This is a genomic window from Glutamicibacter sp. Je.9.36, assembly GCF_051129975.1.
Taxonomy (GTDB): Bacteria; Actinomycetota; Actinomycetes; order Actinomycetales; family Micrococcaceae; genus Glutamicibacter.
Map to the genome: position 1 here is coordinate 170,977 of NZ_JBCPSN010000006.1, position 57,671 is coordinate 228,647.

Annotated in this window: 44 protein-coding genes (2 of these 44 only partly in view); 25 read left to right on the forward strand and 19 right to left on the reverse strand. The window is 62.3% G+C overall.

Annotated features, from left to right (window positions below; genetic code table 11):
• The 6 genes from AAZQ98_RS15135 to AAZQ98_RS15160 form a co-directional block, all read left to right on the forward strand.
• Positions 1-762 carry the final stretch of an ABC transporter permease subunit gene (locus AAZQ98_RS15135; protein WP_434693425.1) on the forward strand. The gene continues 834 nt to the left of window position 1, outside the view, so the window shows 762 of its 1,596 coding nt (coding positions 835-1,596); its start codon lies beyond the left edge, outside the window; the stop codon is at positions 760-762.
• The gene (locus tag AAZQ98_RS15140; protein ID WP_434693428.1) at positions 762-1,676 is read left to right on the forward strand and encodes a sugar ABC transporter permease; all 915 of its coding nucleotides are present in this window, start codon (positions 762-764) and stop codon (positions 1,674-1,676) included. Before AAZQ98_RS15135 ends, AAZQ98_RS15140 begins: the two co-directional genes overlap by 1 nt.
• Before the next feature lie 101 nt (positions 1,677-1,777).
• Positions 1,778-2,767: a hypothetical protein gene (locus AAZQ98_RS15145; protein WP_332595165.1), complete on the forward strand. Its 990-nt coding sequence runs from the start codon at positions 1,778-1,780 to the stop codon at positions 2,765-2,767.
• A gap of 63 nt (positions 2,768-2,830) precedes the next feature.
• Positions 2,831-3,586, forward strand: a complete 756-nt coding sequence (locus tag AAZQ98_RS15150) for a TetR/AcrR family transcriptional regulator (protein WP_434693430.1) — start codon at positions 2,831-2,833, stop codon at positions 3,584-3,586.
• 98 nt (positions 3,587-3,684) lie between these two features.
• On the forward strand, positions 3,685-5,241 hold the full coding sequence (locus AAZQ98_RS15155) for an MFS transporter (protein ID WP_434693432.1): 1,557 nt from the start codon (positions 3,685-3,687) through the stop codon (positions 5,239-5,241).
• Between the two features lie 45 nt (positions 5,242-5,286).
• Positions 5,287-5,703, forward strand: a complete 417-nt coding sequence (locus tag AAZQ98_RS15160; RefSeq protein ID WP_434693435.1) for an META domain-containing protein — start codon at positions 5,287-5,289, stop codon at positions 5,701-5,703.
• A gap of 22 nt (positions 5,704-5,725) precedes the next feature.
• Here the strand turns inward: AAZQ98_RS15160 and AAZQ98_RS15165 are convergent, their stop codons facing one another.
• Together AAZQ98_RS15165 and AAZQ98_RS15170 are read right to left on the reverse strand one after the other, a co-directional pair.
• Complete coding sequence (locus AAZQ98_RS15165; RefSeq protein WP_400290833.1) at positions 5,726-6,826, reverse strand: fatty acid desaturase family protein; 1,101 nt, start codon at positions 6,824-6,826, stop codon at positions 5,726-5,728.
• A gap of 127 nt (positions 6,827-6,953) precedes the next feature.
• Positions 6,954-8,594, reverse strand: coding sequence for an ABC-F family ATP-binding cassette domain-containing protein (locus AAZQ98_RS15170; protein ID WP_434693436.1), 1,641 nt, complete (start codon positions 8,592-8,594; stop codon positions 6,954-6,956).
• Between the two features lie 83 nt (positions 8,595-8,677).
• On the opposite strand from AAZQ98_RS15170, the gene AAZQ98_RS15175 reads away from it, so the two are divergent.
• The 5 genes from AAZQ98_RS15175 (at position 8,678) to AAZQ98_RS15195 (ending at position 14,236) form a co-directional block, all read left to right on the forward strand.
• A complete protein-coding gene (locus AAZQ98_RS15175) occupies positions 8,678-9,043 on the forward strand; it encodes an ArsR/SmtB family transcription factor (protein ID WP_105658020.1) in 366 nt (121 codons plus the stop codon).
• A 27-nt stretch (positions 9,044-9,070) separates the two neighbouring features.
• Entirely contained in the window at positions 9,071-10,315 is a 1,245-nt protein-coding gene (locus AAZQ98_RS15180; RefSeq protein ID WP_105661062.1) for an MFS transporter, read from the forward strand.
• A 310-nt stretch (positions 10,316-10,625) separates the two neighbouring features.
• Entirely contained in the window at positions 10,626-11,861 is a 1,236-nt protein-coding gene (locus tag AAZQ98_RS15185; protein ID WP_105661063.1) for a CaiB/BaiF CoA transferase family protein, read from the forward strand.
• Complete coding sequence (locus AAZQ98_RS15190; RefSeq protein WP_286134517.1) at positions 11,858-12,739, forward strand: hydroxymethylglutaryl-CoA lyase; 882 nt, start codon at positions 11,858-11,860, stop codon at positions 12,737-12,739. Before AAZQ98_RS15185 ends, AAZQ98_RS15190 begins: the two co-directional genes overlap by 4 nt.
• A 93-nt stretch (positions 12,740-12,832) precedes the next feature.
• The gene (locus AAZQ98_RS15195) at positions 12,833-14,236 is read left to right on the forward strand and encodes a 2-hydroxycarboxylate transporter family protein (protein WP_105661065.1); all 1,404 of its coding nucleotides are present in this window, start codon (positions 12,833-12,835) and stop codon (positions 14,234-14,236) included.
• A gap of 81 nt (positions 14,237-14,317) precedes the next feature.
• Here AAZQ98_RS15195 and AAZQ98_RS15200 read toward each other — a convergent pair whose 3' ends face one another.
• On the reverse strand, positions 14,318-14,962 hold the full coding sequence (locus tag AAZQ98_RS15200; protein WP_105661066.1) for an IclR family transcriptional regulator: 645 nt from the start codon (positions 14,960-14,962) through the stop codon (positions 14,318-14,320).
• A 210-nt stretch (positions 14,963-15,172) separates the two neighbouring features.
• Here AAZQ98_RS15200 and AAZQ98_RS15205 point away from each other — a divergent pair, with 210 nt between their 5' ends.
• Positions 15,173-16,267 carry an isocitrate/isopropylmalate dehydrogenase family protein gene (locus tag AAZQ98_RS15205; protein WP_434693441.1) on the forward strand — a complete coding sequence of 365 codons (1,095 nt, stop codon included), beginning with the start codon at positions 15,173-15,175 and terminating at the stop codon, positions 16,265-16,267.
• A gap of 10 nt (positions 16,268-16,277) precedes the next feature.
• Positions 16,278-17,270 carry an NAD(P)-dependent oxidoreductase gene (locus AAZQ98_RS15210; protein WP_105661068.1) on the forward strand — a complete coding sequence of 331 codons (993 nt, stop codon included), beginning with the start codon at positions 16,278-16,280 and terminating at the stop codon, positions 17,268-17,270.
• 68 nt (positions 17,271-17,338) lie between these two features.
• Here AAZQ98_RS15210 and AAZQ98_RS15215 read toward each other — a convergent pair whose 3' ends face one another.
• The 5 genes from AAZQ98_RS15215 to AAZQ98_RS15235 form a co-directional block, all read right to left on the reverse strand.
• Positions 17,339-18,001 (reverse strand): phosphoribosyltransferase, encoded by a 663-nt coding sequence (locus AAZQ98_RS15215; protein WP_105661069.1) that lies wholly within the window; start codon positions 17,999-18,001, stop codon positions 17,339-17,341.
• Between the two features lie 200 nt (positions 18,002-18,201).
• The gene (locus AAZQ98_RS15220; RefSeq protein ID WP_332488666.1) at positions 18,202-18,648 is read right to left on the reverse strand and encodes an HD domain-containing protein; all 447 of its coding nucleotides are present in this window, start codon (positions 18,646-18,648) and stop codon (positions 18,202-18,204) included.
• Positions 18,649-18,835: 187 nt separating this feature from the next.
• Positions 18,836-20,344 carry a carboxyl transferase domain-containing protein gene (locus tag AAZQ98_RS15225; protein ID WP_434693443.1) on the reverse strand — a complete coding sequence of 503 codons (1,509 nt, stop codon included), beginning with the start codon at positions 20,342-20,344 and terminating at the stop codon, positions 18,836-18,838.
• Complete coding sequence (locus AAZQ98_RS15230; protein ID WP_434693445.1) at positions 20,341-21,570, reverse strand: CaiB/BaiF CoA transferase family protein; 1,230 nt, start codon at positions 21,568-21,570, stop codon at positions 20,341-20,343. Before AAZQ98_RS15230 ends, AAZQ98_RS15225 begins: the two co-directional genes overlap by 4 nt.
• Positions 21,571-21,614: 44 nt before the next feature.
• Entirely contained in the window at positions 21,615-22,976 is a 1,362-nt protein-coding gene (locus tag AAZQ98_RS15235; RefSeq protein ID WP_434693448.1) for an SLC13 family permease, read from the reverse strand.
• A gap of 153 nt (positions 22,977-23,129) precedes the next feature.
• Here AAZQ98_RS15235 and AAZQ98_RS15240 point away from each other — a divergent pair, with 153 nt between their 5' ends.
• From AAZQ98_RS15240 to AAZQ98_RS15250, 3 genes are all read left to right on the forward strand, one after another.
• Entirely contained in the window at positions 23,130-23,840 is a 711-nt protein-coding gene (locus tag AAZQ98_RS15240; RefSeq protein WP_286172292.1) for a FadR/GntR family transcriptional regulator, read from the forward strand.
• Between the two features lie 632 nt (positions 23,841-24,472).
• Entirely contained in the window at positions 24,473-24,802 is a 330-nt protein-coding gene (locus tag AAZQ98_RS15245) for a PadR family transcriptional regulator (RefSeq protein ID WP_105658025.1), read from the forward strand.
• A gap of 1 nt (position 24,803) precedes the next feature.
• On the forward strand, positions 24,804-25,799 hold the full coding sequence (locus tag AAZQ98_RS15250; RefSeq protein ID WP_434693450.1) for a permease prefix domain 1-containing protein: 996 nt from the start codon (positions 24,804-24,806) through the stop codon (positions 25,797-25,799).
• A 429-nt stretch (positions 25,800-26,228) separates the two neighbouring features.
• On the opposite strand, the gene AAZQ98_RS15255 is transcribed toward AAZQ98_RS15250, so the two are convergent.
• Entirely contained in the window at positions 26,229-27,125 is an 897-nt protein-coding gene (locus AAZQ98_RS15255) for a LysR family transcriptional regulator (RefSeq protein WP_105658027.1), read from the reverse strand.
• 126 nt (positions 27,126-27,251) lie between these two features.
• Here AAZQ98_RS15255 and AAZQ98_RS15260 point away from each other — a divergent pair, with 126 nt between their 5' ends.
• Both AAZQ98_RS15260 and AAZQ98_RS15265 read left to right on the forward strand, forming a co-directional pair.
• Entirely contained in the window at positions 27,252-28,667 is a 1,416-nt protein-coding gene (locus AAZQ98_RS15260; RefSeq protein WP_105658028.1) for a M20 family metallopeptidase, read from the forward strand.
• Between the two features lie 9 nt (positions 28,668-28,676).
• A complete protein-coding gene (locus AAZQ98_RS15265) occupies positions 28,677-29,990 on the forward strand; it encodes an MFS transporter (protein ID WP_434693453.1) in 1,314 nt (437 codons plus the stop codon).
• A 79-nt stretch (positions 29,991-30,069) separates the two neighbouring features.
• Here AAZQ98_RS15265 and AAZQ98_RS15270 read toward each other — a convergent pair whose 3' ends face one another.
• Positions 30,070-31,065: a helix-turn-helix transcriptional regulator gene (locus AAZQ98_RS15270; RefSeq protein WP_434693456.1), complete on the reverse strand. Its 996-nt coding sequence runs from the start codon at positions 31,063-31,065 to the stop codon at positions 30,070-30,072.
• Positions 31,066-31,159: 94 nt separating this feature from the next.
• On the opposite strand from AAZQ98_RS15270, the gene AAZQ98_RS15275 reads away from it, so the two are divergent.
• Entirely contained in the window at positions 31,160-31,525 is a 366-nt protein-coding gene (locus AAZQ98_RS15275) for a VOC family protein (protein ID WP_133834730.1), read from the forward strand.
• Positions 31,526-31,651: 126 nt separating this feature from the next.
• Here AAZQ98_RS15275 and hpaD read toward each other — a convergent pair whose 3' ends face one another.
• The 4 genes from hpaD to AAZQ98_RS15295 form a co-directional block, all read right to left on the reverse strand.
• Entirely contained in the window at positions 31,652-32,749 is a 1,098-nt protein-coding gene (hpaD, locus tag AAZQ98_RS15280) for a 3,4-dihydroxyphenylacetate 2,3-dioxygenase (protein WP_105661547.1), read from the reverse strand.
• Positions 32,750-32,812: 63 nt separating this feature from the next.
• Positions 32,813-34,306: a 5-carboxymethyl-2-hydroxymuconate semialdehyde dehydrogenase gene (gene hpaE / locus AAZQ98_RS15285; RefSeq protein WP_105658032.1), complete on the reverse strand. Its 1,494-nt coding sequence runs from the start codon at positions 34,304-34,306 to the stop codon at positions 32,813-32,815.
• A 78-nt stretch (positions 34,307-34,384) separates the two neighbouring features.
• Entirely contained in the window at positions 34,385-35,044 is a 660-nt protein-coding gene (locus AAZQ98_RS15290; protein ID WP_332488680.1) for a GntR family transcriptional regulator, read from the reverse strand.
• A complete protein-coding gene (locus AAZQ98_RS15295) occupies positions 35,044-36,567 on the reverse strand; it encodes a fumarylacetoacetate hydrolase family protein (RefSeq protein WP_181148971.1) in 1,524 nt (507 codons plus the stop codon). Before AAZQ98_RS15295 ends, AAZQ98_RS15290 begins: the two co-directional genes overlap by 1 nt.
• A gap of 487 nt (positions 36,568-37,054) precedes the next feature.
• Between AAZQ98_RS15295 and AAZQ98_RS15300 the strand changes: the two genes are divergently transcribed.
• On the forward strand, positions 37,055-38,683 hold the full coding sequence (locus tag AAZQ98_RS15300; protein ID WP_434693459.1) for a hypothetical protein: 1,629 nt from the start codon (positions 37,055-37,057) through the stop codon (positions 38,681-38,683).
• A 189-nt stretch (positions 38,684-38,872) separates the two neighbouring features.
• On the opposite strand, the gene AAZQ98_RS15305 is transcribed toward AAZQ98_RS15300, so the two are convergent.
• The 3 genes from AAZQ98_RS15305 to AAZQ98_RS15315 are packed head-to-tail and all read right to left on the reverse strand — an operon-like array spanning position 38,873 to position 41,881.
• Positions 38,873-40,108, reverse strand: a complete 1,236-nt coding sequence (locus AAZQ98_RS15305) for an ABC transporter permease (protein WP_434693462.1) — start codon at positions 40,106-40,108, stop codon at positions 38,873-38,875.
• A complete protein-coding gene (locus AAZQ98_RS15310) occupies positions 40,105-40,812 on the reverse strand; it encodes an ABC transporter ATP-binding protein (RefSeq protein WP_434693465.1) in 708 nt (235 codons plus the stop codon). The genes AAZQ98_RS15305 and AAZQ98_RS15310 overlap by 4 nt, the downstream gene beginning before the upstream one ends.
• Positions 40,802-41,881 carry an efflux RND transporter periplasmic adaptor subunit gene (locus AAZQ98_RS15315; protein WP_434693468.1) on the reverse strand — a complete coding sequence of 360 codons (1,080 nt, stop codon included), beginning with the start codon at positions 41,879-41,881 and terminating at the stop codon, positions 40,802-40,804. Before AAZQ98_RS15315 ends, AAZQ98_RS15310 begins: the two co-directional genes overlap by 11 nt.
• Positions 41,882-42,768: 887 nt before the next feature.
• Between AAZQ98_RS15315 and AAZQ98_RS15320 the strand changes: the two genes are divergently transcribed.
• A complete protein-coding gene (locus tag AAZQ98_RS15320; RefSeq protein WP_434693471.1) occupies positions 42,769-50,622 on the forward strand; it encodes a prealbumin-like fold domain-containing protein in 7,854 nt (2,617 codons plus the stop codon).
• 168 nt (positions 50,623-50,790) lie between these two features.
• Here AAZQ98_RS15320 and ilvD read toward each other — a convergent pair whose 3' ends face one another.
• Entirely contained in the window at positions 50,791-52,710 is a 1,920-nt protein-coding gene (gene ilvD, locus AAZQ98_RS15325) for a dihydroxy-acid dehydratase (protein WP_434693472.1), read from the reverse strand.
• 85 nt (positions 52,711-52,795) lie between these two features.
• Between ilvD and AAZQ98_RS15330 the strand changes: the two genes are divergently transcribed.
• Complete coding sequence (locus AAZQ98_RS15330) at positions 52,796-53,575, forward strand: helix-turn-helix transcriptional regulator (protein WP_426734791.1); 780 nt, start codon at positions 52,796-52,798, stop codon at positions 53,573-53,575.
• A 270-nt stretch (positions 53,576-53,845) separates the two neighbouring features.
• Here the strand turns inward: AAZQ98_RS15330 and AAZQ98_RS15335 are convergent, their stop codons facing one another.
• Positions 53,846-54,595, reverse strand: coding sequence for an alpha/beta fold hydrolase (locus AAZQ98_RS15335; RefSeq protein ID WP_434693475.1), 750 nt, complete (start codon positions 54,593-54,595; stop codon positions 53,846-53,848).
• Positions 54,596-54,711: 116 nt separating this feature from the next.
• Between AAZQ98_RS15335 and AAZQ98_RS15340 the strand changes: the two genes are divergently transcribed.
• The 3 genes in view from AAZQ98_RS15340 to AAZQ98_RS15350 are tightly spaced (at most 51 nt apart) and all read left to right on the forward strand, a layout consistent with a single transcriptional unit that may run on beyond the window.
• Positions 54,712-55,437, forward strand: a complete 726-nt coding sequence (locus AAZQ98_RS15340) for an NUDIX hydrolase (protein ID WP_400290873.1) — start codon at positions 54,712-54,714, stop codon at positions 55,435-55,437.
• A 51-nt stretch (positions 55,438-55,488) separates the two neighbouring features.
• A complete protein-coding gene (gene nadA, locus AAZQ98_RS15345; protein WP_434693477.1) occupies positions 55,489-56,772 on the forward strand; it encodes a quinolinate synthase NadA in 1,284 nt (427 codons plus the stop codon).
• Positions 56,769-57,671: the 5' portion of an L-aspartate oxidase gene (locus AAZQ98_RS15350; protein ID WP_434693479.1), read on the forward strand. It continues 741 nt past the right edge of the window; the window shows 903 of its 1,644 coding nt (coding positions 1-903); it begins with the start codon at positions 56,769-56,771; the stop codon falls past the right edge of the window. The genes nadA and AAZQ98_RS15350 overlap by 4 nt, the downstream gene beginning before the upstream one ends.

Below are 57,671 nucleotides of genomic sequence, written 5' to 3' on the forward strand. Positions count from 1 at the left end.
TTCGAGAACTTCACCCGTGCGGTCACCGATTCCTCGATCCGCAACGCCCTGTTCTCTGTCACCGTGTGGACCTTCGCCTTCGCCTTCCTGTCGGTGGCGACCACCTTCTTCCTCGGGCTGTTCCTGGCGATTGTCTTCAACGACCTGCGCATGAAGGGGCGGAAGGTCTACCGCGTCATCTCGATCCTGCCTTACGCATTCCCTGCGTTCCTGGGCGGGCTGGTCTGGGCCGGCATGCTCAACCGCGACTTCGGGTTCGTCAACCAGGTGCTCCTGGGCGGAGCGCAGATCCCTTGGCTGACCGACCCGTGGCTGGCGAAGTTCTCCGTGCTCTGGGTGAATCTGTGGCTCGGATTCCCGTACATGTTCCTGGTCTGCACCGGGGCGCTGCAGTCCATTCCGAATGAACTCTCCGAAGCGGCCACCATCGACGGGGCGAAGCCGTTCCAGATCTTCCGGTTGATCAAGCTGCCGCTGCTGCTGGTCTCGGTGGCTCCGCTGCTGATCAGCTCCTTCGCCTTCAACTTCAACAACTTCAACGTGATCTACATGCTCACCGAAGGCGGGCCGCGCATGCAGGATGCAGGACTGAACGTGGGATCCACCGACATCCTGATCTCCATGGTCTACAAGGTGGCGTTCGTTGGCTCCCAGCGCGACTATGGGCTGGCCAGCGCCTTCTCCATCATCATCTTCGTGATCGTCGCGATCATCTCGATTATCAGTTTCAAGCAGACCAAGGCACTGGAGGAGCTGAACTAATGAGCACCGAAATCACCGGCAGGCCGGTAGCCGGCGCACCCAAGGGACGCGCGGGGCGCCAGGGCCTGGGCAAATGGTTCGCCTCCACCGGCTGGCGCCACCTGATCGGCGTGGCCCTGTGCATCTATGCGGCCTTCCCGCTGCTCTACGTGCTCTCGGCCTCGCTGAACCCCAATGGAACCCTGCTGTCTTCCAATGGATTGTTCACCACCATCGGCTTCAACAGCTATGTGGAGCTGTTCCAGAATCAGCAGCGTCCCTTCGGCGCCTGGTTCATCAACACCTTGGTGATCGGCCTGACCACGGCGGCCGCTTCGGTGTTCCTCGGCGCCTTGGCTGCCTACAGCTTCTCGCGGATGCGCTTCACCGGCCGCCGCGTGGGCCTGGTCAGCTTGCTGATTGTGCAGATCTTCCCGCAGCTGCTGGCCGTAGTGGCGATCTTCATCCTGCTCACCTCGCTGGGAGATGTCTTCCCGGTCTTGGGCATCGATAACCAGATCGCATTGATCATGGTGTACCTGGGCGGGGCACTGGGTGTGAACACCTATCTGATGTACGGCTTCTTCAACACCATTCCGGTGGAAATCGATGAAGCGGCGAAGATCGATGGTGCTGGCCATGCCCGCATCTTCTTCACCATGATCCTGCGCCTGGTGGCACCGATCCTGGCCGTCGTGGGCCTGCTGTCCTTCATCTCCAGCACCTCGGACTTCGTGATCGCCTCGGTCATCCTGGTCTCCCCGGAGAATCAGACGCTGGCTGTGGGCCTGTACTCCTACGTCTCGGAGGAATTCACCTCCAACTGGTCGGTCTTCGCTGCCGGTGCGGTACTGTCAGCGATCCCGGTGATGGCATTGTTCCTGTTCTTGCAGAAGTACATTGTCGGCGGCCTGACCGCCGGCGCAGGCAAGTAGCCCGCAGCAACTGACCGCTTCGGGCAGATGGGGCAACGCCACTGGCGTTGCCCCATTTTGCCTGCGTCAGCCCATGGGCCGGAGCACGTAGAGTAAAAGGCATGAAGCCCTACTTGCCGCGCGCCGCCCGCAACTACCTGGAGCAACTTCGCCGTGCGCTGGATTTCTTGTCTTTGCAAGAACGCAACGAAGTCATTGAAACCACCAAGCAGGAGATTCTCCGCCTGCCTGGCGGCGGACGCCGCAAGAGCGATTTGATCCGCTTGCTCGGCGAGCCTGCCTCGCGCGCGCTCAAATTCGAACGCCATGAGCCCGAAGCCCTGGAAGTGGGCAGCGGCAAGTACTTCCTGACGCGTATTCTGGCGTGGCCAATTTTCGCCCTCGCACTGCTGACCCTGATGGTGGTGCTTTTCGCCCCGCCGCAAGCCGCCTTGGCCAACGAACAGAGCTTCGGCTTTGTTGCCGGGGGAGTCGGCGGGCTGCTGGGGCAACTCGAATTGCTGATCGGATCCCAGCTGATTTGGCTGGCGTTCATTCCGGTCATCCTCAGCCTGGTTCCCTTGTGGCTGCCCAATAGTGCCGGCACCACCATCCACATCCTCGGGGCTGTGATCATGACCGTTATCTGCGCGGCCGGTGGCGGACAGCTCTCGCTCTTCTTCATTCCGGTGACCGTGCTGCTCTGGGCACAGGTTTTCACCCCGCTGCTGATGATGCGCGGTTCCATGGCAAGCCCCGGGCCCGGCTGGCTGGTGTGCGCGGCGGTGCTGCTGATCCTGGTCCTGGGGTATGCCAGCTACCAAGGCCTGGCCAGCTTCAGCGCTGCGCCATGGCTGATCCTGGCTCCGGCCGCGCTGCTGGCCGTGCTGGCGATGCTGTTGCCCTTCCGCTGGAAGCTGGCTCATATTGCGCTGGTCGCAGCCGGCCTGCTGGTGATGGCCGCTGGATTCGTCGCTGCGCTGCCAGGAACCTACGGGGCGGTCCTGGCCTGGCCGTGGCTGGCCGGCGGCATGAGCTTCGCCGTAGGACATCTCGCGCTAGCTGCCGGCATGTGGCACGAACGAGCCAGGAAATTGCTGGCCCTGTTTTAGGAGTTTCAATACTTGTAGGCGCTTAATGGGAATTTACAGAGAAAATGCGTATATCCTCGTGACATGGCCGAGAATAAGGAAAATTCCTCTCCTGAACCGACAAAACGTGGTCGCGGGCGCCCGCGCAAGGACTCTGAATTCCAGTCCCTGAGCAAAGAGCAGCTGGCCCAGAAGGCTCTGGAAATCGCCGGTGCCGAGGGCTACGACGCGCTGACCATGCACCGTCTTGCGGCCGAATTCAATGTCACCCCGCGGGCGTTGTACAACTACGTGGCGGATCGCCAAGAAGTCATCAACCTGGCGGTGGGGCGCTTCATCTCGATCAATCCGCTGATCGAGTTCGACTGCAACGACTGGAAGCTCGGGGTGACCGAAGCGTACAACGCGACGCGCCGGGCCTACCGGGCCTACCCCCGGGCCTCCCAATTGACGCTCGACGAAAAGCTCAAGGTGGAGCCCGGCCCGTTCCGCAATGAATTGATGGAACGGATCCTCGCCTTCTTCGTGGATATCGGCCTGACGCTCAAGCAGGCAGTGGCCATGGTCCGCGCCCTGGAACGGGATGTCCTGGGTTTCGTGATGCATGTGGATTACTACTATGACCGCCGCCCGAAGGACAGCCCGGACTACGTGAGCTCGCTGGTGCCGGTCCAATTGCTTGACGCCTACCCGGAAGTTCCGACACCGCTGGCACGCCAAGCGCTCGAGCTGCCGCAGCAGGACAGCGATGACCTTTTCGGGGAAGTCGTCGAGTTGCGGTTGCTGGCTATTGCGCAGATGCTCGAGCTCAACCGGGCCGCCGAAGACCCCCAAGAGTGAAATAAGCACCTCGACAGGGAATATTAGCCAGCTGGCCAACGCTGTAGGTTGAAGGACCGCAGGATTGTGCGGCCTGGAATTCGTTTGAAAGTTGGCCCATGTCCCAGAGCAAGCCGCATCCGGTACCACTTGCTGAAGAACTCTCGGCCGGAGCGCGATGGCGATTGCTGGGCGTGCTGCTGGCAGCGATGTTCATGTCGCTGGTTTCGGTCAGCATCGTCAACGTGGTTCTTCCTGCCATCGGTTCCACCCTGCACGCCACCGAAGCGGACCTGCAGTGGGTCTTGGCAGGATATGCGCTGACCTTCGGCGTGGTGCTGGTTGCTGCCGGACGCGCCGGCGACCTGCTGGGCCGTGGCGTGATGTTCGTGGCAGGCCTGGCGATCTTCACAGCCGCCAGCATCCTCGCAGGGCTGGCCGCGGATCCACTGGTATTGAACATTGCCCGCTTCATCATGGGCGTTGGCTCGGGCCTGCTCAACCCCCAAGTGATGGGCATGATCCAGCAGCACTTCCGTGGCGCGGCCCGCGGCCGGGCCTACGGGCTGCTGGGCACCGCCGTCGGCTTCTCGGTAGCTATTGGGCCGGTGCTGGGCGGATTGCTGATCAACTGGTTTGGCGAAGACGCCGGCTGGCGCGCCACCTTCTTGATCAACGTCCCGGTCGGCGTGCTGGCCATTGTCCTGGCGCTGCTGTGGCTGCCCAAGCCGCTGTTCAACAAGCCAGCGGGCAAGGTGGATCTGGACCCCGTTGGCGGCCTCCTGCTGGCGGTTGGCATTTTCGCCCTGCTCCTGCCATTCGTCCAGGGCCGCGAAACCCCATGGCTCTGGTCGCTGCTGGCCTTGGCAGTGCTGGTCATGGTGCTCTGGGTCTGGTGGGAGAAGAAGTACAAGAAGCTCGGGCGCGAACCAATGGTGGAATTGGCCCTGTTCAAGATCCGCAGCTTCACCAACGGCACGCTCATTGCGGGCCTGTACTTCATGGGTGTTTCCAGCGTCTGGGTGCTGGTGGCCATTTACGTCCAGCAATCCCAGGGTTTCAGTGCCCTGCAGGCAGGGCTGATCTGCCTTCCCGCGGCCCTGCTCTCCGCCTTCAGCTCCGACATCGCCGGACGCTACGTCATGACCGTGGGGCGAAAAATGGTCATCGGCGGCATTCTCAGCGCCCTGTTCGGCCTGCTGGCCACCATTGCCGTGGTGGTCCTGGAGGATCGCGGGCTGCTGAACATCTGGTGGATGCTGCTTTCGCTGGCCTTCATCGGCGTAGCCCAGGGCTTCATCATTTCGCCTAACCAGGCGCTGACCCTCATGGAAGTTCCCGTGGCCAACTCCGGCAGCGCCGGCGGCTTGATGCAGACTTCCCAGCGCGTGGGCACCGCGGTGGGCATTGCGGTGATTACCGCTGTCTTCTACGGCATGAACCACGTAGCCGGGTACTCGATCGCCATGGCGCTCTCATTCGCTGCCATTTCCCTCTTGGTCCTGGCCACCTTGCTGGTCGGTATCCTTGATCTGCGCCATAGCCATGCTGCCCGCAGCAAGCCAGTTGCCGAAGAAGTCGTTCCCGTCAGCACCGGCGTGCAGCGTACGGTGACCGGGGCAATCGAGGTTGTCGGGCCGAAAGAGCCTACCCAGCCAGTAGACTCCCAGCCGTAATCCGGTACTGGCCAGCGGGTGGGCCGAAGACCTAGGCTGGGGGATATGAAGCGATTCCTCCTGCGCACCGCGGCACTGTCTTTGGCTTTTGGCGTTGCCGCCTGCGCGGCGACCCCGGGCGAGCCGGGCGCCAGCCAGCCAACTGAAAGCGAGACCAGCGTGATACTCCAGGATCCGGTCGGCTTGTGGGGCAGCAAGGAGCAAGGCCAGCCGTGGCTGGAGCTTGCCGAAGACGGCAAAGTCACCGGCAGCGATGGCTGCAACCGCCTCGCCGGTACCTGGAGTGCATCCGAAGACCTGGAATTCGCCGCGCTGGCTTCGACCAAGATGTTCTGCGAAGGCGTGGATGACTGGCTCTCGCGCGCTGCCTCCGCCAAGCTGGAGGACGGCGAAAAGATGCTTGTCCTTGACGCAGACGGGAAAGAGCTAGGAACCCTTGCCTTTGGTGGCAAGGGATCCTAGCTCTTTGCTGCTTCAGCCTGAACTATGCGCTGACGCGGTAACCGGAGATCATCGGGCACTCGAAAGGATCCCGGGCCGATAGCCCGACCTTGTTCAGGTAGGTGATCACCTGTGCGTAGGATTCGCGGACACTGGCCACGGTGTACGGCACCTGGTGCTCGTCGCAGTACTGGCGCACGATGCGCGAGACGCCGGCCAGGTTGGCGCGCGGCATGGACGGGAACAGGTGGTGCTCCACCTGGTAGTTCAATCCGCCGTAGACGTGGGAGAGCACGCGGTTTCCCCAGCTGGACTTGGCCATGACATTGCGTCCGGTCAGTACCTGGCGGGAGAAGAAGTCGATGCGAGCGTCCTGGGGAACCATCGGCATGCCCTTGTGGTTCGGGGCGAAGGAGGCACCCATGTAGACGCCGAAGACTGCCAGCTGCACGCCGAGGAAGGCGAAAGCCATGCCCACTGGCAGGAAGTAGAACACGATCGCCAGGTAGATGGCGATGCGCAGTGCAATGCCGGTCATCTCGCGCTTGCGGTTCTTGACCCGGCCGGCCTTGAACAGGTACTTGATCGAATGCATATGCAGATTCAAGCCCTCAAGGGTGAGCAGCGGGAAGAACAGGTAGCCCTGGCGGTTGGTGATCCACTTGAGCAGGCCGCGCTGGCGCTTGGCATCCTCGGTCTGGAAGGAGATGGTGTCCCACTCGATGTCCGGATCCTTGCCCACGGTATTGGGGGTGGCGTGGTGCTTGTTGTGCTTGTTCATCCACCACTGGTAGCTGATGCCCACGACGATATTGGCCAGGAACTGGCCCAGCTTGTCATTGCGCTTGTGCGAAGCCAGGATCTGGCGGTGTGCCGCCTCGTGCGCCAGGAACGCGAATTGGGTGAGCAGCAGGCCCAAGGCTGCGGCCATCAGCAACTGGAACCAGCTGTCGCCCAGGAGGATGAAACCGGTAACGGTACCGGCTAGCAGCACCGTCAGCACGATGCCCAACCCGAGATAGTGCCCGCGGCGGCGGCCGACCAGTCCAGCTTCAGTGACCAGCTTCTTGACGTGGAAGAAGCTCTTGGGGTCGCCCGGCTTGACCGTTGGCCCTTGGGGATGGAGTGTTGCAGTGCTGCTCAAGAAAATATCCTTGGGTACTAGGCGTCGACCTCGCAGTCGAAAGAACTGAAAAACTCGGCTCCCATAGTGCCAATCCTACGTTGGATAGCTGTGAACTTGCCAGTGCAATAAGTGCCCAAGTGAGGCCCTAGAAATGGGCCGTTAGTTGACCCTGTGCAACTTCCCATCGGGCGTCCAGTCGCACATTCTCCAGCAAGCGCCGATCATGGGTGACCAGCAGCAGTGCTCCGGTGTACGCTTCCAGGGCTTCTTCGAGCTGTTCGATGGCCAGTACGTCCAGGTGGTTGGTCGGCTCATCGAGCACCAGCAGGTTCACCCCGCGGGCCTGGAGCAGCGCCATGGATGCGCGGGTTCGCTCGCCGGGGGAGAGCGAATCCACCAGGGCCGAGGACTGGTCGGCCTTCAAGCCGAACTTGGCAAGCAGGGTGCGCACCTCCGCGGCGGAGTACTCGGGCACTTCCAGTTCGAAGGCTTCGCCCAGTGGCAGGTCGCCGGGCAGCTGGGTGCGCGCCTGGTCGATTTCTCCGATATTCACCGAACTGCCCAGGGATGCCGAGCCGCTGTGCGGGGCCAGCTTGCCCAGCAGCAGGTTCAGCAAGGTCGACTTGCCTGCTCCGTTCGGGCCGGTGATGCCAATCCGGTCCCCGGCGTTGACCTGCACCGAAACCGGTCCGAAAGCGTAGTCCCCGTGGGATACCGAGGCCTCGTTGAGCGTGCACATCACCGAGGACCCGCGCTCAGCCGCGGCGATGGAGAACTGCAGGACCCATTCCTTGCGCGGTTCGGCCACTTCGTCGAGCCGGGCGATGCGCGATTCCATCTGGCGCACCTTGGCGGCCTGCTTTTCCGAGGACTCGGAGTTGGCCCGGCGGCGGATCTTGTCGTTGTCCGGCGCCTTGCGCATGGCGTTGCGCACGCCTTGCGAGGACCATTCGCGCTGGGTGCGGGCGCGGGAGACCAGATCGGCTTTCTGGTTCTCGAACTGCTCGTAGGCCTCACGGGCATGGGTGCGGTTGATGGCCCGTTCGGCAAGGTACGAGTCGTAGCCGCCTTCATAGGTGGCTACCTGGTTCTGGGCCAGGTCCAATTCGATGATGCCGGTGGTGCAGCGGGAGAGGAACTCGCGGTCATGCGATACCAGGATCACCGGCGCGCGCAGGGAATTGATGAAATGCTCCAAATGCTCCAGGCCCTCGAGATCGAGATCATTGGTCGGTTCATCGAGCAGCACCGCATCGAAGCGGGAGAGCAGCAGGGCTGCCAGAGCCACGCGGGCTGCCTGGCCGCCGGACAGGGCAGTCATCTCGGTTACTACCGGGAGGGTGAAGCCGAGCTTGGCCAGCACCTCGGGGATGCGGTCTTCCAGATCCATGGCGCCACAGGCCATCCAGTGGTCGAATGCAGCGGTGTAGGCGTCATCCGCACCGGGCTTGCCGCTGCCAAGTTCTTCGGCGGTGGATTCCATGGCGGTGGTGGCGGCGGCGCAACCGGTGCGGCGGGCCAAATACGCGGTGATGGTTTCACCTGGAACGCGGTCGTGTTCCTGGGGCATCCAGCCGATGAACGCAGAATCCGGGGCGGTGCTCACCGTTCCGGCCTGCGGGGCCGCGGCCCCGGCAAGCAGCGAGAGCAATGTGGACTTGCCAGCGCCGTTGGCACCCACTACGCCGTAGACATCACCGGGTGCGGCGGTGAAGTTCAGATTCGAGAAGAGGGTTCGGTGGGCGTGGCCGCCAGTCAGGTCCTTGGCCACGAGCGTTGCAGTCATGGCTCCAATTCTAGTTCCAGTCGGACGCGGAACATTTCCGGTGTGCCCTAGGCAATACCGGGCGAGAGTATTAGTCTATTAGCATGCATGCAGATAATAAGATTTATGCTCCGGATCCTTCCTCGGATTTCGTGGAGCTGGCCGCGGAAGTCTTCGGCTTGCTGTCCGATGCCACCCGGATCCGGATTGTGCTGCATCTGCGCCGTGCCGGTGAGCTCTCGGTCAACGCGCTCGCGGAACTGGTCGAGAAGAGCCCTTCGGGGGTATCCCAGCACCTGGCCCGTTTGCGCATGGCGCGCATGGTGACCACGCGCCAGGACGGAACCAAGGTCCTGTACAGCCTCACCGATGAGCACCCGGCGCGCCTGGTCAGCGAAGCGATCAAGCAGGCGGAGCATTCGGTATCCAACGGCCAGCTGCCGCTGCACCACGAAGCCCCGCAAGGCTAGCGGCAAAAGATACGGGAGTCGGCAAAGATGCTCGCAGTACTCAGGGACCAGGCGTACGCCAAGCTTTTCAGCGCCCAGATGATTGCGCTGCTGGGCACGGGCCTGCTTACCGTTGCCCTGGGCCTGCTGGCTTTCGATATTGCCGGCAGCAACGCGGGATTAGTGCTTGGGCTGGCTTTGACTGTGAAGATGGTCGCCTATGTGGCCGTTGCTCCTGTGGCCAATGCCCTGGTTTCCCATATTCCGCGCAAACCCGTGCTCATCGGGTCCAACATCATTCGTGGACTAGTGGCGCTCTGCCTCCCATTCGCCAGCGAAGCGTGGCAGATCTATGTGCTGATTTTCGTACTGCAATCAGCATCGGCGACCTTCACCCCCGCGTTCCAAGCGGTCATTCCCTCGATCCTGCCCGATGAGCGGGATTACACCCGGGCCTTGTCGCTGTCGCGGCTGGCCTATGACATGGAGTCGTTGGCCAGCCCGATGCTGGCGGCCGCGCTGCTGACCGTCACCAGCTACCACAACCTCTTCGCCGGGACCGTGCTCGGCTTTGCCGCGTCCGCTCTGCTTGTTGCCGCGACGCGCTTCCCGGCGATCCCGCCGCCCCAGAAGTCGCTCTTCTTCCATCGCCTCACCGGGGGAACCCGGGCATTCTGGGCGGCACCGGAACTGCGCAGCCTGATGGCGCTGAATCTGGTGGTCGCCGCGATCTCCGCCATGGTCATCGTCAACACAGTGGTGCTGGTGAAGGGGGATCTGGGCCGTTCGCAGGTGGATGTGGCGCTGCTGCTCGGAGCATACGGTGCAGGTTCGATGGCGGTGGCACTGGGCATGCCGGGGTTGCTGGAGCGATTCGAAGACCGCAGCGTGATGCTCGCAGGCGCCGTGATGGTGCCGCTGCTGCTGTTCGTCGGTGCCGCTGTGATCGGCTGGGGCGAGGGTTCTGGCCAATGGGCCGGGCTCCTTGGCCTGTGGCTGGCCCTGGGTGCGGCGACCGCAACTATCCTCACGCCCTCGTCGAGGCTGCTGCGCCGTAACAGCACCGAGCAAAACCGCCCCGGTGTTTTTGCCGCGCAATTTTCCTTGTCCCATGCCTGCTTCCTGTTGGCCTATCCGGTGGCCGGCGCCCTGGGCGCTTCGATCCGCCTGTGGGGTGCGGCTCTGGTCCTGGTCGGCATCGGAGTGGTCGGTACGGTGCTGGCATTTGCCTCGTGGCGCCCGGAAACGGTTTCGGCGCACCAGGCTGATCCGATACCCAACGCCAATTCTTGAGCTGTCGTCTTCGGGATTTATGCGCGGCTGCACGGCAACAGGCCGGTGGATCGTGTTCCAAGTACCGTGCAGCGGCGGAGCGGTGCGCTCATCCTGCCACCGCCGGTCGGCCAATTACTAGCTGGCGAGGCACGGGCGCCGATGACAGGATGGTTGCCGTGTCTCGCGGGACGGTGAGATGAATCCACTTATTTCAAAAAGTTCTTGCTGTGTTGTGGCTCACTTGCTACAGTCTTACCGCTAAAAGGGATTCCGATCCCATTCAGTGGGAACACTTACCTTCAGATTAACATGAAAAGGGGTCATTCTGATGGACGATCAGCTGAACCTCGGCGAGAACAACCTTCCGTTAGCAGGCGTGCGCGTGCTGGAACTTGGAAACTTCATTGCTGCTCCCTTCGCTGCCCGGATCTTTGGCGATTTCGGCGCTGAAGTAATCAAGATCGAGCGACCTGATGGGGGAGATGAACTGCGCGACTGGCGCAAGGCCCGCGGTGAAACCTCCATGCTCTTCCGCACTATCGCGCGCAACAAGAAATCTGTCGAGCTCGATTTGCGCAGCGAGCTAGGTGCGAGGGCAATTAAGGAAATCATCAGGACCACAGATGTGCTGATCGAGAATTTCCGTCCTGGCACTTTGGAAAAGTGGGGGCTTGGCCCTGAGGTGCTCAGTGTAATCAACCCTGAACTGGTGATCGTGCGTATCTCGGGCTACGGTCAGACTGGACCCTATAAGGACCGCGCCGGATTCGGCAGTTCTGCTGAATCATTTGCCGGATTGCGCTACATCACCGGCGAACCCGACCGTCCCGCAGGACGGGCCGCCGCCTCCTTGGGTGATACCGTCGCAGGTCTCTACGGAGTCATCGGCGCCTTGATGCTGATGCTCAACAAGGCCAAGGGAGGGAGCAACCAGGAGCAGAACGTCGTCGATGTGGCACTGTACGAAGGTGTCTTCTCGCTGCTCGAATCACTGGTCCCGGACTACGATGCCTACGGCATGGTCCGCGAGCGTACCGGCGGCCGGCTTCCAGGAGTGGTGCCTACCGGCTCCTATACTTGCCAGGATGGCCTGGAGGTGGTTATCGGAGGGAACTCCAACTCGGTATTCACCAGGTTGATGCGCGCTGTCGGGCGCGAGGACCTGGCCAACGACCAGTCCCTTTTAACCACCGAGGCTCGCGGTTCCCGCGAGGCAGAGCTCAACGGAGCCATCGAGGCATTCACCGGATCCCTGCCGCTGCCGCAGGTGCTCGACGCGTTGGATGCGGCCGGGGTTCCGGCGGCTCCGGTCTACGACGCTGCCTCCATCGCCCAGGACGAGCACTACCTTGCCCGCGGCATGATCGAGACCCACGAAGTGAAGGTCGACCAGGAGCCCGAACTGATCCGCTTCCCGGGCGTGGTGCCAAGGATTCCCGGCCACCAGGGCGAGGTCAAGTGGGTCGGCCCGGACCTGGGGGAGCATACAGAGGAAGTCCTCAAGGACCTGGCTGGCTTCGATGAAGGGCAGATCCGGGCCATGGGCAACAAGGCGGTGAAATGATGCGGATCGAAATCACCGACGTGTTCTTGCGTGACGGATTGCAGGACGAACCGGTCATCGTTTCCACGGCCGACAAGGTGAAGATCGCCCGAGCCACCATGGACGCAGGTGTCGAGCGCATGGAGATCGCGTCATTCGTCAACCCGAAGCGCGTGCCGCAAATGGCCGACGCCAGCGACGTGTTGTCCGCGCTGTCCATGGAATCCAGGGTGCGTTTCACGGTCCTGGCCCTGAACGGCCAGGGCATCGCCCGGGCGGCAGCTGCCGGAGCGCGCGAAGTCCAGGTGGTGGCGTCGGCCAGCCAGGCGCACAGCAATGCCAACGCCGGTGCTGGCATCGAGAAGTCACTGGCCTCGCTCGCGGGCGATGTCGCAGCCCACCCGGAAACCGGATTCCACGCCGGGATCTCCACCGCCTTCACCTGCCCCTACGAGGGCGAGATCGACCCCTCTCGTCTCCTGCAACTGGTACGCGCCTTCAAGTCCATGGGCATCACGGACATCGGGCTGGCTGACACCCTCGGAACCACGCCACCGCAACGCCTGATCGACAGCGTGAAGCACATCCAGGACGCTGAACCCGACCTGGCCTACTCGTTGCACCTGCACAATGCCCACGGCCTGGCCCTGGACACGGTGAAATTGGCCATCGATGCGGGCATTACCCGCTTCGATGCCGCACTGGGCGGCTATGGGGGCTGCCCATTCGCTCCGGGCGCGGCAGGAAACCTGTCCACAGAAGAGCTCGTGGATTTTCTGCACGCCGAAGGGCACATCACAGGAATTGATCCTTCAGGGCTCGCAAAGGCCACCGATCTGGCCCGCGCAACGATCTCCAACGCACCACCTGTCCAAACAGATTCCCTCTCCATCCACTAGGCAACCAGGCCTGCCTTCACGGCTGGCCATGCAACGGCCTTCCGCGCAAAGACGCCGGTAGCCTTGCAAGCCACGAAACATCGGGAGAATACGATGTCAAAGACCAACCAGGAAGCCCAGCTTCCGCGTTCCATCCAGGGTGAAGACCAAGACCTTCTGCGGCGGCTGAACGAAAAGGCCCAGCTGCCCAAGGGCGCCCACCACGCCAACCCCCGGCACTTCGCCATCTCGGGCCTGCCGATCTGGCTTTACCTGACCATGGCCGCGGTAGTGCTCATCGCAGCCGTGACCGGCAAGCTTCCCGGCGGCATGTTGCCAGGCTTCGCCGTCGCGATGCTGCTGGGCGGCCTGCTGATCTGGTTCGGCAACCTGTTCCCGATAGTCCGTGACTTCGGGCTGCCGACGATCCTGTGCACCTTCGTCCCGGCGCTGGTGATGTTCTACGGGTTCATGCCGGAGGCGATCATTACCGTGGTCACTGACTTCATCACCACCCACGGGTTCCTTGACTTCTTCGTGGCTGCGGTGATCGCCGGCTCGATCCTCGGCGCGCCGCGCGCCCTGCTGCTCAAGGCAGGTCCGCGCTTCGCGATCCCGCTGGTTTCCTGCATCCTGATCTCCTTTGCTGCAATCGGACTGATCGGAGCCGTAGCAGGATTCGGTTTCTGGAACGCGATGCTCACCGTAGCGGCCCCGATCATGGCTGGCGGCCTGGGCCTGGGGGCGGTGCCGATGAGCGAAATGTACGGCGCCCAGACCGGGCAGGATTCCTCGGCATTCATGGGCGACCTGATGTCGGCTGTGGTCGTCGCCAATGTCTTCTGCATCCTCTTCGCCGGAATCCTCAACGGACTGGGCAAGCGCAAGCAGCTGTTTATCGGCTTCAGCGGCAACGGCGACCTGATGCGCGTGAAGGGAACCAGCAAGGAGCTGTCCAACCCGCCCAAGCGCACCATGGCGAGTTTCCTCACCTTGGGCAAGGGACTGGTGCTGACGGCAGGGCTCTACGTGCTGGGGGAACTGCTCGGCGGGTTCTTCGCATTCCTGCATCCCTACGCCTGGATGATCATCGTCGTGGCCGCGCTGAAGATCTTCGGGTTGCTGCCCAAGGATATCGAGGAAGCCACCACCGACTGGGGCGAGATGATCACCTCGGTGCTGGTCCCGGCGCTGCTGGTGGGCGTGAGCATTTCCTACATCGACATCAACGAGGTCTTGGCTTCGCTGGGCGACCCGATGTTCATCGTGCTGGTGGTCATTACCGTGCTGATCGCCGGACTGAGCGCCGGAATTGTGGGCTGGCTGCTGAAGTTCAACTTCGTCGAAGCGGCCATCACCCCGGGCCTGGTCATGGCCGACACCGGCGGTTCGGGCGACGTGTCGGTACTCAGCGCGTCGGAGCGCATGCACCTGATGCCGTTCGCGGCCCTTTCCAACCGCATCGGAGGGGCCTTCGTGCTCTTCTTGACTACACTGCTGGTGCCATTCATGGGCTAGCGAACCGCGGCGTGCTCGCCAAGGATCCGGTCCACGCATCGATGGCGGGGCCGGATCCTTTTGGTGATTGCCGGGGTGGCGCTACCTCTGGTCGCTGAAGGCCGCGGAGATCCTCGCTGCGGTGCCCGCTACCAGCTGGCCGTGATCGGTGCCGGGGGAGACTTCGCATCGCGAGAGCGGCATGGCCAGGCAGATCGAAGCAATGATGTGATCACTCTGGAGTACCGGTGCGCTCACCGATCCCAGCCCGGGAGTGCGCAGCCCCACGGATTCCACCCAGCCGTGGCTTTCGATCGAGGCCATGGCCTCCTGGTCGAAGGCCAGCAGCCGTCCGCTGGAACCATGCGGCAGGGCGAGGCTTGCTCCTGGGGGCAAGGTCGCCTTCAATTCGTGCCGGGAATCCACGGAGCTGATGCAAACCCGATGATCGCCGCGGCGAATCCATAGTTGCGCCGTCTCACCGGTCGCATCGCGCAGTTCGGTGAGGTGTCCGAGTCCGACCAGTTCAAGCCGGCTGCGCACGAACCGCCTCCCCAGGCTGTAGTTGCCCGACGGCTCGCGCTTGAGGAAGTCGTACTCGACTAGGCTCAGTGCCAGCCGGTGGGCGGTGGAAGTGGACAGTCCGGTTTGGCGGGCCAGCTCGCTGGCCGTTGCATCACCGAATTCGAGCGCGTCGAGGAGCTGGCAGATGCGTTCCAGCTGCCGATTGGTCGTGGGTTCAGTCATGGAGCGGGCCTTTCAGGGTAACGGGTAAACGGGCGGTGGCGTGGTCGGTGCTCGGGGATTGAATCAGTGATTCCTACTGTATGGGAAGTGGATTTCGCTGGCCAGTAATGAATACTGCCCTGGGGTCTAGTGATCCTCGATACATACTGATATTGTATTCCCGCTGAATAGCAATTGAATCCCACTACATAGGAATATCAGGAGGTTGTCATGGCCAATTACAGGATTACGGTCATTCCCGGTGACGGGATCGGGCCGGAAGTCGTCGACTCGGCGCTGAAGTTGCTCGGAGAGGTCCAGGAGCAGTTCGGGTTCACCCTTGACTACGTCACCTACGATTTCTCAGCTGACCTGTACCGGCGCACCGGGCGCAAGATCACCGCTGCCGACATGGACGAGATTGGAAAGAGCGACGCAGTGCTCTTCGGGGCCATGGGGCTGCCCGACGTGCGAGACGAAGAAGGCCTGGAACTTGGAGCGCAGGTCGAGATGCGCGCCCACTACAAGCTGTTCGCCAGCCTGCGTCCGGTCAAGCTCTTCAAGGGTGTTCCGAACGCGGTACGGGCTGAGAACATAGACATGCTGGTGATCCGTGAGACCTCCGAGGGCATGTTCGCAGGTCTGCACGACAAGCATGAACCCAGCGATGTGGAAGCCACCGACCGGATGACCATCACGCGGGCGACCTGTGAAACGCTCTTTGCTGAGGCCTTCGACCAGGCCCGGTCCCGCCGCAAGCGCGGTACCCCCGGCCGGGTGACCCTGCTGCATAAGTCCAATGCCCTGCGCAGCAACGTGCTGATGGAAAAGGTCTTCGACGAAGTCGCAGCGAAGAATACCGACATCGATAGCAGCAAGTACTATATTGACGCCGGTTCGATGTACATGGTGACTGATCCGGGGCGGTTTGACGTGATCGTCAGCGAGAACATTTTCGGCGACATCACTTCGGAAATTGCCGCCGGTCTAGTTGGCGGACTGGGCGTGGCACCTTCGGCTGATGTGAGCCGGACCCACGGGGTCTTCCAGCCGTCGCATGGCAGCGCGCCGGATATCGCCTGCACTGGCAAGGCCAATCCCACAGCAATGATCCTCTCTGCCGCCATGATGCTCGACTGGCTGGGAGAAAAACGCGAGGATGAAGCGCTCGTCTGCGCTGCACGCAGCATTAACTCCGCTGTCCAAGAGGTGCTCGCCACCGGTCCGCGCTCGGCCGATCTGGGCGGGAATGCCAGCACCGGGGAAGTGACCGACGCGGTACTCCGCGCCCTGCAAGCCTCCGCAAGTATCCCGGCCGGATCCTGAAAGGATAATCATGACCTGGAAAGTCCTATTCATCAACCCATTAAATGACTACATCGACGGCCTGAAAGCATCGACTCCCGAAGGGTTCGAGCTGGTGGTATTGCCAGCTGGCACCAGCGTGGAGGAGCTGGTAGCCGAGGCAGCTGACGCAGACTTCATCATTTCGGGCATCGAGGTCCCCGAAGAAGTCTTCCGTGCAGCCACCCGCGCGAAGTTCATCCAGTACATGAGCTCGGGTTACGGCCAGCTGCCGTTGGGGGTGCTCAACGACCTGGGCATTCCCGTGGCGCAAATGAAAACCCATTCGATCTCGGTGGCCGAGCACGCGGTGAGCCTGATCCTTAACTTGTTGCGCCGTATTCCGTCCTCGATGCAGCTTTTGCGCGAGGGCAAATGGCGCCAGGACCTGGATGAAGCCTCCTATGCGGAACTGTATGGCAAGACCGTGGGAATCGTAGGCCTGGGAAATATTGGGCGTTGGGTTGGCAAGGTGGTGCACCATGGCTTCGGTGCCAACGTCGTCTACTACGACACTGCCCAGATCCCGCTGACAGTGTCCGAGCTGATCTCGGCACGGGCGGTGTCATTGGAGACTTTGATGCGCGAATCCGATGTTGTCTGCGTAAGCCTTCCGCTGAATCAGGGGACCGGCAAGCTCATTGGACGCGAGGAACTGGCCATGATGAAGGCGTCCGCCGTGCTGGTCAATGTCGGTCGCGGCGAGGTCATCGATGAAGAGGCATTGATTGACGCCTTGCGCACCGGGAGCATTGCCGGTGCCGGGCTGGATGTCTTCGAACTGGAGCCGCTGGAACTGGGCAGCGAGCTATTGAGCCTGGACTCGGTGATCTGCACGCCCCATATGGCGGGGGTGGGCTGGGAGAATGTGCAGCGGAGGCTGGCCACAGTTTGGGACAACATCGATGCCGTTTTGCGCTCAGAAGTTCCTCTTGGGGTCGTCACCGAAACCAGGCGCGTCCCGATAAGCGGTGCCGTAGGTTGATCCGCCGGTTGGCCAGGCCTGTCTATCCTGAACAGGAAGACCGGTTTGGCTGACTAGGTCCTGGGACCTCACCGCGCGGAGCGCAGCATTTCCAGGACCTGGTCCTGGCCCACTTGCCCGAAGTCCTCGTAGAAGGCTCCGACGGCAGTGAAATTTTCCGGGGTGAGCAGTTGGCAGATGCCATTGACCCGGGGTGCCAATTCGGCAGCCGTTCCAGGCGAAGCCACCGGAACTGCCAGCGTGATGGAGGCGGGATCCAGGTCCTGGATAAGATCCAGCGCGGCCTTCATCGTGGCGCCCGTGGCCATTCCGTCATCGCAAAGCAGCAGGTCGCGCTCGGCCAGATCGGGGCAGTAGTCCTTGAAGGTGCTGGCCAGAGCCAGCAGGTCGGCACCGGTGCCGCGTTCCAGGGATTCGAGTTCGTCCTTGCCGAAATACTGCAGAGCCCGGCGGTAGATCGCCTCGTTGATGTGGCGAGCGCTGCTAATCCCGTACCTGGCAATGGCGCCGAATGCCAGTTCGGGATTGCGCGGCACCCCGAGCTTGCGCACTGCCACCGCGCCCAGTGTGGCCCCGAGGGCCTTGGCCACTTCATGGGCGATGGGCACTCCGCCGCGCAGCAAACCCAGCACGGTGTATTCGCCGGCGGGCAGCAGGGTGGACAGCTTCATGCCCAGCGCGGCGCCGGCATGGCTGCGGTTTTCGAACACTGTGCTTCTGCCTGTTGCCATAGTCCAAGTCTTGCCCAATGGCGCCCGATTGCAAGGGGGCTGCGGGAAATATCCAGCATTCCGAGTTCTGCGCGGTGATCAGGTGCCGCCACCGGATGCCGGCGAAGAAGTGCTGGCCGTGCGCGGCGGGGATCTTGAATGTTTATGGCCAGGAACTATTTCCGGGCAGACCCGGGTTGGACCCAGGATTCCGGGCGCTGCTAGAGACCCAGGAGGGACCGGGTGCGCTGGTATTTCTTGGCCAGCCGTTGCCGGGTAGCCTGATCCAGCTGGCTTGTGCGTTCCGGGTCGGTGTTATCGGCCAGGTCCGCTTCCTTGACCAGCAAGGCCAGCGCATTGCCGCGCACCCCGGCGCAATATTCTTGCAGGCTCTGCCCGGGCCGCTTGCTCAGCAGTTCCACCGCCACGATGACCGTGTCGGGAATGCCAGCGGCACGCAGGTCCGCCGCGCTCACGTCGCAATCCTCGATCACATCATGCAACCAGGCGGCCGCGATGGCTTCTGGCGAACCGCCGAGGTCGCGCGCGTGCCCGGCCACTCGTGCCGGATGCCCGATATACGCGGCGCCGAGCTTGTCGACCTGTCCTTCGTGGGCGCCGGACGCGATGTCCTTGGCCGTATCGATCATCGATTTGCGCTCGCGCATAGTCCGCCTCGCTGGGTAGTTCCTGTCGAGTCCCACTCTACGCAGGGCGGCCGGCATTTGGGGAGGTAGCCTGATCCTTGAACTTCCACGTGCCTGCAGCGTGCAGCCGGCCGGCCCGGCGAGGGCAGCCAAGCCAAGGGCCGGTCCAGCAGCCGTTGCCGGACCGGCCCGGTGTCCCAGTGCGGAACTAGCTGGAGGCTCGTCCCAAGTTCTGGAACTTTTTCTGCCGGCGCTCCAACCGATCTGCCTCGGGAATGGCAAGGGCCAAGGAGATCTCCGCAGCAATAGCCGTTCCTAGTTCCTGGCAGAACTCGCGCGGCCGGGCGGCAGCGTCGTCGAACTCGTCCACCACGTGGTCCACCAGGCCAAAGGCGCACAGCGAAGCAACGCCGATCTTCTGCTGGCGGGCCATATCCGGGGCATGGCTGGTACTGCGGTGCATGATGGCGCTGGCGCCCTCGGGCGGCAACGGCGAGAGCCAGGAATTGCGGGCTGCGATGGTCCGGTCCGCCGGCAGCAGCGCCAGTGCGGCGCCGCCGGTACCTTGGCCGAGGAGCACCGACACCGAGGGGGACCGCAAGCCGATCAATTCGCTGAGCGAACGGGCAATCTCTCCGGCCAACCCGCCTTCCTCTGCCTGCACCGAGAGCTCGGCGCCGGTGGTGTCGATGATGGTGACCAGCGGCAGGCCGAGTTCCTGGGCCAGTTGCATCCCGCGGCGGGCCTCGCGCAGCGAGGCGGGCCCGAGGCTGGCCGTGTCCGGGTGCCGCGGCCGCTGCTGGCCGAGCACCACGCAGCGCTGTCCTGCGAACCGCGCCAACGCCAGCATCAGCCCGGGGTCTTTCTCTCCCTGTCCGGTTCCGTTCAAGGGCAGCGCGTCGTCAGCTGAGGCCAGCAGCATCCGGGTGTCCGGTCGGCGCGGGTTCCGGCTGGCTTGCACAGAGCGCCAGGCGTCCTCGTCCGCACTGCACGAGATGCTGCCCACCGGTGCCGGGAAAGCGCCGGAATCTCGTACCGGCTGCAGGATCTGCAGTGCCCGGTCCACTAGCTGCGGAAGGTCCTGCGGCGGGACAACCGCGTCGATCAAGCCCTTGCGGAACAGGTTCTCCGAGACCTGGACGCCCTCCGGGAAGTCCTGTCCGTAGAGCGCCTGGTAGACCCGTGGACCCAGGAAACCCAGCAGCGCCCCTGGCTCGGCAACGGTGATGTGCCCCAAAGAGCCCCAGGAGGCCATGACACCGCCGGTGGTGGGATGGCGCAGGTAGACCAGATAGGGAAGTCCTGCCGCCTTGTGCCGGCGGACCGCATCGGTGATGGCGACCATCCCCAGGAAGGCCAAGGTGCCTTCCTGCATGCGGGTGCCCCCGGAAGCGGGCCCTGCCAGCAGCGGCAGTCCGGCCGCCGTTGCGCGCTCGATGGCCGCGACAATGCGCTTCACGGCGGCCTGCCCGATGGAACCGGCCAGGAAGTTGAATTCCGAGACGATCACCGCAACTTCGCGGCCCTGGATCAGTCCCTTGCCCGTGATCACCGATTCATCGGTGCCGCTTTTTGCGCGGGCGGCATCGAGGTCGGCCGCATAGGATTCGCTGAGCTCGGGCTGCTGCGGCTGGCTGTCCCAGGACTCGAAGGAGTCTTCATCCAAGACGATGGACAGTAGCGCCGCCGCGTCAATCCGTTGGGTTCTGGTGCTCATGACTGGTCTTCCTTCCGGTCTTCGAGCCAGCGGTCCACGTCCGCTGCATCTGCATTGAGCAGGGGCGGAGCGGTATGCGCTTTGCGGGTGGTCTCCTTGCTGGTGGCGGCATCGAAGAAGCGCAGGGGAGGGCCGGGCAGGCTGACCCTGCCCAGCACTTCGTGTTCCACCTCCACGATGAGCCCTTGGGATTGGACCTGGTCCCATTCATAGACCTCCTCGATGGAGCGCACCTTTCCCGCTGGAATGCCGGCTGTCTCAAGGGCGTTGAGCAGCTGCGCCGCATCGTATGCGCTAAAAGCCCGTTCGATCAGCTCATTGAGCGCCGCGCGGTTCTCCACGCGCTGGGAGTTGCTGGCAAAGCGGGGATCCCCGGCGGGCAAGCCGAACCGGGAGGCGAAGGCCTGCCAGAGCTTTTCGCTGCCGATGCTGATCTGCACTTTCCCATCGGCACAGGAATACAGGCCGTAGGGTGCAATGGAGGGATGGTGGTTGCCGATGGCTTTGGGATTCTCCCCGGCCACGGTCTGCCGGGTGCCCTGGAAGGCATGGACCCCGATGATCGAGGCCAGCAGGGAGGTGCGGACCACTTGGCCGCGACCGGTCCTTTCGCGTTCCAGCAGCGCTGCCAGCGCCCCGTACGCTCCATACATCCCCGAGAGCAGATCCGCGATGGGCACCCCGACCTTCTGCGGATCCTCAGGGCCGGAGCCGGTAATGGACATCAGCCCGGCCTCGCCCTGCAGGATCTGGTCGTAGCCGCTGCGGTGGGATTCGGGGCCGTCGTGCCCGAAGCCGGTAATGGACAGGATCACCAGCCGCGGATTCAATTCATGGAGCACCTCGACGCTGAAGCCGAGCCGGTCCAGCACGCCGGTGCGGAAGTTCTCCATGAGCACATCCGAGTTCCTGACCAGCTCGGCCAGCTTGGCTTGGTGCGCGGAATCCTTCAGGTTCAGCGCAACAGACTGCTTGTTGCGATTGCATGACAGGAAGTAGGTGGCCTGCCGGTTGTCTTCCGGCCCGACGAAGGGTGGGCCCCAGCCGCGGGTGTCGTCCCCGGTGCCCATCGCTTCGATCTTGATGACCTTGGCACCCAGGTCGCCCATCATCATTCCGGCATGAGGCCCGGCCAGTGCACGGGTCAGGTCAAGGACCACGTAGCCGCTCAGGGGGCCGGTGCCGGTGGCCAGGGTTTCTTCGGGTTGGACTGTAATCGAGCTCAAGAGATACCTCCTAGGAGTGGAAAGATAGGCGGTTCCGCTGGTGCCTACAGCCAGCCGGGCAAGACCAGCAGCGCCCAGGCCAGGACGGGGCCGGCCAGGACGATGATGCCGCCGTAGCCCAGGACCTGCTTGTAGAAGCGGTCCTTGTCGGTGCCTTCCGGGGCGTTGGCGAGGACCAGGGCGCCGTTGGTGGAGAAGGGCGAGACATCCACGATGGTCGAGGCGATGGCCAGCGCGCAGATCAATCCGGTAGCGCTGATCGAGCCCGAACTCAGGAACGGGATCGCCAGCGGGATGAGCGCGGCCAGGATGGCAGTGGATGATGCGAAAGCCGAGACAACGGCGCCGATGTAGCAGATGAGCAAGCCCGCAAGCAGCGGTGCTCCCAGGGTCGCCACGGCGTTCGAAGCGTATTCGATGGTGCCGGCTTCCTCCAGGACTCCGACGAAAGTGAGCATGCCGCAGATGAGCAGGACCGTGGACCAGCTGATCTTGTTGACCGCCCCCTTCTGGGCAGCGGGGTTGACCAAGGCCAGGACGACAGCGATGGTGATCGAAACGAAGCCGACGTCGACCTTGAAGCCCAATGCGATCACGGCCAGGGCGACCAGGCCGAGGATGGTCATTGCCTGGCCGAAGCGCTGGCCCGGGGCATGCGGCGCGGCGCCGTCGCCGGCAGGATCGCGGGGACCGTAGGTTCCCGAGCCGCTGCCCTTGAAATCGACATCGGCTGCCTGCGAGCCCACGGAGACCGACAGGCGGGCCTCGGCAACGCGTTCGGCGATGGCGCTGGCCCGCTGGCCCGCCAGTTTGCGCCCGCCCAGGACCAGGAACAGCACGATGGCGATCACCAGGTTGAAGGCGAAGCTGGTGAGGAACAGGGCGGTGGGGCTGAAGGCGAACCCGGCTTCCTGGATCAGCCCATTGACGATCACGCCGTAGACGGCGATCGGGGAGAAGCCGCCGGCTTGCGCGCCGTGCACGATCAGCATGCCCATCATGAGCGGGTTGATCTCGTATTTCTGCGCGAAGCGCAGGCCGATCGGGGCGATGATCGCCACCGCTGCCGGGCCCAGGGCGCCGATGGCGGTAATGGCTGCGGTGATGGCGAACATGACCCAGGGGATCAGCGAGATCCGGTTGTCGACAAGTTTCACCGCCCGGTCAACCAGGATGTCGATGGTGCCATTGTTCTGGGCTATGGCGAAGAGGTAGGTGACCCCGACCAGGGTCAAGAACAGTCCTCCGGGGAAGCTGGCGAGAATGTCCTTGGCATCCATGCCGAGGAATATCGTGCCGAGCAGGAAGGCGCCAACGAAGGCCAGGGCTCCCATGTTGATCGGGAACATCGTGGCAATTATGAACATCACCGCCAAGACGATGATGGAGACGAGTGCGACAGACATGGGAAATCCTTTTCGGGAGGCTTTGCACTGAATGGTTTTGTTGTGACGGGTGTCACTGGCTCACTGGCCTAGCCTCCTAGACTCTCGGTGTCTTGTCAAGGTAATTTTCGGTGTAAGTTTGAGGAAGAACACATTTTCAGGTGGGGAGTGGTTGTGGCTGAAGCCAAGAAGGCCAGGGCGTTCGCGAAGGTGCAGCGCCCTCGGCTCTATGAGCAGTTGATGCAGCAGATCCTGGCTTTCGTCGAGGCTGAGCAGTTGGGGCCCGGCGACCATTTGCCGGCCGAGCGCGAGCTGGCAGAGCAGCTCGGCGTCTCGCGAGCGACCCTGGCCCAGGCCCTGGTGGCGCTGGAAGTACTCGGGGTGATCGACGTGCAGCATGGAACCGGCGCGGTGCTCGTGCACCGTCCGAGCGTCGCCACGGTGCTGCGCGAACTGCGCGAGCACAAGAACCGGTTGCCGGATATCGTCGAGGCGCGCAGTACCTTGGAGGTCAAGCTGGCCGCGCTGGCTGCCGCACGCCGCACCGAGGCGGACCTGCGCAAAATCGATCACGCGTTGGAGGTGATGGCCGCGGAAATCGGCGAGGGCGGCCGCGGTGAGCGCGGTGATGAGCTTTTCCACGAGGCAATTACCGCTGCAGCCAAATCAGCGGTTTTGCAAAAACTCATGACGTTTATCGCCGAGATGGTGCTCGAAACCCGCATCGAATCGCTGGGGCAACCAGGACGCCCGGAGCGTTCGCTGGAGTCGCACCTGAAAATCGCCGATGCGATTCGCCGCGGTGATGCCACGGGTGCCGCCGCCGCGATGGGCGAGCATATAGAAATGGTCTCCGACGTGGCCCTGCTCAGGGACGGCAGGTAGCCGCAAAGCCGTTCAGCCAGTTGCTGCCGGGCGAGGCTGGCCCTTTTCCGCCGGAGCCGTTTTCTTCAATGTCCGGGCGGCACGAGGCGCTGATTGGTAACCGCTTCGATCCCGCGGTTGCGCGAACTTTGCCGCTGCTAGTGGCATCCAAGCCGATCCCGAGGCCGCGGCAGAGGCGGCTGGTGCGGCTGGTGCGGGGCGCAGCCGGCCGCTTGCTGTTGCTCTTCTCCAGCGCCGTGCGCGGAAAACCACCGTGGCCGGAGGTTGGCCTGGTGCGGCAAGTGCGCAGATATCAAAAGGCGATGGGCGATGGGCTGGAAAACCGCGCCCACTGCCGACTGTGGACCATGCTGCCGGGCTCGGGGAAGCCGGGTTGTCGATCTCGTCGCCGCATAAGGCCTTGAGTGCGCAGCTTGGAGCACGCTGCGCTGGAATCCTACGGATCTTGGCTCTCCAGTCCTGCCGCTACGCGATGCGTTGCCTGCTGGTTTGCTTGTGCCGGCTCGATGCGCCCCGCTCACTTCCGACTGCGGCGCCCAGTTCTGCAACGAATAGTATTGAACGCCTGCTCTCATCTTGTGACAGTAATGTGTGATTGACGATAGTGTGTGGCGCACGGTAATGTGAGCGGCATGGAAGAGTTCGACACCCAACTGCAAGAGCTGCGACGCGGCACCGTTGTGCTCGCTTGCCTGCAGCTGCTGCGCAGTGCAGGATACGGCTACAGCCTGCTGGAGCAGCTCGACGACCACGGTTTCTCCACCGATGCCAACACCTTGTATCCGCTGCTGCGGCGTCTGGAGAAGCAGGGTTACCTCACCAGCGAGTGGAACACCGAGGAGGCCAGGCCACGCAAGTTCTACCGAACCTCGCCTGACGGTATCCGTCTTGCCGACACGTTGACCACGGAATGGCGATCACTGGCAACGGCGATCGCCTCGCTCACCGAAGAGGAGCACTGACATGACTGCCACATTGACCGAACGCTACATCTCGGCCACGATCCGCAGCCTCGAGCCCGGCATGCGGAACGACATCCGCGCCGAGCTCGAAGCCTCCATTGCCGACGCCATCGAGGCGCGCGTAGCCCAAGGCGAAGCCGCGCAGGAGGCAGAACGCCGCGTCCTGGCCGAACTCGGCGACCCCGGCATCCTCGCCGCCGGCTACGCAGACCGGCCGCTGCACCTGCTCGGGCCGAAGTACTACCTGGCTTGGTGGCGCCTGCTGAAACTGCTGCTGTGGATCGTGCCGCTCTGCGTGGCAGGGGCAATGGCGCTGGGTTTGCTGGTCTCTGGACAGGACGTGGGCGAAAGCATCGTCCAGTCGCTTTCCGTCGGGCTGCAGGTCATCGTGCACGTGGGCTTCTGGACCACGCTCGTGTTCGTCGTGCTCGAGCGCACTGGCGCGGACACTGGCGTGAAGTGGGATGTTGACCAGCTGCCGGAAATTCCCGAGGATGGCGCGGGCCGCAGCGAGTTGATCGCGTCGCTGGTATTCCTGGGCATCGCCGCCGGCGCGGTGGTGTGGGACCTGGTCCGAGGATTCTTCCCCACAGGCGGTGAACCGATCCCGATCCTCAACCCGGGGCTGTGGCCGTGGTGGATCGGCATCCTGTTCGCACTGATCATCCTCGAGGCCGTCTTCGCCGTCGCGCTGTTCCGCCTGCGTCGTTGGACAACTGCCATGGCGGTGCTGAACACCGTGCTCGCCTTGGCCTTCGCGGCCTGGGCGCTGATCCTGCTGTTGCGCGGCGAGCTCGTCAACCCGGAATTCCTCTCGTTCGTTGCGGTTGCCGGAGGCGACGGGTTCGCCGCCGGAAACGCACAGGCCGCTGGCAATGGCGGCATCTTCCGCATTCTCGCCGTGCTGCTCGGGTGCGGAATCGCGGCCGGCATTGGCTGGGATATCGTTGACGGCTGGCGCAAGGCTGTGCGGGAACGGGGCACAGCCCGGGGCTGAACGCGCTGAATGGCAGGTGGGAGTCCGTGCCACCGTGTCCAGCGCTGAGCTGCCTGCCGGCAATGATACGAGCTCGCGGGTCACTGCCCCCGGCTTGTGTTCCGGCACGGAAGCCCCTCCATCAATTGGGCCGACAGTTGCTCGAAAGGCACCTAGGAAAGCACGTCATCACGATCAGGAAGAGCGCCGTCAACCACGACTGCTCCGAACGCTTCCGGCGCTCGCTCGGCTCCGCCTGCGCAAATACTCGCCGTTCGAATCCCGGGTGCACCCGACGAGCGAAGCCTCCGGCAATCAGCGATCCCTCGGAGGGGCCATCACGGTACATGCGACTGCCTCCGTGCCGCACCGCCACCCATTAGCTGGGGCCGCTGTTCGGCCAGTAGAATCCCATGCCGGCCCCTGCGGCGAGGCCGCCTTCTTCCCTGATCAGTATTCCTGCATCAGGGCCGTGATCTGCTGGATCAGCGCACTGACCAAGGCTGGTTGCCGGCGTCGCGGCATGGTGAGGATCTGTGCGCTGCGTTCGGCCAGAGCCGGATGGTCAATCGGGATGAACCTCAGCCCTTGGCTCAGCCCATCGCGACGAGCGAAGCGGCTGAGCAAGGTCACCCCCGCGCCGGAACGCGCGAACTCCATGGCCGGATTGATGTGATCGGTAGTTAGCGCGATCTTCGGCGTGAGTCCGGCCATGGAGGTGGCGATGTCAAAAAGCTCGCGCTGGGTGATGCCCTTGGCCGGCATGGACATCGGGTACTCGCAGAGCTCGGCCAGCGACAGCTGCGTCCGCTCAGCCAGGGGGTGGTCGGCGCAAACCACGGCATAAGCCGGAGCTGGGCAGGAATGCTCGACGGTTACATGGCGCTGCGGGCCCAAGGCAAAGATCGTCGCGAGATCCGCAGTGCCTTCGATAACCTGCCTGGTGGCCTCGGCCGAGGGCAAGACGCTCAGGTGAACCGTCACCTCGGGATGTTCCTTGCAGAACGCGGAGACGGCGCGAGGAGTCACGGAGGCAGCAAGTCCTTCCGAGCTGGCCACCTCGATGACTCGTGAAGCCCCCGAGGAGAGCTCGCTCAGATCCTGAGCCAGTTGCTCGCCTTCGGAGAGCATGCGGCGGGTATGGGCCAGCAGCAGCACCCCGGCATCGGTCAATTCCATGCCGCGGGCATGGCGGCGGAAAATTGCCGCGCCGACGTGGCGTTCGAGCTGGCTGATCTGCCGGCTGATCGCCGACGCGGAAACATGTTGCGATTCGGCGGCATCGGAAATAGATCCCGTGCTAGCCACCTCATGGAAGTAGCGCAGCGCCGTTGGCAATGTTTGCATTCTCTTGTTCCCGTTCGATTAGCATTTTGCATTTAACTCAAACCTGATGCACGAAACGGCACTGGTTCCCGTCGCGCCCATCTCCTAATGTGATCTACAGTACAACACGCCGAGCGGGGAGAAATCATGCCGAATAGAGAAGATTTGCTAGTAGCTGCGGACAAGTATGTCGACTCGGGGGAGCTGTTCGAGGACTTGTCCGAGCTGGTTGCCTGCCCGACGGTCAGCACCGACCCCAGCCAGAGGGTTGCAACGAACTCATATCTGGATAAGAACTTACGATCGAGGCTCGAAGGCATGGGCTTTACTGTGCGGCTTGATCTGGACTGGCGGGGATCGGGCAATTCTTTCCTGCGCGCGGTTCGCACAGAACATCGGGATTACACTACGGTGCTGTGCTACGGGCATGCCGATGTGGTTGACGGCCAAGCGGGGCAATGGGAGCAGGGGCGCGATCCTTTCGTGCTGGATGCCCAAGGCGAGCGCTGGTACGGACGCGGCGCGGCGGATAACAAGGGCCAGCACCTGGTGAACCTCAAGGCCTTCGAGATGCTGCTGGCCCAGCGCGGGGAATTGGGATTCAACGCGGTCTTCCTGTTCGAAGCCGGCGAGGAAATCGGGTCCCCGCAGCTGGATGAATACGCCGCGGCGCACCGCGAAGAACTCGCCGCAGATCTCTTCATCGCCTCCGACGGCCCCAGATTGTCAGCCCAGGAACCCACGATATTCCTTGGCGCACGGGGTGGGGCGACCTTCGAACTCAGCATTCCGCTGCGCGCGGGCGGCTATCATTCAGGGAATTGGGGCGGCCTGCTGCGCAACCCCGCAACCACGCTGGCTGGCGCGATCGGTGCACTGGTCGATGGGCATGGGCGTATCCAAGTACCAGGGCTGCTTCCCGACGAACTGCCCGACTCGGTGCGCCAAGCGCTCCAATCGGTGCAGGTGGGCGGAGGAGCGCAGGACCCGCAATTGGCCGACGGCTGGGGCGACACCAGGCTGAGCGCGGCAGAACGGCTCTACGCCTGGAATACCCTGGAGGTGATCGCCCTGCAATCGGCCGACGTCGCCCGGCCGGTCAATGCCATCCCGGGTGAGGCCCGGGCGGTCCTGCAACTGCGCTTCGTCGTTGGAACGGATCTGGCGGGGCTGGAAGCGGCGATCCGGCGGGCACTGGACGAGGCCGGCTACCCGATGGTGCAGCTGGCCATGGGACAGTGCTTCCCGGCCAGCAGGACCAACCCCGACAACCCTTGGGTGCGCTGGGCCAGCGAGTCCATCCAGCGGAGCACCGGCGTGCCCGCGGTGGTCTTGCCCAATATCGGCGGTTCGCTGCCCAATGCGGTCTTCGAATCGACGCTTGGCCTGCCGACCTTGTGGGTCCCGCATTCCTATCCGGGGTGCCAGCAGCACGGGCCCAACGAGCACGCCCTGGAGCCGGTGCTGCGCCAAGGACTGAAAATGATGTGCGGGCTCTTCCATGACCTGGCAACGAACACGACCTTGCCGCGCACGGTAGCGGCTAGCAGCGAGAAGATCTAGGACTCCAGCATGGAAAATCAGCAATTACCAGTTAAAGACCAGACAGCGCCGGCCCGACGCCAGTCCACCGCTCGCGGTATCGCCGCAGCCACCATTGGCAATGCGCTGGAGTGGTACGACATGGCCATCTATGCGCTGTTGGCAATCTATATCGGCCACAACTTCTTCCCCTCGGAAAATCCGGCAGTAGAGGTCATCCAGGCTTTCGCGGTCTTCGGTATCTCCTACCTGATCCGCCCTCTAGGTGGACTTGTACTCGGATCCTACGCGGACCGCAAGGGCTTGAAAAAGGGGTTGATCCTCACTATCAGGCTGATGGTAGTGGGTACGGCGATCATTGCACTGCTGCCGGGCTACGACACCATCGGCATCTTCGCTCCGCTGGGGCTCATCCTGGGGCGGCTCATCCAGGGCTTCTCCGCCGGTGGCGAGTTCGGTGCCGCCACCTCGTACCTCTTGGCGCAGGACAAGGGGCGCAAGGGATTCCTGGGCAGCTTCCAGTTCGCAAGCCAAGGCCTGGGCGCGATGATGGCTGCCATCACGGTGGTCGCTTTGACCAGTATCTTCACGACGGAGCAGATGAACGACTGGGCCTGGCGCATACCGTTCTTCATCGGTCTGCTGGTGGGCCCTGCCGGCTGGTGGATCCGTCGCCACGTCGATGAAGCGCCGCTGCCCGAAGCGGCCCCGGGGGATCGGCACAGCGCCAAGAACGCGGTGCATGCCCCGGTGCGCGAGCTGTTCCGCTCGAACAAGGCCTCGGTGCTCATCGCCGGCGGAGCGCTGGCTATTTCGACAGCGCTGAACTTCGTGCTGCAGTACATGCCGACTTTCGGCATCAGCCAATTGGGCATGAGCCCTACCGTTTCCTTCTCCTCGCTGATTATCTCCGGGGCGATCTTGACCTTCGCCACGCCAGTGGTGGGCCACCTTTCGGACCGCTTCGGACGATTGCGCATCATGATTCCCGCCGCCCTGGCGATCATGCTGCTGACCATCCCGCTGTTCCTCTGGTTGATTGCGGGCAAGACCTTCCTGGTCCTCGCGGTCGTAATGGTCATCCTGGGATTGCTCAAGGCTTTGTACTTCGGTGCGCTGCCGTCGGTGATGGCTGATGTCTTCAGCGATTCCTCGCGGGCCACGGGCCTGTCCTTCAGCTACAACACCTCTGTGGCGATTTTCGGCGGATTCACCCCGATGATTTGCGCTTTCCTGATCGAGGCCACTGGCCAGCCGATTGCCCCGGGCTACTACCTCGCGGTGCTGGCCATCGTGAGCATCGCGGCGCTGGGCTCCGCCTTCCGTTTCCGGGCGGTGCGCTGACCCCGCCACTGGTGAAGCAGCGCAGGAAGCACAAGGCCGGCAACCGCAGCGGTTGCCGGCCTTTGCGCGCTCGCGACGATCACGAACGATCCGGCTCTCGGGGCACCGGTGCGGCGGATGGATCCTGATGGCGCGAAACCAGATCGGTGGCCAGCGCGCGAATCATGTCACGTGCCGCTGGGGGACCAGTTACGTGGATATGGTCGGCAAATTGGAGCAGTTGGCGCACGTCTTGGATTTGCCGGAATACGATAGTGATCGGGTACCACCCTCCTTCGGCTGCGTCCACGTCCCGGAGACGCTCGCCCAAGATTCGCCGGGCCAAATCCAGTCGAGTTGCACGCAGGCGGGCCGTGATCATCACGTCCCCGGGTGCCTCTGTGCGTTCCTTGAGCGAGAGCCACACCGTGCGCAGGGTGGCATCGACCTGCAAGTTTGCCGGCGCCTGCAGGATTTCGAATGAGTAGAGCCGCTCCAACGAGAACATCCGCTGCTCACCTTGCTGTTCGGCGACGAGATACCAGCGACCGGACTTGGCCACGAGTCCGTAGGGATCCACGAGCAGGAACGCTGGGTGCGCCTCGGTACTGCGCCGATACTTAATGCGCAGCTGGCGCCGAAGCCGCAACGCGGTTGCCAGATCCGCGATATCGACCAGCAGCCTCCGGCCCGACAGCCAGGCAGAACTATCCACCATGACAATATCGGCCAACGTAGCCCGGGGATGGGCCGCTGGAGCTGCGTCCTGCTTCAGCGCGACCTTGCGCGCCGCCGTAGCATGTGCGTCCCGCAAGCCCAGAAGTTCCAAATGCCGTTCATCGAGCCCCGCCACGGACAAGGCTTCCAGCTCCGGCGGCTCCAGATGGGCGAGATTCAATCGGGAGCCCGGCAGCAAGGCGATTCCTCCGTGGCGCCCGCGCTCGGCGTAGACAGGGACGCCAGCCATGGACAGCGCTTCGACATCGCGCAGGATGGTCCGTCGCGAGACCTCCAGCGTCTGGGACAGTTCCGAGGAGCTGATGCGCTGACGAGTCTGCAACAGCAAGAGCAGGTGCAACAGCCTGGAAGCTTTCATGACCTCCAAGTATCCCAGAAAAGAAGACATGTTCTGTCGTGATTTTCTGGTGGACTGCTAATGTCCACTAATTCATTGATCCCAGGAGTCCCCGATGCCCCGCCCGAACCTGTTCCTCGTTTATGTCAAAGATGCCCGGAAAGCTGCCGAATTCTATGGCGATTTGTTCGATATGGATCCCGTCTTCGTCTCGCCGCGCTATGTGGCATTCGCCCTCAGCGAGCAGGTGAGTTTCGCTGTGTGGTCCGGCAAGAATGAAGATGCGGTCCCGGAAACCCCGCGCACCAGCGAGGTGGGTTTGATGGTCCCCGGCTCCGGCGGTGACGTTGACGCAACTTGCCGCCAATGGTCCGCCAAGGGAGTGCGCATTGTGAAAGAACCTTACGACGAAGTCTTTGGCAGGACCTTTGTTGCCGCGGATCCAGATGGCAACCTGATCAGGGTCTCGCCGATGGACTAGGAATTAGCGCGGCCAGCAAAAGCAGAATCCCGGGGCATCGGCGAAAAAATTCGCTGATGCCCCGGGATTCTTGTGTTGCAGCTCAGGGAAGCTGCCAAGCTCTGGGTCTAGAAGAGCTTGCCAGGCTTAGAGCTGGTTGCCCAGCTTGAAGCCCTTGGAAGCCTGGCCATGGTACGAGCCGTCTTCGTCACCGGCACGGGTGAAGGAGAAGCCGTCGGCGCCAATGGTGACTTCCAGCTCGGAGTCATCGGTGCGCTCGATGACTTCCTGCACGTTGCCATCCAAATCCAGGACCTTGGAAGCTTCGGTGTACCACGATGGAACAACCGGGTTGCCCCACCAGTCGCGGCGCTGGTTGTCGTGCACGTTCCAGGTGATGGTCGGATTGTCCGGATCGCCGGTGTAGTAATCCTGGGTGTAGATCTCGATGCGGTGGTCATCTGGATCCAGGATGTACAGGTAGAACGCGTTGGAGACGCCGTGGCGGCCGGGGCCGCGCTCGATGCGGTCCGAGATGCGCAGTGCGCCCATCTTGTCGCAGATCTGGATGATGTTGTGCTTCTCGTGGGTGGAGAAGGCCACGTGGTGCAGGCGCGGGCCGTTGCCGCCGGTCAAAGCGGTGTCGTGCACGGTGCCCTTGCGGTGCATCCAGGCTGCGTAGGTGGTGCCTTCGTCGTCCTGGATGTCCTCGGTGACGCGGAAGCCCAGGTCCTCGAGGTAGGCGCGGCCGCGCGGCACGTCCGGGGTGACCTGGTTGAAGTGGTCCAGGCGGACCAGTTCGCCGGCCGAGTACAGGTCGTAGCGCATGTGCAGGCGCTCAACGTGGGTGGTCTCGAAGAAGAACTCGTACGGGAAGCCCAGTGGATCCTCGACGCGCAGTGCATCGCCGATGCCCTTGACGAAGCCTTCCTTGCGGCGCTCGGTGCGGCAGCCCAATTCCTTGTAGTAGGCCTCGGCCTTGTCGACCTCTTCGGCGCTGCGCACACGGAAAGCCATGGCCTTCAGTGCTGCTACCGGGCCCTTGGTCAGCACCAGGTTGTGGTGGATGAATTCCTCGAAGGAACGCAGGTAGATCTGGTTCTCGTCTTCGTAGGACACGTGCAGGCCCAGTACGTCCACGTAGAACTTGCGCGAGCGCTCCAGGTCGGTGACGACCAGTTCAGCGTAGGCGCAGCGCAGGATATCCGGTGCTGGAACCGAAGGGGTTGGGATCGGGTTTGCGATCTCTTTGCTCATGATTTGCTCCTTTGCAAGCAAGAAAAACTAGGGGCGGGAAGCGCGTGCTTCCTAGACGCCGAACTTAGGGGAGTGCGCTTCGTTCAGGGTGATCTGGATGGACTGCTGGGTGGTGTAGAAGTCCACCGAGCGGTAGCCGCCTTCGCGGCCCAGGCCCGAAGCCTTCACGCCGCCGAATGGGGTGCGCAGGTCGCGGACGTTGTTGGAGTTCAGCCACACCATGCCCGAATCGATCTGGTGCGCGAAGTTGTGCGCGCGCTTCAGGTTGGAAGTCCACACGTAGGCTGCCAGGCCGTACTTGGTGTTGTTGGCCAGTTCCAGTGCTTCCTCGTCGGTGTCGAACGGGGTGATGGCAACAACCGGGCCGAAGATCTCGTCCTGGAAGATCTGCGCATCCGGGGCAACATCGGCGAAGACGGTCGGAGCAACGTAGTTGCCCTCTTCGAAGCCTTCGGCGCGGCCGCCGCCGGCCAGCAAGCGGCCTTCGGTCTTGCCGATCTCGATGTAGCCCATGACCTTCTCGAAGTGGTTAGGGTGCACCAGTGCACCGACTTCGGTCTTCGGGTCGCTCGGCAGGCCAACGCGGATGTTCTTGGCGCGTTCTGCGAACTTGGCTACGAAATCATCGTAGATATCGCGCTGGACCAGCACGCGGGATCCGGCGGTGCAACGCTCGCCATTCAGCGAGAACACGCCGAAGACGGTGGCGTCCAGGGCCGCTTCCAGATCAGCATCGGCGAAGACCACTGCAGGGGACTTTCCGCCCAGCTCCAGGGAGAGGCCCTTGAAGAATGGCGCAGCCGCGGTGGAGATGGTGGCGCCGGTGGAGGAGTCGCCGGTGAAGGACACCAGCGGCACATCCGGGTGCTTGACCAGGTAGTCGCCGGCGACGCCGCCGGAACCGAAGATCAGGTTGAAGACGCCCTCTGGCAGGCCGGCTTCGCGGAAGATTTCTGGCCACAGGCCAGCGGAGAGCGGGGTGTAGCTGGCAGGCTTGAGGACCACCGAGTTGCCGGTGGCGATGGCCGGAGCCAGCTTCCAGGATTCCTGCATGAACGGAACGTTCCACGGGGTGATCAGCGCGGCGACGCCAATGGGCTTGCGGTTCACGTAGTTCATCTGGCGTCCTGGGACGCGGAAGGAGTTATCCACCTGCGCGACGATCAGGTCGGCAAAGAAGCGGAAGTTCTCCGCGGCGCGGCGGGCCTGGCCCTTGGCCTGGGTGATCGGCAGGCCGGAGTCGTAGGACTCGAGCAGCGAGAGCTCTTCGTCGCGGGATTCGACGATGTCAGCGATCTTGTGCAGCACGCGGGAACGCTCGCGTGGCAGCATCTTGGCCCAAGGGCCTTCCTTGAAGGCCTTGTTGGCGGCGGCAACTGCCAGGTCCACGTCTTCGGGCTGTGCCGAAGCCACGGTGGCGTAGTTGGTGTTGCTTACCGGTTCCTGCACGTCGAAGGTTGCTCCGCCAATGGAGTCAACGAATTCGCCGTTGATGTAGTGCTGCAGGTGGGTCGGAAGGTTTTCCGGTACGAAGTGCTTGCTCATGGCAGTTCCTTTCGTGCTGTTCCGGTGTTTTCACCGGATGGGTTGTGGCAAATCTATGAAAGTTCTCGGTGCTGCTGGCTAGATGGCGCTAGGCGCCATGCCGGCCGCTTTCAAATAGGCGTTGAGCGTATTCGAGCGGTGGTCCCGGCAGGCAGCTTCGATCTGCGCCGGGGTGGCGTGGTTGCCGATCAGATCCAGCAGCGCCTCATGTTCCTGAACCGAAGCGCGAGCCCGGTTGGGAATGTGGGTGAAGCTGCTGGCCCGCATGGCCGCCAGCCGGCGCCATCCGCGCTGGACCAGGTCCAGGATGTGCGGATTGGGGCACTGCCCGTAGAGCAGCTGGTGGAATTCGGTATTCATCCGGGTGAAGGCCACCGGATCGAAATCCGCCAGGCACTGGCGCATGTTCTCGTTCAGCGCCCGCGCCTTGGCAAGCCAGGCGGCATCCATGGCATCGGCAGCCAGCGCGGTAGCGGCCGGCTCGATGACCATCAGGGTCTGCATGGTGTGCAGGTACAGGGTGGAATCCACGTGGGCCACCGTCGCCCCGACGTTGCGGGTGAAGTGCACCAGGCCCTCGGCCTCCAGCCGGCGGATCGCCTCGCGCACCGGAACCACGGAGCAACCCAGCTCATCGGCAATGGTGCCCAGCACCAGCCGGTAGCCGGGGGAGTATGCCCCGTTGACGATGCGCTCGGAAACCAGCTGGTAGGCGGCTTCGGACTTGGAGGCGGTCATTACAGCGACCATGAGTCCAGATCCGGGCTGCCTGCGTCCTTCCAGGCGTTGTACTTGCTCTTCCACGCATCATTCATCGGGAACAGGCCCTCGATGCCGTGGCCGCGCTGGACCATGGCGAAGATGAATTCGTCATTGGATTCGGTCACCGCGGCTTCAGCGGCCACCTCGGCCACCATCGCTGGCGGGATGACCACGATGCCATCGGAGTCGGCCACGATCACATCGCCTGGCTGCACCGATACGCCGCCGCAGGCCACGGTGATGTCCTTGTCCCAGGCCACGTGCTTGCGGCCGAGAACCGCCGGGTGGGCGCCGTTGTAGAAGACCGGGATCTGCAGGTTGGACACGGCGTCCAGGTCCCGTACGCCGCCATCGGAGATGATGCCGGCAGCGCCGAGCTGCTGGGAGCGCAGGGCCAGGATGTCGCCCAGGGTGGCCGAGCCGGTCTCGCCGCGGGCTTCCATGACCAGGATCTCGCCGTCATTGAGCGAGTCGATGGACTGCTTCTGCATGTTGTAGCCGCCGCCGTGGGCCTTGAACAGGTCCTCGCGGTTGGGGATGTAGCGCAGGGTGCGGGCGGTGCCGATCACGCGCTGCATGCCCTTGGTGGCACCGGGGACTTCGATGTTCACGTTGTTCAGGCCGCGCTTGCGCAAGGTGGCGGACAAGGTGGCGGTAGCCACCGAAGCCAGCTGCTCGCGGACCTTGTCGGTCAACACGTCCTTGCCGGTGATGATCGGGGCCATGCCGGCGGTCTCGCGATCGCCGTAGGCATCTTCCTTGTCCTTGTCGGTGACCTTTGGCTGGTTGCCGAAAGCGGCGAAGGCCGCAGTGCCCTCGACGGCGGTGGTTTCCAGCTTGCCGGTCGTGGCGCCGGAGACCAGGTCGGTGACCTCGACCTCGACAACGTCGCCGGGGAAGAAGACGGTGGAGCCGGCCGGGGTGCCGGTGAGGATCATGTCACCTGGCTGCAGGGTCATCTGCTGGGACAGGTCGGCGATGATGGTTGCGAAGGAGAAGAGCAGCTCGGAGGTGTCGGCGTCCTGGGCGAGCTTGCCATTGACCCAGGTCTGCACGCGCAGCTTGGCAGGATCCAAGGTGGCAGCATCCAGGGCGTTGGGACCCACCGGGGTGTAGCCGTCGCCGGACTTGGAGCGGATGTTCGAGCCCTTGTCCGCGTACTTCATGTCGTGCACGCCGAGGTCGTTCGATGCGGTGACCTGTCCGACGTAGCCCCAGGCTTCGTCTACCGAGACGCGGCGAGCGGTCTTGCCGATGATCAGCGCGATCTCGCCCTCGAAGGCGAGCAGCTCGGTGCCAGCAGGGCGTTCCACGGTGGAACCGCTGGCGGCCAGCGAGCTGGTGGCCTTCATGAAGTAGCTGGGGAACTTCGGGGTGCGTCCGCGCTGCGCTGCACGCGAGGAGTAGCTAAGGTGTACGGCCAGGATCTTGCCTGCCTGCGCGAAGGTCTCTTCGGTTACTGGGACAATATTGCTCACCGTTGATCGGCCTGCTTTCATCGAACATCATCTCGTACATCAAATCGTATACGATCAGTGTGCGCCGAATCTCAATCGGTGTCAAGCGGGCTTTGGAAATCTTTGGAAATGATTACCGTGCAGGCCTGGAAACCCGCAGGATCACGGGGAATTCTCCGGGAGCGGGAATGTTTCGAAATGAGCAATTGCGGGGTGCCGGAGCGGATGTACTGCAGCACACAATCGATAGCTGGAATTCTGGCTAGCCAGTCGATCTGATGCCGGATTCCTTAAGTGGCTGCCATGGGCAAGAACGCTCGCGAACCTAAGCCGGGCTACGAGAGACTCTTTTCTGCCGATCATGGAAATCGGCCAATTCACTGAGGGGGAGGGCAAGTGGAGTCATGGATTGTTCATGAGAAATATTCCGTTGCTTCCTCCTTCATGCTGACTAATTGTAGATAGCCTGTATTTATGGGGAGTGTATTTAATATCCGAAACTCGCTGAGATGAGAGCGCAAGGAAAAAGATGTCTTCAGGTCAAAACGCAGGCGTGATTGATTCGACCCTGCCGTCGCACCCTACCGAGGTCCACGCAAATAGCTGGATGTGGGGATCCGTGGCGTTGGTCGCCAGAGTTCCGGCATCTTCGATCACGGAACCTGATGGAAACTTGTGGTGGGTTCCGTCGAATGCCGCAGACATCACGTGGAAGATGTTCTGCAAAGATCTGCAAAGCGAAACCTCTGAGTTTCTCCAAAACGACGCGGGAAATCTGCATAAAGCATCAAAAAGCTGGTTCGACAAGACTTCGGTCGGACCTCATTTCCTGGCCATGACTGCCGACGCGAAGCAAGCACTATCGGGTGCTCCCACGTTTGCATTCGAAAAGCAGCAGGAAATCAGCAAGCTCACGGGCGCAGGCATTCAGATCGCTGGAATTTCACGTTCTCGTAGTGAGGCGGAAACAGGAGCCGGCAACGCTGAATACGTCGCCTTGCACCTGAAGCTTTCGGCAGAGGCATTGCAAACCCCCGGTTGGGTGACCTCTGCGCTGCACCGGCCGACTCGTGCTGGGCTACTGCCGGGCACAAACATCGATGGCAAGGACTTGCGAGCGGGTGTAAACAACGCCTTGCGTTCAGCAGGCTTGGCAGTAGAACTGAATAATGGCGGCGCTCTGCAATCAAAAGACAAGCAGGATCCGTGGGGGAACATCTATACGATCTCCACTTTTATTCCGCAAGACAAGATTCCTCAGTGCCAAAAACACTGGCACGGACCGAGCGCGATGGACAACCCTGCAGTGCGCTGGGCGCATGCACTGAGCATTGCTCAAACCGCCACGCCTAAGCCAACTTTGAGCGACTGGTCCGACCTCGGAGTTAGCAAAGCCCAAGTCTCCCTTGGCCCGTCAATTGGTTGGTGCAGTGATCGGGGGATGGGGATTGTTGCCCAGTCCCGTCCGGATGGCGATCCTGAACACTGGATTGCAGAGACTGGGCATACGGTGGCCTTAGCGCATTCAGTCTTCGTCGATTTGGCGGTCTTGACGATGCAGCAAGATGAATTCCTGACCCAGCGCGCCGGACACCTGGCCAATCTAGCGGCAACCGGAAACCTTGAGGATTCCGCTGCTTCGCTTAAGCGATACAAGGACATTCAAAAAAGGTTTATCGAGTTCCACGGTAAGCGCTGGTTGCAGGAGATACCCGGACGTGAATCTGCAACTCGGGTGCTGCAAGCCATGCAGAACGTGCGCATGCTGGAAGAACGGATCAAGCATTCACTGATCGAGCAGAAATCCATCATGGATTATCTGGAAGCCAACCAGCGCGCCGAAGAAGAGCAAGTGAATCGCGAACGGGCCGAACAACTGCGCGAAGAGGCGGTTAAGCGTGAGAAGTTCAGTCACCGTGTGAATATTTTTGCGTTTATATTCCTGCCGGCCACACTGATTTTCACCGTTACCGGAGGTCTGGGGATCCAGTTATCCACGCTTTGGGGAACTATTTGGATCGGCATCGCTGCTGTCACTACTTTCGGGCTGATTGCTTGGATGAAGACGGAGGATGGAAAGAGGAAGAAGGATAGAAAACGCGCGTCCGGAGGCGCATCGCCCAGCGACGAATCCCTCACTGCCGTGAACAAGGGATAAACAGATCAGCTCAACACAGTTCGCGGCCTCTGAGCTGGAGAAGAACCTCTTGATTTGAGACCTCGGCGACGGAGGCCTTCTCATCGGTCCTCGGCTACCGCAGTCAATTTGCCGACTCACCGGGGGTACGCAGAAGGCGCTGGAGCGGAAGCCATGATTCCGTTCCAGCGCCTTAGCGGCATCTGCATATTAGACGCGAATAGCATCCACAATCTTGACTCGGGCTGCCACCAGCGCGGGAAGCACACCGGTCAGTGCGCCTACGGCGATGGAAACTCCCATGCCAAGTAGGGCCGCACCGATAGGGAATGCCGGCATTTGATCCAGCTCGGTAGCCATCACCATATTCAGCAGATTCTCGTTGGAGACCAAGGCAACGGAGATGAGCACGCCAATGCCACCTGCTACGGCCGTGGCCACGACACTTTCCATCATCACCGAGAAGAATACGCGTCCGGTTGTTGCACCGAAGCTGCGTCGGATACCCACTTCGCGGATACGCTGCTTCATGGTCACCATGGCAACATTGAGCAGACTCAGGGAACCAAGCAGCAAGATGATGATTGCGATCCCGGCAACCACCATGGTCAACATCTTCAAGCTCTCATCAGCACCCCACATCAGATAATCCTCGCGGTGCGACTCGACTGTGAAGCCCGGAAGCTCCGCCTGCAGCTGCTGGCCAAAGTGCATGGCCAGCTCCTCGGACCCCTCGATGGGCACCCACATCTTGTAGGAAACTTCATCCAGCGGGGTTTGGCCCGCGAACCAGTGCTCATAGGTGGCCGGCAGCATCCACAGCTGGCCGGACATGCCGAAGGACCGGGCGCTGGAGGTGCCGATGACCGTGACGGACACGGCGTTGCCGTTGCTCATCAAATCGACAGTGAGCGGCAGCTGCTGGCCTTCCAGCCCCAATTCCTTGATGACGTTCTGGTCCACCACCACTGCTGGTGAAAGATTCTGCGCGTCCTCGGCTTCCAGCCAACGCCCATCGGCCATGACCAGCCGGTGCATCGGGGCGTAGTCCGGTTCGACTACCAGGACCTCCGCATCAAGGGCCATGCCCTGCGATGCGATCCGCTGGCCATAGTTCCGGCCGATCATGCTGGTGTAGTCGACCTTGAAGCGCTCGCTGGTCTTTTCGAAGGCCTGGGCGACTGGTCCGCCGCCTTGGGGACCGCCATCCGAACGGGGATCGTAGGCATAGGTGGTGATCATGGCCGGGCGGCCGTCGCGTTCGAGGCTTTCGGTCATCATCTGGCGTGCCATGCCAGCACCGGCCAGTGCGGTGGTCAATGAAGCCACGGCGATGGTGACGCCGATCAAGGAGAGCAGGACACGCAATTTATGGATGCGCAGTTCCTGCCAGGCCTCAAGCAATGCGGCCGCGAAGCCGGTGCCTAAGCGTGTGAGGGTATTCATGGGACCACGACCTCACTGAGCGGATGCAGCCGCCCGCCGTCCAGGCGGAACTGTTCACGGGCCAGTGCCGCCACGTTGCTATCGTGCGTAATGGTGATCAGCGCTGCGCCCGAATCGACCGTGGCAGCATCCAACAGGTCCATGACCGCGCGCCCGGTGCTGACATCCAATGCGCCGGTTGGCTCATCGGCCAGAACCACGCGCGGGCGCCGGACCAGTGCGCGGGCAATGGCCACACGCTGCTGCTCGCCGCCCGAGAGGGTCTGGGGCATGGAGTCCAGGCGACTGCCCAGGCCTACGCGTTCCAGCGCCTCGCCTGCCAGCTTGCGCCGATTCCAGAAGTCCCGGCCGCTGGCATACATCAGCGGAGCCATGACATTTTCCAGGGCAGTGCGTCCGGGCAGGAGGTTGAACTGCTGGAAAACGAATCCGAGGTCGCGTCCGCGAGCATGCGCTGCCTGTTTGGCGCTCAGCCGGGTCGCATCCTTGCCTCGCCACAGCAGGCTGCCGCTGGTGGGCCGATCAAGCAAGCCGAGGATATTCAGCAGCGTGGACTTGCCGGTACCCGAACGGCCGACAATGGCAATGTGATCGCCTTCGGACACCGTGAGATCAATCCCGTTGAGGATATGCAGCTCGCTGTCATCCGGCAGCAGGACGCTGCGCGTGACATTCTCGAGCTTCAGCAATGGCTCACCACTCATCTGAGTAGGACTCCATATCCATCATTTCTTCAGGTGCCGGGGTGGATCCTGGGACGAAGCGGAGAATTTCCGTCTCATCTTTCAGTCCTGAAATCACCTCGATGACCTTTCCGTCGGTCACGCCAAGCTCTACCTCGGTGCGGATTTCCTTGCCGTTTTCATCCAGCTTCCACACCGCGCCCTGGCCAACCAGGCCGCGAACAGCCGATACCGGCACGGTCAAGACGTCCTCGGCGGTGCCTGCATCAATTTCCATGTTCATGCTCAGGCCGTCGAAAACCACGATGTCTGCAGGTACGGCACAAGAAATCTCGCTGCCCGAAGAGCTCTCCGTGGATTCTCCGGACGCCATTGGATCCATCTGCGATTCCATGTCCTGGTCTGCGGAGCCGGCGCTGGTTTTCTTCGAAGCGTTGTCACCGACAGACAGGTCCTTGCAGGTGAATGGCTCCGGTCCGCCGTCAATGGTGATCGTTGCTTCGAGGCTTTCATCGAGCAACCGGTAGCGGTCCAGCGGATCGATCGAACCGGCGGCCAAGAATTCCTGGGGTTGGATCGCGCCGAGTGCCGTGCCCTTGGTGACGTCATCGCCAACCTCGATCTGGAAAGCGCCGACCTTGCCCGTGGCCGTTGCATAGACGTCGTGGTACTTCACCACTGGTGCAGCTTCCTGCGGTTGCTGCTCGTCTTGTGAACCTTCACTATCCGAGTCGGTGGTCTCAACGCTCTCTGGCTGGGATTCGGCGCGGACCTGGAAGATCCGATCGCCGAGGGCGACATTGTCGCCTGGCTTGACGAAAGCCCAATTGACAACGCCGTCCACGGGCGCATTCAGCTCTTTCGATTCGGTGAGCTTAATGGTTCCGGGAATGGACAGCTTGTTCTCCACCGTGGCTTTCTCGGCAAAGATGGTCTCGGCCGGGATCTCTCCGGTGGGGAACAGGTCATCGTCGGCGCCGGCAGTGCCGCCGGCAAACGCGAGTTTCACGAGGCTGACGGCGATCAAGGCGCCGATAACTAGCCATGCAGCGGGAAGGAATATGCGACGGAACGCGCGTCGTTGGCTCATAGGGTTGCTCTTTTCACCATTCAATGATTACCAAAGTGTTCAGCAACTACCAAGCTCAAACGGAGAAAACACGCAACCTTTATCAGATTGAGATTTATTTTTACTTTGCAGGTCAGACCGGGTACTCAAATTAGTAGTTGAAGGTCGTAGTGAATCTTCTCGACGTTCCAGGGGGGAGCGGAGCCGCCTCCGGGACTCGATGCCACGGAGCTCTTCGGTGGATGCGGAGCGCCCGAGGCGTAGTGCCATTGCTTCTGTACTGGCCCCGGGGTCGGCAGGATTGTTCCAGTCCGGTTTCTGCCAAGCTTCTCGGGTGCCGCGGTCGAGCGGGCGGTGCCAAAGCCGCTGTCGCAGCGCATCGACCTTCATTGCTGTCCGCTAGGGCCTGGATCGTGAATTTGGCAGATGACAAGCACGTTTAATCCATAGAGAAAGAAGTGCACCGATTGCTTCATTTTCAGCCAAATTTATTTCCTTCCATTTGCTGGCACAAAGCCGAATGCCGGCGTAGGATGTCGGCATATCGTTGTCTTGAATTGGGGGATTTAAAGACGAATTGAAACACTCGCATTCATTTCGCATCTTTAGATGCATTGGGGAACTTATCCTGAGCAGTTGAGCCACATGGGGTGGCTGAATCATGGGCCAGGCTTTCATTATCTGAGGTCAAAGCCTTACTATAGCTCGCTCTTTTTCGGGTGGATCGCTCCTGCACGCCGCGCGATCCACTCAGGACATTCTTGTATGGGGGAGAAATGTCTAGGCATCAAAGGCGTGGCACTTTTGTGCCAAATTTGCGCCGTAAAACAGCTTTAAATAGATTATTAAAAGCATGCTTGGCGATAATTTCGTCAATTTCCTTGTGCTTTGTCATGACCATTCCGGGCATGGCAGTTGCTGCCGAAACTTCTGTTGGGGAAGAAGTCGAAGCCACACAGCAGGGGACTGAACCGGAGAACTCTGAATCGGTCCTGGCCACCGGCTCGGCCGATGAAACCAAGGCCGAAGCCGACGAATCGTCCACGGCTGACACGGGCGAAGAACAGCCAGCTGCTGAAGCAGAAGACAGTGCCAAGACCTCGGCGCCAGAGGAAGAAGCAGCGGCTGAACCCGAGTCCGCCCCTGCACCGGCACCGGCAACTCAGAAGCCAGAAAAGCCAAAAGCTGTGGAAACCACGCAGCCGGCACCCGAAGCGCAACCTGTGGAATCAGCTGCGCCCAAGACAGAGAAGAAGCCAGTGGACAAGGCTTCACCGGAACTTGCGCAGCCGAAGGCCGAAGTTTCGGAATCGGAAGATTCTATCGGGTCCTCGACAGCGGCCCGCGAGCCGATCACGGCCGCAGCCCTTGAGCCAGGTGCTCCGCGGATTTGCGAGTACAACGAAGGAGATGGCTCGGTCGACACCTTCATGCAGAAGTCCGATGAGATGCCCGCCTACGCCAACGGCAATGTCCACAACGGGCTCTATGAGGGCGGTGTGGTCCACCAGCGCCTGGAAATGACATTGCCCGCCGGAGAAAACGAGCTGGTCATCAAGTACCAGGTCAAGCAGGCCGGCAAATGGGCCTATGACTATTTGCTCAACGAGACAGTGGACGGTGCGGACATCACCGGCTGGACTGTCGATGAAGGCGCCGGGAACGACCGCGTCGACACCGTCTTCATCACATTGATGGTCGACGGAGAAGAAGGCGACGAGTCAAGCGTCACCCTCTACTTCGATGCGCATATCGCCTCGGAGCTGGATCACGGCCCGGGCACCGGTGCTTCCTCAATCAACGGATCGCCGTACCACGTCCTGATCTCGTCGTTGAATTGCAAGTCCATTGGACAACGCGACAACCAGATCCAGGCCGGTGCGGTCCAAGCCGGTTCCGTAACCGTCATCAAAGACGCGGTTCCTGCCGACGGCACGGATTTCGACTTCACCCTCGCCGAGGACCGCTTCGGCGACTCGACATCATTCAACCTCGATGACAGTGCCGATTCCGATACCGGCGCGAGCTTGCCGCAGAGCGTCACCTACACCGTGGCGCCAGCTACGATCACCATCACCGAAGAGGACTTGCCAGCTGGATGGAATCTATCCTCGATCGCCTGCACCGGCGCCGCCGCCAGCCGCAGCGGTTCGGCCATCACTTTCAAACTGGGCGACAACGATGAAGTCACCTGCACCTTCACCAACACGAAGACCACCTACGACGAGCTCACGGTCCACAAGGATGTGCAGGCATCCTATGACCGCGACTACGACTGGGATCTGGACAAGTCGCTGGCCCAGGGCCAGCAAACCACAGTGAAGGCCACGGCCACCGGAGTGGACGTCGACTACAACGTGGTCGCCACCGCCAGCGAGGCCCAGGACAGCAACTTCCAGCTCTCCGGCACCATTACCGTGGTGAACCCGAACGATACGGAGATGTCCGGGATCACGCTGGCCGACCAGCTCGATGGCGCCAATTGCGTCATCTCCGCTGGCGGATCGCCGATCGCCAATCCGGTGACCATCCAGCCCGGCGAGAATTCCTTCACCTATGAATGCGACCTGCCCGAGGGAACCAGTGCCGCCAGCGCCGGCACCAACACGGTCAGCGCAACCTGGGACCCGGAGGCCTACTATGGCACCGATGGCCAAGCCAGCGCCTCGGCCGACTACGATTTCGCGTCCGTCTCGCCAACGGTGACCGACGAGGAAGTCACCGTCACCGATAGCGAAATCGACCTTTCGGGCATCGCCGGCGGTAACACCGTTGCAGCCGGAGACAGCCCGAAGACCTTCGCATACACCATCGAGTGGGACGGCGTGCTCGGAGAATGCACCGACTACCAGAACATCGCCAGCCTCGCCGCAGACGACGGTGAAACGCTGACCGACAATGCCACCGTGGAAATCTGCATCGGCCAGGACCTGGCCATCGAGAAACTGGTCGTTTCCAGCTTCAACCGCAGCTACGACTGGAGCATCGCCAAGGACGCAGTAGGCGAGCAGCCATTCACCGCGGATCCGGAAACCGGCGAATTCACCGCGGAATACTCCGTCACGGTCACTCCCGAAAGCTATTCGGACAGCGACTGGGCCATGAGCGGAACCATCACGGTATCCAACCCCAATGACTGGCAAGCCATTGACGTGACCGTCACCGACCAGGTCGATGTGGGCGGGGACGCAACCTGCCAGGTGGTCGGCATTGCCGGCGAACCGGACACGATGGACGCCGATCCGGCAGTACCGGGCTTCCAGGCAACACTGGATGCCTCCCAAACGCTGACCTTCAGCTACAGCTGCACCTTCGGATCGCAGCCGAACTACGAGGGCAGCAACACCGCCGAAGTGACGTGGTCCTCCAGCGAGGCCTCCACCGCTTCGGGCAGCGCCACCGAAGTTGTCCCGGTGGATGCAGGCGACTGGACGCAGACACCACTGAACCAGACGGTGACCGTGACCGACCCGCTGCATGAATTCGATCCGGCCTGGACCATCAATTACTCCGATGGCCCGCAGACCAGGACCTATGAATACACCTGGACGGTGGAGGAGGCCGGCAAGTGCCAGAGCTTCATGAACACCGCCACGATCACCGGCAGCAACCAGCTGGTCAAGAGCGATGACGCCCAAGTCGAAGCGTGCCGCCAGGCAGGGCTGACCGTCACCAAGGACGTGACGGCCTCCTATGACCGCACCTACTTGTGGAGCATCGACAAGCAACTGGCCGAGGGCCAGTCGCCAGATGCCGTGGTCGAGGAAGACGGTACCGCTACCGTTCACTACACGGTGCTGGTGGACAACACCGGCCACGAGGATTCGGGGCAGCAGCTTTCCGGATCCATTACCGTGGCCAATCCCAACGAATTCGAAGACCTCGAAGTGACGATCAGCGACGAGAATACCTTCTCGGCCGCCTGCACCATCATGGCCGAGGACTCGAATCCGGGAATGGAAGGCATGCAGCAGGTGGTGCCGCGCAGCGGCTCGATCACCGTGGACTACGACTGCGATGCATCGGCCGTGGCGGAGGCCGATTACACCGGCCACACCAACACGGCGGTGGTCACCTGGGGTGATGGGCTGCAGGCTGAGAGCCAGCCGGTACCCATCGACTTCACCCTGGATGAGAGCACCGATGAATCCGTTGGCGTCTGGGATGACCAGGCTGATCCTTCCGGGGACCCGGTACTACTGGGCACGGTCCACTACGCCGACGCCCCGCAGAGCTTCAGCTACGAGATCACCTACGAAGTGCCGCGCGATGAATGCCTGGTCTTCACGAATACCGCGTGGGTGGATCTGGCCGGCGAGGACATCGAGGACTCGCAGGACGTGGGCATCTGCGACCAGAAGAATCTGGTTATCACCAAGGACGTGGACGCCAGCTACGCACGCGACTACGACTGGTCGCTTCACAAGCAGGTGGACCGCAGCGGATTCACGGTCGCCGGCAACGGCACGGTTACCGCGCACTACACGGTAGTGGCCACCGCCGGCGAAGCGCAGGACAGCGCGAAGCAGGTGTCCGGAACCATCACCATCAGCAACCCGAACACGCAAGTCGGGGACCTGGTGGCCACGGTCACCGATGTGCTCTCCATCCCGTCGGCCAGCTGCACCATCGAGGGCACCGATGCGGATGAAAGCGCCGGCGGTTTCCAGCTCGTGCTCGGTGACGGGGAAAGCACCACCCTGGGCTACAACTGCCAGGTCCCGGCGGACACCGACATCACCGCCCAGTACACGAACACCGCAACCGTAGCCTGGGGCCAGGAGCGCCAGGCAGAAACGGACGTCGATTTCGGGTTCGAGCAGACCCTTCTGACCGACGGCGAAGTCGCCATCACCGATGACCAAACCGTTGAAGGCCAGGAAGTGGTGCTGGGCACCGCGATGGCCGGGGAATCGCCGAAGGCCTTCGAATACGACCTGGAACTGCAGGGCGTGGCCGGAACCTGCACCGGGTACACCAACACCGCGGTGCTCGATGAGGCCACCGGCGAGGGCGAGGAGAACACGGCTTCGGCCAGCACCACGGTGTGCGCCGGCGCAGATCTGGATATCGCCAAGAACGTCGTGACCTCTTTCGACCGCTCCTACCTGTGGTCGCTGGACAAGGAACTGCTCTCCGGGCAACCGCTGGCAGCCAACCCGAATACCGGCGAAGCCACCGCGAACTACCGGATCACCGTGACCCCCGAAGGCCACGAGGACGGCAATTGGGCGATGAGCGGAGAAATCACGCTGGCTAACCCGAACGACTGGCAGGACGCGCCGGTCACGGTGCAGGACTTCGCCGATGTCGGCGGGGACGTGGCCTGCACGATCACCGGGGTGCGCGGCGATGCGGTGGCTGACATGTCCGCCGAGCAAGCCGGCTTCCAGACGGTGATCCCCGCAGGGGCTCAATGGGTGATGGCCTACTCGTGCACCTTCGCATCCAAGCCGGACTACGAAGGCAGCAACACCGCCACCGTGGACTGGGACGCCCAGGCGCTGAGCACGGCCAACGGCCAGGACTCGGACACCGTGGGGATCTCGGAACAGGACTGGAACCAGACGCCGCTGAACGACACGGTCACCATCACGGACAGCGCCCACGAGTTCGATCCGGCGTGGATGGTGGATGTGGCCGATGGGCCGCAAAGCCGGGACTACTCGGTGACGTGGAACGTGGAGGAGGCAGGCACCTGCCAGGTCTTCGAGAACGTCGCCACGCTCACCGGCGATGACGGCTTCACCGCGACGGACAATGCGCTCGCCGAAGCCTGCCGCGAGGCGGCCTTGGAGATCAGCAAGACCGTCGAAGCCGCGTACGACCGCACCTACCAATGGCAGATCGACAAGTCCTTGGCCGAAGGCCAGGACCAGGAGATCACCACCAACGGGGCGGCCAGCGAACCGGTGGACTACGTGGTCAAGGTGGAGAACACCGGGTACGAGGATTCGGGATGGGTGCTGGAAGGCCAGATCACCATCACCAACCCGAACCAGTACACGGGCATCGACGCCACGATCCAGGACGTGGTCGACCTGGACGCGGTCACCTGCACCACCTCTGAATCGCTGGTGGGCATCCCGGCCAACGGGACAATCACCGTCGGCTACAGCTGCGATGTCTCCGCGGGAGTCGATCCGGGCTCCTATAGCGGCGGCACCAACACCGCCACGGTCAGCTGGGGCGATGACCGGGCATCGAGCACGCAGGTGCCCATCGAATTCGCCATTGATTCCCGCATCGATCGGCAGGTCGAGATCTGGGATGACCAGTCGAATCCGCAGGAGCCGGTGCTGCTGCGCACCGTGGACATTGATGATTCGCCGGTGCTCATCGAGTACCAGCTGGAGCATGATGCTCCGGCCGGTGAATGCATGAGCTACACGAACACCGCCTGGGTCGATATCCAGGCAGGGGAGGATCCGAGGGATGAGGCGACCGTGCAGCTATGCGGCTTGCTCGATCTGATGATTGCCAAGGATGCCGAAGCCAGCTTCGATCGGACCTACCTGTGGGATCTGGAGAAGAAGGCTGGCCGTACCGAAGCCATCGTCGCCGAGGACGGCACCGCCGACTTCTCCTACACCGTGTCGGCCATCCCGGACGGTTCGGAGGATTCCGGCCATGAAGTGCACGGCATGATCGTGCTGGTGAATCCGAACCGTTTCGCGTCGGCCTCGACGGTAGCCACCATCACCGATGAGATCAGCATCGAAGGGGTCGCGTGCACCATCGACGCCGAGGACGCCGATCCGCAAACCGGGGGCCTGCAAGTCGCGGTCCCGGTGGGCAGCGACGGAACCGGAGCCACGGTGCAACTGCCCTACAGTTGCTCGGGCACTCCCGGCCAGCTGCACGGCAGCAACACGGTTACGGCAACCTGGGGCGAGGATTCGGTGGCCACGTCAACCGCACCGGTGGACTACCTGCTGGATGCTGAAACCGATCAGCAGGTCACCGTCATCGATGACAAGACCAATCCCGAGTCGCCGGTAGTGCTGGGCGAAGCGATCTGGAATGCCGAAGGCACCCCGGTCGACTTCGACTACACCCTGCGCCACCAGGCCCAGGCCGGCACCTGCACCGAGTTCACCAACACCGCGGTGATCCAGCAGACCGGGGCCGAGGATTCGACCACCGTCACCCTCTGCGGACAGACGGCCCTGGGCCTGCAGAAGACCGCGCAGGGACTGGTGGACCTGGATTACGAATGGGAGGTAGAGAAGCGGATCGACCAGAGCAAGCTCACCGCGAACGGGGATGGAACCTTCACCGCGCACTACTGGGTTCAGGCTCGCAACACCGCAGCCGTTGAGCAGAACTTGCGGCTGGCCGGTGAAGTGATGGTGCAGAACCCGAATGATTTCGGTTCCATCACCGCCACCTTGGAAGACCGGATCGATACCGCTGGCACCAGCTGCCGGATCGATGCGGAGGATGCCGATGAAGCGGCCGCTGGATTGCAGGTCGTGCTCGATGCCGGGGAGAACTTGGGGGCCCGGTATGAATGCGACCTCGCTAGCTGGCTCACCACCGATGCCTTCGAAGGAGCAGCCAATACGGTGATTGCCACCTTCGATGACCGCGAAGTGCGTGCCGAAGCACCGATCGAGTTCCAGATCGATGCAGTCACGGACGAATCGGTGAGAGTCACCGACGACATGATGGATCCCGGCGCCGAACCGAAGGTGCTCGGAGAAGTCCACGTCCCGCAAGCTCCCATGCAGTTCGAATACGAACAGGTGCTGGAACCCGAAGCGGGAACCTGCACGGTATACACCAATACCGCGGCAGTCCATGAGAGTACCGACGGCAACGGCAAGGACGAATCCTCGGTGGACCTGCAACTGTGCATCGAGCAGGGCCTGATGATCGCCAAGAGCGCCGACGCCCAGTACGTCAGGGACTACGACTGGTCGACCCGCAAGGAGGCGAAGGAAACGAAGTTCGAGGTTGACCCGGACGGGCAGGCCACGGCCAAGTACACGGTCCAGGCGATGCTGGAGGGCTACGAAGACCAGGACTTCACCGTCACCGGTGTGATCACCGTGGCCAATCCGAATGACTTCAAGGACACGCAAGTGCTCCTGGAAGACAAGCTATCCATCGACGGGGCCAGCTGCTCCATCGAAGGATTGGCGGAGGGGAAGCTGGAGCTTGCGGCCGGGGAAACCCGCACCGTGAAGTACAGCTGCACCTTCGAAACACCTGTTGCCGAGGCCGACTACACCGGCCACGAGAACACGGTGAACGCCAGCTGGACCGACGTGGAGGGGACAACCCGCACGGTCAGTGCCAAGGCTCCGCTGGAATTCGAGGCGGCAACGGCCACCGATGAAATGGTGACGGTCTTCGATGACTACACCAATCCCGGCCAGCCGCGGGAACTGGGCACGGTCAAGGCCGAAGCGCAGAGCAAGAAGTTCACGTACGAACTGGTCTTGGACGGCGTAGCCGGCAAGTGCCAGACGATGACGAATACGGCCTCTATACCGGAGAAGTCCGGCGAGGATGGGAACAATTCGGATTCGGCGGACGTGGAAGTTTGCTCCGCGGCTCCGCAGGCAGCGCCACCGGCACCACCGGTTCCTCCGGCTCCTCCGGCTCTGCCAGCGCCGGCAGCACCATCTGCCCCGCCAGCACCGCTTGCGGCAACCGGCTTTGACCAGGGCTCGTTGTGGCTGGCAGGGGCTGCAGGGATGGTGATTATCGCCGGAGCATTGATCCTGCTTCGGTACCGTCGCCGGAACCCATAGTCCGCGCGCCAGCTGGATGCCGGTCTTGCCTTTCGGGGCAGGGCCGGCATTCGGCGTGCGGGGGAACAATCCCTGCTGCTTCGGGGCTAGTGCCTTGGAAACAGAACAGGCCCGGACCTCTTATTCGCATAAGTGGTCCGGGCCTGTTGCCGTGGTCAAGCCTTCTGGCTAGATTTGGGCTGCGCTTTGGGCAGCGGCTTCACGCTCATCGGCTTCGCGCATGGCACGCTCCACGCGGTCCACGTCGCGGACCGCACCCTTGTCAGCGGACAACGCCATGGCGGCGTAGGCGCGCAACGCAGGGGAGACCACGCGCTCGCGGCTCTTCGGGCGGTAGCCGGTGGTCGCGATCAAGCGCTCGCGGCGCTGTGCCAAGACCTCGTCAGAGACGTTCAGGGTCAGCTCGCGGGTAGGGATATCGATGGAGATGGTATCGCCATCTTCCACCAGGGCGATCATGCCACCGGAAGCGGCCTCGGGGGAGACATGTCCGATGGACAAGCCCGAGGTACCACCGGAGAAGCGGCCATCGGTGATCAGTGCGCAGGCCTTGCCCAGGCCGCGACCCTTGAGGAACGAGGTGGGGTAGAGCATTTCCTGCATGCCCGGCCCGCCCTTGGGACCTTCGTAGCGGATGACTACTACGTCGCCTTCCTTCACCTGCTTGTTCAGGATCTTCTCGACGGCCTCATCCTGTGATTCGCAGACCACTGCCGGACCGGAGAAGGTCCAGATCGAAGGGTCAACGCCAGCGGTCTTGACCACTGCACCGTCCACGGCGATATTGCCGCGCAGTACGGCCAGGCCGCCGTCCTTGGAGTAGGCGTTCTCAACCGAGTGGATGCAGCCTTCTGCATCATCGGTGTCCAGCGCCGCCCACCGCTCGGACTGCGAGAAGGCGGTGGAGGAGCGCACGCCGCCCGGGGCCGCGTGCCACAGGTCGAAGGATTCCTCCTTGGCCTTGCCGCTGCGGATATCCCAGTCATCAAGCCATTCGCCCAGGGTTGCCGAGTGAACCGTGTGCACGGTTTCATCCAGCAGGCCGCCGCGGCGCAGCTCGCCGAGGATCGCGGGGATGCCACCGGCACGGTGGACATCTTCCATGTAGTAGATGGTGCCGTTGCCGGCAGTGTTGGGTGCAACCTTGGCCAGGCACGGGACACGGCGGGACACTTCATCGATCTCATCGAGGCCGAATTCCACGCCGGCCTCGCGGGCGGCGGCCAGCAGGTGCAAGATGGTGTTGGTGGAACCGCCCATGGCGATATCCAGCGCCATGGCGTTGCCGAAGGCCTTCTTGGTGGCGATGCTGCGTGGCAGGACCGTCTCGTCGTCTTCGCCGTAGTAGCGGTTGGCGATATCGACTACCAGCTTGCCGGCGTTTTCATAGAGGTCCTTGCGGGCCGTGTGGGTAGCCAAGGTGGAGCCGTTGCCCGGAAGGGACAAGCCCATGGCCTCGGTCAGGCAGTTCATCGAGTTGGCGGTGAACATGCCCGAGCAGGAGCCGCAGGTCGGGCAGGCCGACTCTTCGATGCGCAGCAGGTCTGCATCCGATACGTTCTCGTTCACGGCCTCGGAGATGGCATCCACCAGGTCCAAGGTGCGCACGGTGCCGTCTACCAGGGTGGCGCGGCCGGCTTCCATGGGACCACCGGAGACGAAGACCGTAGGGATGTTCAGGCGCAATGCGGCCATCAGCATGCCCGGGGTGATCTTGTCGCAGTTCGAGATGCAGATCAGCGCGTCGGCACAGTGGGCATTGACCATGTATTCCACGGAGTCGGCAATGAGGTCGCGCGATGGCAGCGAGTAGAGCATGCCGCCGTGGCCCATGGCGATGCCGTCGTCCACGGCGATGGTGTTGAATTCGCGGGGGATGCCACCGGCGGCAGTGATGGCGTCGGAGACAATGCGGCCTACCGGCTGCAGGTGGGTGTGCCCTGGAACGAATTCAGTGAAGCTGTTGGAGACAGCGATAATCGGCTTGCGCCCGAGGTCAGCGCCGTTCACGCCGGCTGCGCGGAACAATGCGCGAGCGCCGGCCATATTGCGGCCATGGGTGACAGTGTGTGAACGAAGTGTGGTCATACCTAAAATCTCACCATATATTTGCCCTCAAACCCAGACGGTGACGATACTAGTAGTACTACTACCATGCAATGAGGTTTACCCCGTGACTCCAAGTCAAAGACGTCGCGAAGAACTCGCCGCGTTCCTCAAGGACCGCCGGGCCCGGGCTGACAGGGCTTCCCATGGACTGCCGGAGATCGGGCGCAGCCGGGTGCGCGGCCTGCGCCGCGAAGAAGTCGCCACCTTGGCCGGCGTTTCTGTTACCTGGTACACCTGGCTTGAGCAGGCCCGCGACATCAATCCCTCGCGCCAGGTTCTGCAGTCCTTGGCACGGCTGTTCCGGCTCACCCCGGTGGAATCCTCGTACCTGTTTTCTCTGGCAGGGCACGGTGAGCTTGACCCGATTGGCACCGGCGGCATGACTCCAGCCCTGCAGCGTTTACTCGATGCTTTGCAGTTCCCGGCCTTCCTGCTCTCCGCCGACTGGACCATCCTGGGCTGGAATGAAGCCTATGAACAGCTGTATCCGCGGGTGGCTTCATTGGACAGCGAAGATCGGAACCTGTTGTGGCTGGTTTTCACCGATGCGCAATTGCGTGAGATGCTCCCGGATTGGGAAGTGCAAAGCCGCGGTTTCGTGGGAAGCTTCCGTGCCGAAACGCGTGGATGGCTCAGCCCGTCGGGGGAGAGCGGCATCGTTGCGCGGGTCTCGGCGGCCTCCCCGGAATTTGCCGCAATCTGGAATGAACGCGACGTTGCAGGTTTCCGCACCGGCGAACGGGTGTTCCGGCATCCTAAATTGGGGCTGACGCGCTACGAGCAGCACAACCTGACTCCTACCGAAGCCACGGACTTGACCCTGTTGATGTACACGCCGCTTTAGCACAGGTTCGATCGCCGAAGTAGCGGCAGGGAATGGGAAGAGATTCGAGATCGCTAGGCTTGAACGCTTCGAATCAATTAACCGCTAAGGGCCACAGCGCTGATCGCAACGTGCAGCGAACAGGAGCACTTCCATGTTCGGTTCCAGTTCGGAAATGCAATAGTCGGCGCTGAGCTGGCTAAGGCTCGTCTGGAAACCCGGACGAGCCTTAGGCCGGATAGTTGAATAGGCTCAAGGCAGCGGAGGCATGCATTAAAGGAGGGGCCGGAGCTAAAGGCTCACGAACTCAAGCGCTCTCTCTTTGAACTCGCGACTGGTCACGGCGTTGGCGTGATTGCGACCTGACAGCCACAGCACTTCATTGCGTGTTCCTGCGTCCTTCAGGAGGCGACGCAAGTGCGGCATGGTCGTGGCGAGATCATCTTGGTCTCCAGCCACTAGCAAGGTCGGGACTGACGGCACCTTGGCGGCAGGGTCATACGGCTCGGACTTGATTGCTTCAATCAGCTCAAAGAGCGCCGATAGATCATTGGACGGTTCAGCCTCGGCAATCCGCATGATGGCGGCGGTGTAGTCGTCATGGATCTTTTCGCCCGTCTCGACGTAGGCACGGGCCTGGCCCAATTCGAAGGCGGCCAGCGGATCACCGGCTCCTGGACCCCCGATGACCAGATGATTCACCAAATCCGGATTGAAAGCGGCGAACTCCCAAGCCAGCCGGGAACCCAAAGAGTAGCCGATGACGTCTACGGGACCATCATCCAGATCCATCACGATGGCAGCCAGGGCCTGGCGAATCTGGCTTGGCGCCCAGCTGCCGTCATTGCGGCGAGGATCTTCTCCATGGCCGGGCAAATCAACCAGAAGGACATCTCGTCCTGCATCAGTGAAATATTTCAGCCAACGCGAGCGGTCCCAATTCAGTTCGCCGGATGAGGCGAAGCCGTGGATGAAAAGCACGGATGGGCTTTTCACCTCAGCGTTTGCGCGAACCACTCGAAGATTCAGATCCAATGTCATGCCATTGATCATAGGCCATTCACCCTCGAAATGTGATCTGGGCTAGCGCCTAAAGATCGTTAATGTCAGAATGACTCTAACGAATCCGAATGTGCTGAAAACGAGGCAAATAAGAAATGTCATCCGTACCGGGTTGGGCGAACGTCGACGAACGCCGCAACCTCCCGCCCGCTCTTGCGGTTTCCACTGTGATCCTGGGAATCCGTGAAGGCAAGGATGGCGGACCCGACAAACTCTGCTTGCCAGTGGTACGCCGCATTCGCCAACCCCACACCGGAATGTGGGCGCTGCCAGGCGGACCAGTTGATCCGCGGGAATCCCTCGGCCAAGCGGCCGGGCGCAACCTTGCCGAGACCACGGGCCTGCGCCCCACCTATCTGGAACAGCTCTACACCTTCGGCGATATCGACCGCTCGCCAACGCACCGCCTCGTCACCATCGCCTACTTTGCGCTGCTGAACGCCGACCAGGTCGGTGCCACCGTCCAAGACGACAACGTGGCCTGGTTCGATATCGATGATCCGCAGATTGCCCAGATGGCTTTCGACCACCGGAAGATCTTGGACTACGCCATGTGGAGGCTGCGCAACAAAACCGAATACGGGCAGATAGCCCATCGGCTGCTCGGCGAACGCTTCACCCTGGCGGCCCTGCGCGGAGTCTATGAAGCCATCCTCGGACGCCGTCTGGACCCTGCGAACTTCCGCCGAACGCTCAAGAGCACGGCATCTATTGAGGAGACCGACGAATACCTAGCTGGCGGACAGCACCGGCCACCACGGCTATACCGCTACGTAGGCCACGGACCGGACCCGTTGGAAGTCGACCCGCTGCACGACTAGCAAGCACCATCCATACTTTTCACCGTCATCCTGCAAGAAACGGACGAACCCATGAGCACCCAAACCACTGACAACGCCAACGCCTCGGTAGCCCAGAACATCGCTCGGCTCAATCTGCTGGCTCCGGCTTCCACCTGTTCCACCGACCTGGCCTCCAACCCGTGGGACACCCCTGCAGGCTACGGGCCAGGTGCCTCCCAAGAGGATTCGGTCCCAGCGGGTTACCCGGTGCAGGGTTCGATCCCGGAGGAATACCTGGAGGCCAGCGACGCAGAGCTTGATACCCGCATCAGGGCAGCCAAGGAAACCCTGGGGGACAGGGCAGTGATCCTCGGGCACTTCTACCAGCGCGATGAAGTTGTGAAGTACGCAGATTTCGTGGGTGACTCCTTCCAGCTGGCCAACGCCGCATTGACCCGCGACAAGGCCGAAGCCATCGTGTTCTGCGGGGTGCACTTCATGGCCGAAACGGCAGATATTCTCAGCCGTGAGGACCAGTCGGTGATCCTTCCGAATCTTGCAGCAGGCTGCTCCATGGCGGACATGGCAGACGGTCCGAGCGTGCAACAGTGCTGGGAAGAGCTCACCGCCCTGTATGCGGATGAAGCCGATGACGGGCGGATGCCGGTCATTCCGGTGACCTACATGAACTGCTCTGCAGAGCTCAAGGCCTTTGTCGGTCGCAACGGCGGACTGGTCTGCACATCCTCCAACGCTGCAACTGTTCTTCATTGGGCTTTCGAGCGTGGTCGCCGTGTCCTGTTCTTCCCGGACCAGCACCTTGGACGCAACACCGCTAAGGCGATGGGCATTTCCCTGGAGCAGATGCCGATGTGGACTCCGCGCAAGGAATTAGGCGGGAACGAAGCCACCACCCTGCTCGATGCCAGGGTTATTTTGTGGCATGGCTTCTGCTCCGTGCACAAGCGCTTCAACCCCGCGCAGATCGCCAAGGCGCGTGAGGATTTCCCCGGCGTGCGCGTGATTGTGCATCCTGAATGCCCCATGGAAGTTGTGGACGCGGCAGATGAAGCAGGCTCTACCGACTACATCCAAAAGGCTATTGCCGCTGCTACCGAGCCAACTGCTTTTGCCATCGGCACCGAAATCAATATGGTCAACCGCTTGGCTGCCCAGTACCCGCAGCACAACATCTTCTGCCTGGACCCGGTGATCTGCCCGTGCTCCACGATGTACCGGATCCACCCGGGCTACCTTGCCTGGGTGCTCGAAGAGCTGGTTGCCGGACGAGTGGTCAACCAGATTTCCGTGCCGAAGGAACAGCAGGGGGATGCAAAGATCGCCCTGGAGCGCATGCTAGCTGCCAAGCCATGAGCCAGGGGCAACAAGAACCGAAGAAGCTGGTGATCGTCGGCTCCGGTGTGGCCGGCCTGTGCGCTGCCTTGCAAGCTGTAGAGCTGGGTATCCAGCCGGTAGTGCTGACCAAAGGCAAACTAGGGGACTCGAACTCCGAGCTCGCGCAGGGCGGGCTATCAGCTGTTACCGGAGCATCCATGGCCCAAGGCGACTCCGTGTCCAAACACGTTGCCGACACGCTCAAAGCTGGCGCGGGCCACTGCGGCGTGGGACCGGTGGAACACCTGTGTACCTCAGGCGACGAGCTAGTGCAGGCTTTGGAATCCTATGCAGTGGCCTTTGACCGCGATGCAGACGGTGCCTACCAGCTTGGCCTTGAAGCCGCGCACAGCGCGCACCGGATTCTGCATATCAACGGGGATGCCACCGGCGCTTCACTGGTGCAAACCCTGGTTGGTGCCGTGCGCCAGCAGGAGACTGCCAAGAAGCTCAGTATTATCGAGGACGCGCTTGCCACCGAACTGCAGCTGCAGGACGGAAGAGTCTCAGGGGTGCACTACTTGCGCCACGATGCACAGCAGCTGCTCTCGTCCAGCGCAGTGCTGCTGGCTACCGGCGGACTGGGCCAGTTGTACTCAGCGACCACCAATCCCCGAGGAGCAACCGCCGACGGCCTGGGACTGGCCGCCCGGGCCGGTGCTGTCATCGCGGATGCCGAATTCGTCCAGTTCCACCCAACGCTGGTTGACCCGGCCCGATATCCCGAAGCCGGGATGGTTTCGGAAGCCGTCCGTGGCGAGGGCGCCATCCTGGTCAATGACGCAGGGCAGCGGTTCATGCCTGGAATTCACCCGGATGCTGAGCTGGCACCTCGTGATGTCGTGGCCCGAGGCATCCATGAGCAGATCAAAGCCGGA

Excerpts from the sequence above, each read along its gene's own strand:
- AAZQ98_RS15140 (WP_434693428.1), top strand. The coding sequence starts at position 762 with ATGAGCACCGAAATCACCGGCAGGCCGGTAGCCGGCGCACCCAAGGGA.
- AAZQ98_RS15145 (WP_332595165.1), top strand. The coding sequence starts at position 1,778 with ATGAAGCCCTACTTGCCGCGCGCCGCCCGCAACTACCTGGAGCAACTT.
- AAZQ98_RS15150 (WP_434693430.1), top strand. The coding sequence starts at position 2,831 with ATGGCCGAGAATAAGGAAAATTCCTCTCCTGAACCGACAAAACGTGGT.
- AAZQ98_RS15155 (WP_434693432.1), top strand. The coding sequence starts at position 3,685 with ATGTCCCAGAGCAAGCCGCATCCGGTACCACTTGCTGAAGAACTCTCG.
- AAZQ98_RS15160 (WP_434693435.1), top strand. The coding sequence starts at position 5,287 with ATGAAGCGATTCCTCCTGCGCACCGCGGCACTGTCTTTGGCTTTTGGC.
- AAZQ98_RS15170 (WP_434693436.1), bottom strand. The coding sequence starts at position 8,594 with ATGACTGCAACGCTCGTGGCCAAGGACCTGACTGGCGGCCACGCCCAC.
- AAZQ98_RS15175 (WP_105658020.1), top strand. The coding sequence starts at position 8,678 with ATGCATGCAGATAATAAGATTTATGCTCCGGATCCTTCCTCGGATTTC.
- AAZQ98_RS15180 (WP_105661062.1), top strand. The coding sequence starts at position 9,071 with ATGCTCGCAGTACTCAGGGACCAGGCGTACGCCAAGCTTTTCAGCGCC.
- AAZQ98_RS15185 (WP_105661063.1), top strand. The coding sequence starts at position 10,626 with ATGGACGATCAGCTGAACCTCGGCGAGAACAACCTTCCGTTAGCAGGC.
- AAZQ98_RS15190 (WP_286134517.1), top strand. The coding sequence starts at position 11,858 with ATGATGCGGATCGAAATCACCGACGTGTTCTTGCGTGACGGATTGCAG.
- AAZQ98_RS15195 (WP_105661065.1), top strand. The coding sequence starts at position 12,833 with ATGTCAAAGACCAACCAGGAAGCCCAGCTTCCGCGTTCCATCCAGGGT.
- AAZQ98_RS15200 (WP_105661066.1), bottom strand. The coding sequence starts at position 14,962 with ATGACTGAACCCACGACCAATCGGCAGCTGGAACGCATCTGCCAGCTC.
- AAZQ98_RS15205 (WP_434693441.1), top strand. The coding sequence starts at position 15,173 with ATGGCCAATTACAGGATTACGGTCATTCCCGGTGACGGGATCGGGCCG.
- AAZQ98_RS15210 (WP_105661068.1), top strand. The coding sequence starts at position 16,278 with ATGACCTGGAAAGTCCTATTCATCAACCCATTAAATGACTACATCGAC.
- AAZQ98_RS15215 (WP_105661069.1), bottom strand. The coding sequence starts at position 18,001 with ATGGCAACAGGCAGAAGCACAGTGTTCGAAAACCGCAGCCATGCCGGC.
- AAZQ98_RS15220 (WP_332488666.1), bottom strand. The coding sequence starts at position 18,648 with ATGCGCGAGCGCAAATCGATGATCGATACGGCCAAGGACATCGCGTCC.
- AAZQ98_RS15225 (WP_434693443.1), bottom strand. The coding sequence starts at position 20,344 with ATGAGCACCAGAACCCAACGGATTGACGCGGCGGCGCTACTGTCCATC.
- AAZQ98_RS15235 (WP_434693448.1), bottom strand. The coding sequence starts at position 22,976 with ATGTCTGTCGCACTCGTCTCCATCATCGTCTTGGCGGTGATGTTCATA.
- AAZQ98_RS15245 (WP_105658025.1), top strand. The coding sequence starts at position 24,473 with ATGGAAGAGTTCGACACCCAACTGCAAGAGCTGCGACGCGGCACCGTT.
- AAZQ98_RS15250 (WP_434693450.1), top strand. The coding sequence starts at position 24,804 with ATGACTGCCACATTGACCGAACGCTACATCTCGGCCACGATCCGCAGC.
- AAZQ98_RS15255 (WP_105658027.1), bottom strand. The coding sequence starts at position 27,125 with ATGCAAACATTGCCAACGGCGCTGCGCTACTTCCATGAGGTGGCTAGC.
- AAZQ98_RS15260 (WP_105658028.1), top strand. The coding sequence starts at position 27,252 with ATGCCGAATAGAGAAGATTTGCTAGTAGCTGCGGACAAGTATGTCGAC.
- AAZQ98_RS15265 (WP_434693453.1), top strand. The coding sequence starts at position 28,677 with ATGGAAAATCAGCAATTACCAGTTAAAGACCAGACAGCGCCGGCCCGA.
- AAZQ98_RS15270 (WP_434693456.1), bottom strand. The coding sequence starts at position 31,065 with ATGAAAGCTTCCAGGCTGTTGCACCTGCTCTTGCTGTTGCAGACTCGT.
- AAZQ98_RS15275 (WP_133834730.1), top strand. The coding sequence starts at position 31,160 with ATGCCCCGCCCGAACCTGTTCCTCGTTTATGTCAAAGATGCCCGGAAA.
- hpaE (WP_105658032.1), bottom strand. The coding sequence starts at position 34,306 with ATGAGCAAGCACTTCGTACCGGAAAACCTTCCGACCCACCTGCAGCAC.
- AAZQ98_RS15290 (WP_332488680.1), bottom strand. The coding sequence starts at position 35,044 with ATGACCGCCTCCAAGTCCGAAGCCGCCTACCAGCTGGTTTCCGAGCGC.
- AAZQ98_RS15295 (WP_181148971.1), bottom strand. The coding sequence starts at position 36,567 with ATGAAAGCAGGCCGATCAACGGTGAGCAATATTGTCCCAGTAACCGAA.
- AAZQ98_RS15300 (WP_434693459.1), top strand. The coding sequence starts at position 37,055 with ATGTCTTCAGGTCAAAACGCAGGCGTGATTGATTCGACCCTGCCGTCG.
- AAZQ98_RS15305 (WP_434693462.1), bottom strand. The coding sequence starts at position 40,108 with ATGAATACCCTCACACGCTTAGGCACCGGCTTCGCGGCCGCATTGCTT.
- AAZQ98_RS15310 (WP_434693465.1), bottom strand. The coding sequence starts at position 40,812 with ATGAGTGGTGAGCCATTGCTGAAGCTCGAGAATGTCACGCGCAGCGTC.
- AAZQ98_RS15315 (WP_434693468.1), bottom strand. The coding sequence starts at position 41,881 with ATGAGCCAACGACGCGCGTTCCGTCGCATATTCCTTCCCGCTGCATGG.
- AAZQ98_RS15320 (WP_434693471.1), top strand. The coding sequence starts at position 42,769 with ATGGCAGTTGCTGCCGAAACTTCTGTTGGGGAAGAAGTCGAAGCCACA.
- ilvD (WP_434693472.1), bottom strand. The coding sequence starts at position 52,710 with ATGACCACACTTCGTTCACACACTGTCACCCATGGCCGCAATATGGCC.
- AAZQ98_RS15335 (WP_434693475.1), bottom strand. The coding sequence starts at position 54,595 with ATGACATTGGATCTGAATCTTCGAGTGGTTCGCGCAAACGCTGAGGTG.
- AAZQ98_RS15340 (WP_400290873.1), top strand. The coding sequence starts at position 54,712 with ATGTCATCCGTACCGGGTTGGGCGAACGTCGACGAACGCCGCAACCTC.
- nadA (WP_434693477.1), top strand. The coding sequence starts at position 55,489 with ATGAGCACCCAAACCACTGACAACGCCAACGCCTCGGTAGCCCAGAAC.